This is a genomic window from Bacteroides salyersiae WAL 10018 = DSM 18765 = JCM 12988, from assembly GCF_000381365.1.
Lineage (GTDB): Bacteria > Bacteroidota > Bacteroidia > Bacteroidales > Bacteroidaceae > Bacteroides > Bacteroides salyersiae.
Map to the genome: position 1 here is coordinate 1855235 of NZ_KB905466.1, position 57671 is coordinate 1912905.

Annotated in this window: 33 protein-coding genes, 1 tRNA gene and 1 pseudogene (1 of these 35 cut by a window edge); 25 read left to right on the forward strand and 10 right to left on the reverse strand. The window is 42.9% G+C overall.

The window, feature by feature from the left end:
* Positions 1 to 17 precede the first annotated feature (17 nt).
* The 7 genes from HMPREF1532_RS07120 to HMPREF1532_RS07150 form a co-directional block, all read right to left on the reverse strand.
* Positions 18 to 1472: a T9SS type A sorting domain-containing protein gene (locus tag HMPREF1532_RS07120; protein WP_005926925.1), complete on the reverse strand. Its 1455-nt coding sequence runs from the start codon at positions 1470 to 1472 to the stop codon at positions 18 to 20.
* Between the two features lie 52 nt (positions 1473 to 1524).
* The gene (locus tag HMPREF1532_RS07125; RefSeq protein WP_227096841.1) at positions 1525 to 4344 is read right to left on the reverse strand and encodes a family 10 glycosylhydrolase; all 2820 of its coding nucleotides are present in this window, start codon (positions 4342 to 4344) and stop codon (positions 1525 to 1527) included.
* 72 nt (positions 4345 to 4416) lie between these two features.
* Positions 4417 to 6075 carry a PKD domain-containing protein gene (locus HMPREF1532_RS07130; protein WP_005926930.1) on the reverse strand — a complete coding sequence of 553 codons (1659 nt, stop codon included), beginning with the start codon at positions 6073 to 6075 and terminating at the stop codon, positions 4417 to 4419.
* A 13-nt stretch (positions 6076 to 6088) separates the two neighbouring features.
* On the reverse strand, positions 6089 to 6934 hold the full coding sequence (locus HMPREF1532_RS07135) for a hypothetical protein (RefSeq protein ID WP_005926933.1): 846 nt from the start codon (positions 6932 to 6934) through the stop codon (positions 6089 to 6091).
* A gap of 27 nt (positions 6935 to 6961) precedes the next feature.
* Positions 6962 to 8623, reverse strand: a complete 1662-nt coding sequence (locus HMPREF1532_RS07140) for a SusD/RagB family nutrient-binding outer membrane lipoprotein (protein WP_005926935.1) — start codon at positions 8621 to 8623, stop codon at positions 6962 to 6964.
* Positions 8624 to 8637: 14 nt separating this feature from the next.
* The gene (locus tag HMPREF1532_RS07145; RefSeq protein ID WP_005926938.1) at positions 8638 to 11655 is read right to left on the reverse strand and encodes a SusC/RagA family TonB-linked outer membrane protein; all 3018 of its coding nucleotides are present in this window, start codon (positions 11653 to 11655) and stop codon (positions 8638 to 8640) included.
* Positions 11656 to 12265: 610 nt separating this feature from the next.
* Positions 12266 to 13114, reverse strand: coding sequence for a hypothetical protein (locus HMPREF1532_RS07150; RefSeq protein WP_005926944.1), 849 nt, complete (start codon positions 13112 to 13114; stop codon positions 12266 to 12268).
* Positions 13115 to 14798: 1684 nt separating this feature from the next.
* Between HMPREF1532_RS07150 and HMPREF1532_RS07155 the strand changes: the two genes are divergently transcribed.
* The 15 genes and pseudogenes from HMPREF1532_RS07155 (at position 14799) to HMPREF1532_RS07225 (ending at position 38723) form a co-directional block, all read left to right on the forward strand.
* A complete protein-coding gene (locus HMPREF1532_RS07155) occupies positions 14799 to 15725 on the forward strand; it encodes a TolB-like translocation protein (protein ID WP_005926947.1) in 927 nt (308 codons plus the stop codon).
* A 3-nt stretch (positions 15726 to 15728) separates the two neighbouring features.
* Positions 15729 to 19613, forward strand: coding sequence for a T9SS type A sorting domain-containing protein (locus HMPREF1532_RS07160; protein WP_005926950.1), 3885 nt, complete (start codon positions 15729 to 15731; stop codon positions 19611 to 19613).
* Between the two features lie 461 nt (positions 19614 to 20074).
* A pseudogene (locus tag HMPREF1532_RS07165) lies at positions 20075 to 21240 on the forward strand (exo-beta-N-acetylmuramidase NamZ family protein).
* 51 nt (positions 21241 to 21291) lie between these two features.
* On the forward strand, positions 21292 to 22740 hold the full coding sequence (locus HMPREF1532_RS07170) for a sodium:solute symporter (protein ID WP_005926958.1): 1449 nt from the start codon (positions 21292 to 21294) through the stop codon (positions 22738 to 22740).
* A gap of 32 nt (positions 22741 to 22772) precedes the next feature.
* A complete protein-coding gene (locus HMPREF1532_RS07175) occupies positions 22773 to 24641 on the forward strand; it encodes an outer membrane protein assembly factor BamB family protein (RefSeq protein WP_005926961.1) in 1869 nt (622 codons plus the stop codon).
* Between the two features lie 28 nt (positions 24642 to 24669).
* Positions 24670 to 26136: a glycosyltransferase family 2 protein gene (locus HMPREF1532_RS07180; protein WP_005926963.1), complete on the forward strand. Its 1467-nt coding sequence runs from the start codon at positions 24670 to 24672 to the stop codon at positions 26134 to 26136.
* Positions 26137 to 26144: 8 nt separating this feature from the next.
* Positions 26145 to 27083, forward strand: coding sequence for a DUF4922 domain-containing protein (locus HMPREF1532_RS07185; protein ID WP_005926965.1), 939 nt, complete (start codon positions 26145 to 26147; stop codon positions 27081 to 27083).
* Positions 27080 to 28426, forward strand: a complete 1347-nt coding sequence (locus tag HMPREF1532_RS07190) for a SpoIID/LytB domain-containing protein (protein ID WP_005926968.1) — start codon at positions 27080 to 27082, stop codon at positions 28424 to 28426. The genes HMPREF1532_RS07185 and HMPREF1532_RS07190 overlap by 4 nt, the downstream gene beginning before the upstream one ends.
* Before the next feature lie 12 nt (positions 28427 to 28438).
* Positions 28439 to 29743: an MFS transporter gene (locus tag HMPREF1532_RS07195; protein ID WP_005926970.1), complete on the forward strand. Its 1305-nt coding sequence runs from the start codon at positions 28439 to 28441 to the stop codon at positions 29741 to 29743.
* Between the two features lie 29 nt (positions 29744 to 29772).
* Positions 29773 to 31011: an exo-beta-N-acetylmuramidase NamZ family protein gene (locus HMPREF1532_RS07200; RefSeq protein WP_005926972.1), complete on the forward strand. Its 1239-nt coding sequence runs from the start codon at positions 29773 to 29775 to the stop codon at positions 31009 to 31011.
* A gap of 2 nt (positions 31012 to 31013) precedes the next feature.
* Positions 31014 to 33980 carry an FAD-binding and (Fe-S)-binding domain-containing protein gene (locus HMPREF1532_RS07205; RefSeq protein ID WP_005926974.1) on the forward strand — a complete coding sequence of 989 codons (2967 nt, stop codon included), beginning with the start codon at positions 31014 to 31016 and terminating at the stop codon, positions 33978 to 33980.
* Positions 33981 to 34017: 37 nt separating this feature from the next.
* Positions 34018 to 35181 carry an acyltransferase family protein gene (locus HMPREF1532_RS07210; RefSeq protein ID WP_005926976.1) on the forward strand — a complete coding sequence of 388 codons (1164 nt, stop codon included), beginning with the start codon at positions 34018 to 34020 and terminating at the stop codon, positions 35179 to 35181.
* Positions 35178 to 36014 (forward strand): ATPase, encoded by an 837-nt coding sequence (locus tag HMPREF1532_RS07215; protein WP_005926978.1) that lies wholly within the window; start codon positions 35178 to 35180, stop codon positions 36012 to 36014. Before HMPREF1532_RS07210 ends, HMPREF1532_RS07215 begins: the two co-directional genes overlap by 4 nt.
* A gap of 22 nt (positions 36015 to 36036) precedes the next feature.
* On the forward strand, positions 36037 to 36864 hold the full coding sequence (murQ, locus tag HMPREF1532_RS07220; RefSeq protein WP_005926980.1) for an N-acetylmuramic acid 6-phosphate etherase: 828 nt from the start codon (positions 36037 to 36039) through the stop codon (positions 36862 to 36864).
* Between the two features lie 92 nt (positions 36865 to 36956).
* A complete protein-coding gene (locus HMPREF1532_RS07225; RefSeq protein WP_044097427.1) occupies positions 36957 to 38723 on the forward strand; it encodes a serine hydrolase in 1767 nt (588 codons plus the stop codon).
* Between the two features lie 1025 nt (positions 38724 to 39748).
* Here HMPREF1532_RS07225 and bamJ read toward each other — a convergent pair.
* The 3 genes from bamJ to HMPREF1532_RS07240 form a co-directional block, all read right to left on the reverse strand.
* The gene (gene bamJ / locus HMPREF1532_RS07230; RefSeq protein ID WP_005926985.1) at positions 39749 to 40375 is read right to left on the reverse strand and encodes a BamJ family beta-barrel-assembly machinery protein; all 627 of its coding nucleotides are present in this window, start codon (positions 40373 to 40375) and stop codon (positions 39749 to 39751) included.
* Between the two features lie 11 nt (positions 40376 to 40386).
* On the reverse strand, positions 40387 to 41928 hold the full coding sequence (locus HMPREF1532_RS07235) for a glycine--tRNA ligase (RefSeq protein ID WP_005926988.1): 1542 nt from the start codon (positions 41926 to 41928) through the stop codon (positions 40387 to 40389).
* Positions 41929 to 42056: 128 nt separating this feature from the next.
* On the reverse strand, positions 42057 to 43202 hold the full coding sequence (locus HMPREF1532_RS07240) for an AAA family ATPase (RefSeq protein WP_005926991.1): 1146 nt from the start codon (positions 43200 to 43202) through the stop codon (positions 42057 to 42059).
* A gap of 360 nt (positions 43203 to 43562) precedes the next feature.
* On the opposite strand from HMPREF1532_RS07240, the gene HMPREF1532_RS07245 reads away from it, so the two are divergent.
* The 10 genes from HMPREF1532_RS07245 to HMPREF1532_RS07285 all read left to right on the forward strand — a co-directional run.
* The gene (locus HMPREF1532_RS07245) at positions 43563 to 46244 is read left to right on the forward strand and encodes a DNA gyrase/topoisomerase IV subunit A (RefSeq protein ID WP_005926994.1); all 2682 of its coding nucleotides are present in this window, start codon (positions 43563 to 43565) and stop codon (positions 46242 to 46244) included.
* A 50-nt stretch (positions 46245 to 46294) separates the two neighbouring features.
* Positions 46295 to 47134 (forward strand): DUF3316 domain-containing protein, encoded by an 840-nt coding sequence (locus tag HMPREF1532_RS07250; RefSeq protein WP_373133582.1) that lies wholly within the window; start codon positions 46295 to 46297, stop codon positions 47132 to 47134.
* A gap of 65 nt (positions 47135 to 47199) precedes the next feature.
* Positions 47200 to 48204, forward strand: a complete 1005-nt coding sequence (locus HMPREF1532_RS07255) for a S41 family peptidase (RefSeq protein ID WP_005926999.1) — start codon at positions 47200 to 47202, stop codon at positions 48202 to 48204.
* A gap of 84 nt (positions 48205 to 48288) precedes the next feature.
* Positions 48289 to 48370, forward strand: a tRNA-Leu gene (locus HMPREF1532_RS07260).
* 66 nt (positions 48371 to 48436) lie between these two features.
* On the forward strand, positions 48437 to 49342 hold the full coding sequence (locus HMPREF1532_RS07265; protein ID WP_005927002.1) for a carbohydrate kinase family protein: 906 nt from the start codon (positions 48437 to 48439) through the stop codon (positions 49340 to 49342).
* Between the two features lie 15 nt (positions 49343 to 49357).
* The gene (locus HMPREF1532_RS21500; RefSeq protein WP_005927004.1) at positions 49358 to 49519 is read left to right on the forward strand and encodes a hypothetical protein; all 162 of its coding nucleotides are present in this window, start codon (positions 49358 to 49360) and stop codon (positions 49517 to 49519) included.
* Between the two features lie 210 nt (positions 49520 to 49729).
* Positions 49730 to 52783, forward strand: a complete 3054-nt coding sequence (locus HMPREF1532_RS07270) for a SusC/RagA family TonB-linked outer membrane protein (RefSeq protein WP_005927007.1) — start codon at positions 49730 to 49732, stop codon at positions 52781 to 52783.
* 99 nt (positions 52784 to 52882) lie between these two features.
* Complete coding sequence (locus tag HMPREF1532_RS07275) at positions 52883 to 54412, forward strand: RagB/SusD family nutrient uptake outer membrane protein (protein ID WP_005927010.1); 1530 nt, start codon at positions 52883 to 52885, stop codon at positions 54410 to 54412.
* Positions 54413 to 54712: 300 nt separating this feature from the next.
* Positions 54713 to 56965, forward strand: a complete 2253-nt coding sequence (locus HMPREF1532_RS07280) for a glycoside hydrolase family 3 N-terminal domain-containing protein (protein ID WP_392387719.1) — start codon at positions 54713 to 54715, stop codon at positions 56963 to 56965.
* Between the two features lie 168 nt (positions 56966 to 57133).
* Positions 57134 to 57671: the 5' portion of a glucoamylase family protein gene (locus tag HMPREF1532_RS07285; RefSeq protein ID WP_005927019.1), read on the forward strand. 818 nt of this gene lie beyond the right edge of the window; the window shows 538 of its 1356 coding nt (coding positions 1-538); it begins with the start codon at positions 57134 to 57136; its stop codon lies off the right edge, out of view.

Genomic DNA, 57671 nt, shown 5'->3' on the forward strand with positions numbered 1-57671 from the left:
ATGCTACGAAGGGTCATTTATTCAACAACAACCTTGGTATTCAAGACATTTCCGGCATTCTCAGCCTTCACGATATAAAGTCCCGGAAGAACTTTAACAAAGGTAGTATTTGCCTTTTCTACAATCTTCCGTCCTAACAGATCATACACCTCGATATCCGCATTTTCAGTCAGTACAATCTCTCCCTTGGTTGAAGTCACCCGCAAAGTAGGCACTTTATTGCCTTGCAAACCGACCGGTACACGATCCGGGTGAAGCTTATCCAATACTGAAGCCAGACCAAAATCATAAGCTACCGCACCGCCACGATTACAATAAATCACAATACGTGCAATACCGGCGGCTTCATCTACTATCACGCGAGGAAGAACCGTACGTTCAGGATTTGAAATATTACCCATACCCTGTGCCGGCAGATTATAAACCAATTTCATAGATGAAAATTCCATTGCATCATTCAAAGACACCAGACGCAATCCTGTCTGAATAGCATCCAATTGGTTAGAAATGCTATAAACAGCATAATTGACTCCACCCAATGAGAACTCCGCTACACCATTATTTCCGGCACTCATCGGCTGGATAGCATTTCTGGTTGCCTCGTCTGCGATACTGGCAAAACTATCGGCAATAGTACCATCCATATTATAAAGAGTGGCAAAAGAAGAAAAAGCATCCATATAAAACAGATCTTCATTAACCGGACAAACACGTGTTCCGTAACTATTGGAAACAGCACTGGACGGATAGTAGGCCGTAATAAAAATCTGATCCGATTCATCCTGTGGCTGAAGTACACCGCCGACATAACGCCATCTCAAAACCGTCTTACCATATAATTCATCACCATTGGATGTTGCAGAGAGAAGGTATCCATCGCCATTTACCACATCGCCGTATACCCCGAAATAGTCAAAACGTCCCTCAAGTCCTTCAACTGTAGCACTCAATATATTCTTCACACTACCGTCTTCCAGATTTACAGCCCAACATTCGGCCGGAGACACGCCAATATTCGTACTCATTCTCCACAGCAACACATTACCGGCAGCATCCACCTGAATGTCATTGGCCTCATTATCACGAAGGATCGGATCCCCCTTATCGTCATTGCCATGATTCCAGATATCATCACTCACCTTTACTACTTTCTCCTTCTCACCGGTCAATGCACTATACACAATAATTTCGATTGTCGAACTGACAAGTTTATCATCCACCTTTACGTCAGTTCTGTTAGGAATCAACATTTTTGTTCCATCGGCAGTAATAGCCATTCCACGAGAGTTTGCACCAATCGTTCCATAACTTTGATTACCCATGGCGGTATACCATCCCCACAAAGGGTAAATACCATATTCCTCAACATTCGGATACAAACTAAGATCTTCCTGACCCACTTTCGGGCCATCTTGAGCATTCACTGTAATAGCTCCTAACATAAAAGCAGCTCCAAGTAATAACTTTTTCATAATACCATTTTTTTTAATTAAACATTAAGTGAAAATATTCCAGTTCCAAGAATTAATTCAATAATTTCAAGGTCCATAATTGTCCGTTCAGAACAACTCTCAATAGATAAATACCTTTGGGAAAATCACCCAAATTCAAGGCGATTTCTGTTTGTTCGTCAACAGACCGATTAAGGCAATAGGTTCTTCGTTCATTTCCCACAACGTCAAAGAGAGAAACAGAAAGAGTATTTTCGCCGGTTACAACATTTACTTTCAATAACTGATGGACACCGCTTCCCAGAACCAATACCTCTTGAACTGCCTGTTCCGTAATAACCGATGTAGTACCCAACCAATTAAATTTAACTACCGGCGACCAATCCGTCTGACCGTCTTTATAATTCGCTCTTACTTTCACATAATAGGTTCCGGTAGCCAGATTTCCATAATCTACTTCATATTTAAAAGCAGCAGAACTTCTGGAGGTAGTTCCGCGAATCGGGAAACCCGGATCTTTAGACAAATGTGCCTGAAAACCGGTAGCATAAATATTCTCGGCCCACTTTATCAAAACCGTATTCCCCGACAAATCTCCTTCGTCTACCGGCGAAACAATTACAGGTACATCAGGATAAACCATTTTCGTGGTGAAGCTCACAGCGCGGGTTTCCACCTCCTTTTCATTCAATATGGCTTTTACTTTCACATAGTAGGTGGCCATTGGTAATAAAACTCCTTCCGGAACAGCCGCCGTCCCCCTATCAATCAATTCCTCCGAATAAAGTATCACTTTATCATCAAAAGTATATTCGGAAGCTACCAAAACGATGTACTTCGTATGAGTGCTATCAAAAGTTCTCCACTCGATCACAGGAGCCACCTCTGTATCTACACTTCCCATTTCCGGAGAAGTAACGGCAAACATGACTGGAATAAAAGGTTTACTTGAGGATACCGCATCCTTATATCCCGCCTTATGAGTAACCACCCGCCAATAGTAAGTTTTGCCTGATTCGAAATCTGGTATCAGATTCGTAGACAGTTCATTTCCATCTATATTTTTACGACTATGTATGATTGTGAAATTTTCATCTTCAGCTATTTCCAGCGTATACCAATCGGCAGCAACAGCTTCCCATGTGAAATCAAACGGAGTCATAACCGACTTACCATCCACCGGATAAGTAAGAGTAGCGGGAATTCCATCTTCCTGTTCTTCCTTATTCATAACCACAGGTGTATATTCATTTCCGTATCTATCAAAAACCGCTACGGCAAATGTTACCGAACTCATATCCACTGATTCAGGAATTACAAAGGAATTCGTATACGAAGTTCCCAATAAATAACGTGAAGATTTAAATACATCCGGTTCCGAAATTTTATCTGTTGGAATGCCATATATCGTATAGCGCACATTTTCATTCGATGAAACCCAATGAAGTACCCCCCTGTTTAAAGTAATCGAAGAAACAGGAGTCACTTCCGGAGCCACCTTCCAATCAATGGCTGGTACCAAGGCTTTTTCCGCATACCAATATTTCTGTAAATAAGGAATCACTCCCTGTACGTTTATGATATACTGGGTAGAATAAAAAGCACTTCCCGGCGCCCCGTCATTCGAACTCTTCCGGTTACAATCAATTTGCAATCCCAGTTCCTCGGGAGAAATGGAGGCACGGGTTTTCACAGAAAGCTTTTGGTTTTGATTCCAAATCATACTCTCTATATTTGAAAGTCCTGTGGGCATTTCCGCATCATCGCCATCCTCTAAAAGAGACCGTGTATAAGAAGAAGGTTGAATACCACTTACACTATGACTGCTATAAAAATGTCTTTTAAAGCTAAATGCCAAATCAGACCACCACGGACAAAGTACTCTATAGTCTTGTTTCGGATAAGTAGTAGGCCAATACAATTGCGGAGATATATAATCTACCGTACCTTCCTTCAGCCATGCCACCGGATCACAATATATTTCATCGTACATATTTCCACCGCTTATTCCCGGAGGTAACACAATACCTTCTTTTTTAGCAGCTTCCGAATCGGTAGTCCATATGCCGAACGGAGAGATCCCAAAAGTAACATAAGGTTTGGTTTCCTGAATCATATGATATACCGAAGCCACCATCTTTGCAATATTTTCTCTTCGCCAATCGGCTAAAGATTGGTTTTCCGGTTTATATTTTTCTTGGGAATCCAAATCCAAATCTTCGGGTGTCCCGCCATAAGCATAGAAATAATCATCAAAAACAATCCCGTCCACATCATAATTAGAAACCACCTCCTTCACAATATCTGTAATACGCTGACGAACTTCCGGTACAGCAGGATCCATAATTGCATTATATACCCATTTCCCATCCGAATTCAGATAGGGAGGATATGTCAATATCCAGTCAGGGTTCGTCTTTCTATAATCTCCCGCTTCTCCGTCCCAATAAGTAGAAGCAGTAGAAAAGCGATAAGGATTCATCCAGGCATGTACCTCAATACCACGTTTGTGCCCCTCTTCTATGACAAACTCCAACGGGTCATATCCCGGATCCATACCACGGGTTGCCACCAAATCTGAAGACCACGGTTCATAAGACGACTTATACATGGCATCGCATCTCCCTCTTATCTGAAAAAAGACGGTATTGATATTGGCAGACTCTAACTTATCCAGCATATCAGTCATCAGTTTTTTCTGTGCATCAATCTGGGCTTTATCACCAGTTTTTGTTATTCTTATCGTAGTAGCAGGAGTGGTAGAAAAATCTTTCGGCCAATCCAAAGACCAGACTGTAGCCAACCAAGTGGCACGCATTTCCCTTTTAGGAGCCTGCGCACTTATCGCCGTAACAAAGCAACAGAAAAATAATATTGAGTATAGATATTTCATATATATCATTTTAAGTAGTCATTAAAAGATGCACCGGTTATACTGGTATGATAACCGGTACACTTTTATTCATTAAAATAATTTTGATTTTTTATTATTGATTGCTACACCATATATTTCAACACCTTCCAGCACGGTTTCCACTTTGTAGGCAGATGTTTCCGAATCATAAAAACAACGCATCAAACCAGATCTTACAGAGGAAGAAGGATCTGCACGGAATCCAAAATAAACAGAGCCGTCTTCCGGATCCAAAACCATCTGACAAATGTCGACATACTCACTGGTGCTACCTTCGCTATCAGAGACAAGCTCCTGTACGAGATAGTCCTTGATTTTATTTTGTAGTGGAGCTTCCCCCGCCGATTCATTAGGAATATCCGCCATCGGTATAGCATAAATGCCACTGGTTGCCCCTTCACGAACAGCAAAAAATACCATTTGGCGTTGTTCGTCGATAGCCAATGACTTAATAAATAATCCACCAGCCGTTATTCCACTTGCAGGAATATCAGAACCTCCTATATCCGAGTCTTTAAAACGGAATATTCCCAAGTTGTTATAGGTTTTAGGCCACCACCAGGTTCCATCGTTTAGTCGTGTGAACGAAGTATTCATAGCTCCCCAACCAAATCCCTTATCATAGTATCCTAATGAAGTGTTCTGTACAAAATAAGCATACTTATCATTGGTTATATCCATTTGCAGGTTTCGTTCAGTCAAAGCCAAACGGCGAATACCTGTATTTCTATCAGAATAATACAACATTTGCTGGCTTTCATTTATATACCCGAAATGTGGGTCATTAAAAGCTGTTCCCTGATTATTCGTCATCATCGTTTCTACAGTACTGCCATCTCTCGATATTACAGAGATCTTACCATCACCCAAATTTTCATCTACATCATCTATATAGCCGATTTGTTTTCCCGCATCCAGGACATAAAGCAGCGAATCTGAAAATAAAATATTAAAAGGATGTTGCCCGGATTTCACTCCCAGATCAAACGGATATACTTTTATATTCTCCGGAACATCTCGTATCAGCTTCAATGCATGTAAATTACCTTTTTTCACCGCATAATAAAGTGTTTTAACCTCCTCGGTATATCCTACAGGAATCTTAATCACTCCTTCCTGTAGGGCACGTCCACCCAGTCTCACCTTCAATACGACTTTTTGTGAACCTACATTCAAGAATTTCATTTTACCCGGATTTTCCTTATTGGAGGTGCTCAAAGGATTCATATTTTCATCAACTGTCCCTTCTGGAAACACCCACTCATATTCCACAGTCTTATTATCCGGATTCGGTAAGTCCACTGAAAGTTCCACAAAAGTTTTATTAACCTCACATATTCCGTCTATCTCACCCATCGATACTGTCGGAAATATATCGCTGATAAAAATTTTGTTCACCCTTTTCCCACCATTTTCAACGGTGAGAGATACATTATAATTTCCCGCCACTTCGTATTTATGGATTGGATTTTCTTCATTGGAAACAGGAGTGCCATCACCAAAATCCCAAGTACAGGCGCCTTTTACAACCGACGTGTTTGTAAACTGAATCTGAGATCCTACCAAATAATCAATTTTATAATCACCGATAACCTCGTACTTAAAGTTCACATCGTCACTCGGAAATGTTTCAATATCCGGATCATTCTCTACACAAGCATAACATATAAATGAAAATGCCAATATCAATATATATTTAAGATGTCTCATAGCTCAATCAATATTAAATAAGGTCTATTTCTTTTTTTTCTGAAACTCCTATATTACCAGCCTTATCAAAAACCTTATAAGCCGCATTCAGTTTATACGCTTTCAGATACTCCAATTTATAAATCATGTTACTCTTATCAAAAGTCAGTTCCTCAAAAGGTATTGCAAAATACTTCCCCTTTACATACTCTTTGGAATCATCTTTTATAAAATATTCCATCTGCTGACTATTTTCATCAAAAACCGAATCTGTACAGTTTCTAAACTCATCGGTAGTCATGACTTCTAAATCCACCATCAACTTTCTGAAATCAGAATATTTTTCTTGCTTTTCCAATTCAACATACAAATCACGCTGAAATACAGTTGCAAAAGTATCCGGAAACAACGTGGCATATTTTTCGGCATCGAACTCCGTTATTTCCGACCATTCTATCGGCTTCAAAGTGTTACTGGAAGGAAAAGAGGCCGTAGTCACATAGGCCCTTTTATCCGAATTCCAGAACTCTTCTTTAAACTCATAAGAAGCGATCTTTTGGAATTCACGAATCAAAGAAGTCACATCCACACTTTTGGTATACGTGAATGTCACACTCGGACAAGTTGCTTCAAGGGTTATATGTTCATTAACATCATACCATACCTCCATATGATCAATATCAATGTTTTCACTACTGTAAAATTGCGCTGTAAAGGCTACATTACTACCCGCAGATACCGTACTTGAAGGGATTTCCCAATAAGTAGTCGGGGTCACATGACCTATACTTGCCCAATCATCTACCGGATCATTCTTCTCACAGCTACAAATAACCATAGCCAAAAGAGGAAGTAATATCAATATTTCTTTCGTCTTCATTTCTGTATAATTTTATTATCCCAATTTCTATTTATGACTCCCGTTATTAATAGCCCAAATCATAGGTTTCTTCAACCACTCCGGATTTTTATAAGCACCTAAACGCTCCAGTTCTGCTCTATTATACTTTTCTTCTGTTTCCGGATCATAATTCAAACGCTGTATCCAGACATCAGCCAAAGTCCCATCCGGATTATAATCAATACACCAATACGGTTCATACAAATTATAGGGACGTTTAAGAGTCGGATAAATAGTAATGCCATCGTAAGTAATGCCATTCTTGTCATTGCTATAATTGTAGCGACGCATATCCGTCCAGATTTCCGGTTGTAAATACATACATACATATTTCTGACGCATAATATGTCCGATATTGAAATCCGTCTCCGGTAAATAAGCTACATCTTTCAGATAATTTCCTGTATACTTAGGATTACAATTAAAACGTTCGAAACTTTTTTCCACAGCTTTTACAGTCCATTCTCTGGAACCTGTTTTATCACCCTTCCAATACAACGCTTCTGCTTTTATCAACATCAATTCTTCCGTTAAAAATAAAGGTATATATCCGTCATTTTTGGTATAAGGATTTACTGTTTCATCAGTGGTATTCAATGGAGAAGCACAGTATAAATCCGGATAATGACTTTCTTTTGCAGAAGCATCCATACCTATATTGCATTCCAGATAGCGAAACGCCGTTCTTCCGTCAGCTCCTTTCCGAGGTTTCATCAAAGCCTCCATACGCGGATCTTTCGCATATCCGGTTCTGGGATTTACCGAAGCAAAAATTCCGAACATATCGTCCATCAAATACTTCGAAGGAATGGTTTTATCCAAATCATTCGAACGACTTTCCCAACCGCCAATCTTGGGTTTTGCAGGTCCCCATGGAGAATTTGCCTCTCCGACTCCTCCATCAAACTTATAAATCGGTTCTTCCCAATCTTCCGTTAAAGCAGCGTCTACAGCAGCAATAATTTTTTCACAAGCAGCCTGATTATTATCCCAATTAGGCAATTTACGAAGTAAAATACGCGCTTTTAATGCATATGTAAATTGTCTCCATTTCTTCAAATCACCCGAATAAATACGGTCCATCTGTCGGGTTATCGCAATATTGGCCGGATTCCCCGTAACAGCAGCATTGTTGTATTGGGCCAATAAATCGTCCACCTCTGTTAACATCCACTGATAAATAAATTCCTGCGTATCATACTTTGAAGCAGTTGCCTGATAGGCTTCCGTCAATGGCATATCACCAAAGGCATCTGTAGTCAGTTGAGTAGACATTAAACGAATGGTACGCCCTATCAAAGGAAAATTCGTATACCCTGCTTCTTCGGCAGAAGCAATCATTTCGTTAAAATTCACACCTATATCATAATAATGTCTGCGCCATTGAGGATGACGATTCATAGAAAGAAACTCCCATCCACCTTTATATGCCGTTGAGTTGACCTGGCTCCTGCCACCCGTGGTAAATGCCTGAGCCAAATACATATTATATTCTGCATGATCGTAGTTTGTCTGAGCAGCATAAAAAGTCAAAACAGGCAATATTAAATCGGCAGAGACACCAGACACCGTATCGTCACTCCTATTAACATCCAAGTAATCATCACAAGATGTGAATAAGATAGAAGTACACAAAAATGCATATATCAAATTACTAATTTTTTTCATAATTCCTATACAGTTTAAAAAGTTGCATTTATTGAGAAGTTAAAACTGCGGGTACTAGGCACAGCAAAATTATCAATACCCATACGACCCGTTCCACCACTTTTTCCCGCACTAATCTGAGGATCACATCCAGTATATTTAGTCATCAAGAAAAGGTTTCTGCCTGTTATAGAGAAACGCAATCCTTTTATTGCCGTATTTCTTAATAAAGGAGTAAAATCATATCCCAATGTCACATAACTCAAACGCAGATACGAACCGTCTTCAATAAAATTGGAACTTACTGCATAGAAATATGTATTCATTGTTGTCTGATCCAAAATAATAGGTTTGGTATTCTTTATGTAAGTACCATCCGACTGTTGGACAACCCCATTGACCACAACTTCTCGATTACGGTATTTTTCTGCGAAAGAGCTTTGCCCACTTGATAACAACGAGCGGGAGGTTACATTTACCACATCCCCTCCTTTACGACTATCCAAAAGGAAAGAAAGAGTAAAGTTTTTCCAACTGATATTGGAAGAAAGCCCCAACAAAAAATCCGGTTCGCGATCCCCAATAAGATTGCCTTTTACCGGGCTAATTATCGGATACCCGTCTGCCGTACAAACAACCTGGCCGTCAGGACTACGCATATAATCTTTTCCGGATATAGCTGTTGTAGAACCGTTTAAATAAGCAGTCGGAAATATATCGCCATATTGAGTTCCTTGTATTTCCACAATATCATCCGGTAGATTAGTAACTTTACCACGATTAAAACCAAAATTCAGATTCGCATACCATTGAAAATCACGGTTTCGCATTATTTCCTGGTTCCACTGGAGTTCTACCCCCTTATTTTGAATAGCCCCCTCATTACGTGTCTGCAAGATATTTCCTTGTGTCGGAGAAACCCGCACTGTCACAATCTGATTATCTACCTTTGTCTGATAATAAGCTAAATCAAATTTTGTCTTATCATTAAAAAAGCGTAAGTCCAGACCCACCTCCCAAGAACTGGCTAATTCAGGATCTAACCATTGTGCACGGCTTTTTGTCGGATCCACTCCGAACCCTTGATCCGGAAAAGAACCTTTAATAACAAATCTTTTATCAAAAGCATAAGGATTAGTGTCCTTACCGACTTGAGCCCAGTTTCCACGCAATTTTCCATAAGTAAAAAACTCATTGGAGATATGAAATAGTTCAGAGAAAATAACACCGGCAGTTACTGACGGATAAAAATAAGATTTTTCACTTAATGTCGAAGAATAATCATTTCTGGCAGTCCCACTGATATGTGCTATCCCTTTATAATCTAAACGGATTTCTCCAAAATACCCCAAATTACGCTTCAACGAATGATACAGCGTAGTATTTTTACCAATTTCTAACGGATCAAGATTAGATATACTTTCAAATCCAGAAACGATAAACCCGTCTCCCCCCGTCGCTAATTCAACAGATTTCCTTTCTTTCAATTCATAACCAGCCAGAAAATTAAGATTAAAATCTTTCGATAAATCCCATCTATATGTAGCCAAAGCTTGTACAGTTAATAATTGGCTACGGCTTTGAGAATAATCATACTCTCCAAAATAGGACAAAGGCACATTTTCTGAGTTTTCAAAATCTGTTTTTTTGAAACGGGCCGCTGTTTGAGATTCAGAGCTTGAATGGTTTTCATCAAAACTTACCCTACCACTCAATTCCAATCCTTTTATCGGAGTCCAGTTCACACTTCCCATCAATATATTACGCGTAGCATTACTTTCTCCATTATCTCTATACCGGCTCCATAACGGGCTTAATGCCACCGCCTGCTTTTCCGTATCAGTCAAACCTTCCATCGGATACAGCCATCTCGGAGTTCCATTTGGATTTTGATAAATACGAATATCATCATTAATCGGCCAATTATATACAGTAGACAATACATCTCCTGCTCCTCTCGATTTAGTTTTCATGATATTAGCCGACATATTAACCTTTAGATTTTTAGATATTTCATATGTACCTTTCAATAAAAAATTCATCCTGTCCTGATAATCATTCGGTACTACCCCTTCTGCCATTGAATAACTGGCAGAGGCATAAGCTGAAAACTTATCAGTTCCTCCGGAAACACTTACATCATATTTATGAGTAAGTCCTGTCTGAAAGAAATTCGACACATTATCATATATTTTTTCACCCGGTTGTATCATCGGCCCCCAGCCGCCAGTCGGTGTACCGGCCGACATTATGCCACGTCCACCAGGCACATAGGTTGTCTGTAATTTAGGTAATCGGAAAACATCCTCAAATTGCACGCTGGCATTAGCATTGACAGTAATTTTTCCTTCTTTCCCACTTTTGGTGGTAATCATAATAACGCCATTGGCTGCTTCCTGCCCATACAAAGCCGATGCAGCAGAACCTTTCAGCACTGTCATGTTCTCAATATCGGCCGGATTGATCTGTGATGCAACTCCTGCTCCAGAAACAGCTACACCATCAATAATCAATAATGGTTCATTAGACTGTCCGGCATTAATTGATGAAATACCACGAATCGTTATCTGCGAAGAAGCATTTGGAGAACCTCCTGAAGTGCTAACGCTCAAACCGGAAATCTTACCCTGCAAAGTATTTACAAAATTAGTATTAGCTCCTCCCATTATTTCCTCAGAATCCAAACTTTGCACAGCATAATTAAGTTTTTTCTTTTCAGCCTTAACCCCCATCGCCGTAACAACAACCTCATCCACCATTATTGAAGATGGTTTCATCACAACATTTACCACAGACTGTTTGCCAATTTTTACCTCATGTGTCTCCATACCTACATATGAAAATACTAAAGTTGAATTGTCAGGCGCTTTAATAGAATATTTTCCATCAATATCGGTAATTGTACCCAGGTTAGCATCTCCTTTCACCACTACAGAAGCCCCAATTACAGGCATCCCGTCCTCTGAAGAAGTCACTACCCCTGTAATCGTGTGCTGTGAATATGTAACCACAGCCGAAAAGAGAAAGAGTAGAACTAATAACTGTTTTTTCATAATATAATTAATTAATAATTTCATCTATGTCTATTCAATGTAACCAGATAAAATAAGCATCGGAAATAATTTCCCCCGCCCAGGTCGATGAGAGAGATATCCCTTTCATCATTTTCAGAAAGAGATATTTTTACTACTTCTTTATATCTGTCTTTATCTACCATAAAAGACTACGATTTAATAAGTTCTTAATTTACCGATTCCTCTAAACAAGGATTATAATAGAGAACGCCAATTAAGTATTATCTCTAAGGTTATTTATTATCAGACAGAGACCTTTTTTCATAAACTCCTCATTTCACTATTACCTCCATTTTCCAAGTTCTATCAGAACTTTGCTTTTTATCTATTAGCCAGGAATTGGTCAACATAGTTGGCTATTAATTGGAGGTAAGTTTTCATCAAACAAAGGCTTAAAAGAACTCTTTTGAAATAACTTCAAAGCAAAGATAAGAATTATTTTAATATCAGGAACATAAATTTGGTTTTATTTAGATTTATATCTATTAATTCACACGATCATTGATCTCCTTGTTACATTTTGATGAATAGTAGTTTTAGGTTAACATATTTATAAAGTTATAAATTAAATTTTTATCCATTTATCTCTTTATGGTTCTTCAATATTCATAGAATGAAATTCTATTAATCCGTCCATTGGCGTTTCTTCTATAATATCTAATTCTACTCCAAAGTCTCTGGCTACTTCTCTTAGAATTTCGGAATAGCTGTAGGCAACTGAACCGATAAAACGAATAGGATAATTTTTATAGTCATATTGACATACGCTACGGATGAAAAAGTTCTTTAGGTTATTCACTAATAACTCATAGACATATTCATTATCTAAATAGTCTGCAAGAAAATAGGAAATAGTAGCTAAAAAACGATTGGGAAATGGTAAATTATAAACTGATTCCATGGCATCATTAGCTGTAATACGGAATTTTTCATAAAAGTCGGTCGTAATATCTTTAGGGGCTAACCCTTTCAATACATCAGAAAGAAATAGTTTGCCTAAAACAGCTCCGCTTCCTTCATCACCTAAAATATAACCAGCAGCCTTTACATTTTTAACAATGATTTTGCCGTCATAAAAACAAGAGTTAGAACCTGTTCCCAAAATGCAAGCAATTCCGGCATCACATTTAAACAATCCGCGTGCCGCCGCCAATAAATCGCTTTCAACTTGGATAGGGGTTTTAAATTGCGCTACCAATGAAGCACCCAAAACATTCTTTTTTTCATAAGAGGTACATCCTGCACCATAATAATAAACTTGTTCCAACTTTCTTTTGAAGAAAGATTCAGGAAGGCCGAGTCTAACGCTCCTGCTTATTTCTCTTCTGGTCTGAAAAAAAGGATTCAAACCCTCTGTGAAAACCCTCTGTACGAGACGATTATCTTCAACCAGAGCCCACTCCGTTCTTGTAGAACCACTTTCCGCGATAAGTTTCATTTCCTGTTCTTTTTTTTGATTTGGATACAAATATATAATTTTTTTTGCAACACCCCTTGTTCTTCCGAAAGAAAATGTCTGTAAAGTCTCTTAAGGCCTTTTAGCTATTCTTGAAAGAAGCTATATATCATTTGGATTTCCTCCATAAGAATGAGGTGTATCCATGAAAAAATGTGTCTACTGTTATTTCAGATAATCTCTTTCCTAAAGTTTTTTATACTATACCGTCAGAGTAGCCAACCAGAATCGCACCTATCATTACTTATGTATTCTTTGTTTTATATCACAATACATTATTATAAATAATATATAAACAAGATACTTATAATGAGTATGTTATTGCGTGTTATGAAAATATTTGCAAAGACGAGGTTGATCGATTGGATATAACCTCACGTTCTGGTGTAAACATTAAATATACATATATTATTCTGATAAAGATTGAAAAATAGCGCTGTGCAATTTTATAATATTCAATCGGTATTCTTGACATATAAAACAAGTTGAGAACTGTTAATCAGGTATATTTTTACAACAATAGTATTCAGTTGATTCAAAAATAAAAGAAGTCTTTAGTTCTGATAGAACTTGGTAAACAGTCAATATCATTTCTTTTTGATAACACAAAGAATTGCAACACAAACAAAAGACTATTTTATAAAAACAGCAAAAAATATAAAAAAGAAATCACTCTATTTAACAAAAGCTAAATTAAAGTAATTGACATAGATAATTTAAAGATATAAGCAGAATAATCATGCTATACACCCTTCAAAAGTCTTTAATCATTTTCTGCAAATCACATACTACATTCACATATAACACATTAAGTTCATAAACAAATAATGATAGCAGAAAACAGTTATTAATCCCACCATTTCAACAAAGAAAAATTTATCAAAAACTATAATATCAATTACAGAGGAAATTTTTGGTAAAATATAAAAAACAGAAAATAATTTTCGATTAAGCAATCAAAATATATCACCATTACAACAATACAGACTAATTTATTTTTTATTTACATAATATTTAAACGGATTTCTTAATAGAAACACAGAAGGACAATAAATAAATGTAAATATTTAAAAACAAACAAATCACTACAAACAAAAAGGTATGCACGCAGCATTAGGTAATTATAGCATACAGAAAATAGGAGATGTAACAAATTGATAATCAGCACGCAGATATCATCACTATTTTCCTCGTAGACAAACCGCCCGTTCCTCGTAGACAAACCATCCATTCCTCTACGATGAACGGGCGGTTTGTCTACGAGGAAAGCACTTATTATTTATAATAATACACAATAAACAGAGAGAGGAAAACAATACCTTCATACTACATGTAAACTTATTGAAACAAAAACGAGAATCAGAAAAAGAGCAAAAACAACGTTTTTTACAAAGTTTCAAAAAATCATTTTTCAATACAAAATAAGTAAAAAAGAATCATAATATGCTAAAAACATTCACTAATAGTATAAAACACGTTAATTAAATTCCTAAAAATTTGTTTCTAATAATAAATTAATAAATATTTGAGAAGTAAGATGAGTAAAAGTAGCCTAAACATCCTTTGAAATAAACGGATGTATCTATTCCTCAACACCTATTTCGTCAAAAAGCATTAAGCTTAATATATAAAATACCATTTATTAACCTTTTAATTCTTTTAGATCATGAGAAAGTTTTTTCTATTGTTGCTACTTTACTTAGTCCAACAAGTTCATGCACAAGAAATCAGTGTAGTATCCGTGAAACAATTACCGAAATCAAGCATCGGTAAAAGCTATCATCCCAAATTCAGCCCTAATGGAGAATACCTACTTCTAACCTCTGATAATTATTCAGGGCTTAAAAAATTTGATTTGAAAAATGAGCAAGTATCCATTATCACCGAAGCTCCCAATGCAGGATACAACGTACAAATAAGTGCGGACGGGAATAACATTATCTATCGAGAGCAGTCATTCAACAAGCGAAACATGAGGGAGACCGCCCTGAAGAAGATAGACTTAACTAACAAAAAGGAAAACCAACTTATCTCTCCTACCCGAGACCTTCAATTACATAAGACCATAAATGGGAACCTTGTATATGTAAAAAACAATAAGTTATCAACCAAAAGAATATATGGAGAAAAAATAAAAACAGTACCGGATATTGTCAATATCGAAAATCGGCAATTGGTCTTATATCGGAACGGTGAACGTAAAGAGATCTCTCCCAACGGAAAAAACTGTAGCTATCTATGGCCTTCCATCTCGCCCGATGGAACAAAGTTATTATATAAAGTTGCCGGCAAAGGTACATTCATCTCCAATATCGACGGCAGCAGCCCGATTCGAATAGCTAATTTAAACGCCCCTGTCTGGCTCGGGAATGAATGGATTATAGGGATGAATGATAAAGATAACGGAGAACGAATCCTCTCTTCATCCATTGAAGCCGTTTCGATAGACGGACAAAAACATCAAACCCTCAGCGATCCTTCCACGATAGCCATGTTTCCGGCTGTCTCAACCGACAACTCATCTATCGCTTTCAATAGTGACAACGGAGATATTTACCTCATGAAAATCAATATCAAACAAAAAGCCAAATAAGATATGAAAACACTAAAGTCAATTATAATAGCCTGCTTATACATAATAATATGTACAGATGTAACTGCGAAAGATCTTACAGGGGTGAGAATCTATATCAATCCGGGACACGGAGGTTTCGATGCAGCCAACGACCGAAACGTAGTAACCATCCCTTATGCCGCCAATGATATAAACGGTTTTTGGGAATCTTCTTGCAGCCTGACAAAAGGATTAGCTCTCAGAGATATGCTGGAGGCTCACGGAGCAACCGTCATGATGTCACGTACAGAAAACAGAGATGAAGACGACCGGAATCTGACCGAGATTGCAGAAGAAGCCTCAGCAAACAGCATGGATGCATTTTTATCCATTCACAGCAATGCTGTAGGCGTAAACCAGGGCACTAATTACCTCTTGTTACTGTATCGCGGAACCGACGACGAACCGGATCCGGCATTAAGCAAACCAATGGCACAGGCGTGTTGGTCCAGGATGTATGACAACCCGCTCACCAACTGGACATATTATAGTACAACTAATATGAATGTACGTGGCGACTACTCGTTCTATGGCTACCATTTAGGCGTATTAAGAAACAATACCGTACCGGGCTTTCTTTCAGAAGGAGAATTTCACGACTACCTGCCGGAAACGCACCGACTGCTCAATGAAGATTATCGCAAATTAGAATCTGCACGTTTTTTCCGTTATTTCTGTGACTATTTTGAAGCAGATCAAGCATCAAAAGGAATACTTGCCGGTCTCGTAAAGAGTTCAAACGAACGTATCAATAATCCACTATATCTTTATAAAACAGGCACAAATGACCAATGGCTTCCCGTGAATAAAGCTAAAGTAGAACTATTCGACAACAACGGTACACTCATCGACTCTTACGTAACCGACGAGTGTTACAACGGGTTTTATAGTTTCTTTGACTTAGAGCCAGGAAAATACAAACTAAAAATAACAGCAGAAAACTATGCAGCAGCAGATATAGAAACTGAAGTAAAAGCCGGAGAGACTACATCTTTAATAACGCAAATTGAAAACAAAAACGTAGTCACCGAAAAAGAAGTGCCAGCAGATTATCCGGAGCCGGATCAAGAAGCAGGAACCGTAGCCATGCCTTTCTACAAAACTCAGGAAATTTCAAAAAATACCTTCGAATGGCTTCAAGACAAAAATATCCGAAAAAGCCTGTTACACAACAAGAAGCTATATATCCTTACCACTGAACCCAAAATCTATATAGCCGATCCAAATACCGGTGATTTGATTTCCGAGCTAAAACTTACCGGCATCGAAGGAGGGATTCTACCAATAAGCGATATCGCATTTTCTGCCGACGGATACCTGATGGCTTGTAATAAAAACATCGTTACTCTACCGGCAGACGGAGAGAAGTTTAAAGTTTACACATGGAATGACGACGAGTCAGATCCCATACTCTTCTTCGAAACCACTCAGCAAGGAAACTTCTCAGCCTCTACCATTGGAGAAACCTTTGCCATCAGCGGTCCACGTTGGAAATGTAACATATACACGCCGGCCATCACCACAGGCACCTCAAAACAAATCCGTATAGTAGGCTATCAGATAGACGAGGAACTGCCGAACATAATTGGTTATAAATACATGATGGATACCACCAAATACACAGAAGCTCTTTGGGGAGAAACGTTCACTTTCACGATCTCGCCTCTCGGAACAGACCGTCTCATCATAGATAGTGAAAAATTAATGCCAACAGAATTCGGATTTGACTGGACGGCTGCCGACCGTAGTCCTTTAACCGAACACGGCGCAATAAACGAAGGAATCCTTTCCCCTCAAGCCAAAGGTGCTAATTTCTTCCAATATGCACGGCATTCTTTCATGATATCACCCGATTGTAGTGCCGACCACAGCCACGTAAGTGCGATTCTATTTGACATAACCGATGGGCTGGACAAGGCTGTTAAAATATCAGAAAAGATGCCAGATGACGGTTTAAGTGAAAATGCCGTACCCTACATGATGGCAGCAGGAATTGTTAACGGATACGATATCGATCTTTATCTTTATGCACAAAACGCAGGCATAGCCCGTTATCAAACTATCACCACCACCGCTACGGCCAACATCTATGCTTCCGGACTTCAATTGGAAAGCACCGGACAAGAATATAAATTCAGTTTCATCCTTAACGAAAATGCGAATGAAGTATTTATTGAATTTGTCAGTGGCGAAAAGATATTAAAATCATATAGCGCAGGTACTCTATCCAAAGGTAACCATACGGTTTCAATGACAAAAGCGGAAATTCCTGCCGGCAAAGATATGCATTGGCAGATTAAAGCGACCGCCGAAAGTGTTGCCCGTCCGGTAAAAATGACTGGAGATGAAGAAACTCTTAAATTCTATAATGCATATGGAGTTGCCATAGACAACAATCCGGAAAGCCCTTACTTCGGCCGTATATACGTGGCAAGTAGTAAAGGAGGCACTTCAGCCGGGCGAACCACCGACCAAGGTATCTACATAATGGATCCGTTGTTCGGAGACATCACAAATCAATCCAACAAAGCTTATGACGGCGGAATAACCTGGAGTAGCAGCAATAGCCCGTTCCGTCTGGCCATAGCACCGGATGGCAGGGTATTTATGTGCGATTTCAGTGACGGTAATTCCGGTATCTATGTTATGGATCCGTCTAAGCCGAATGAAAAATTCATCAGCCTGTTCGAAGGGCTTACCAGAGATACGAACGGACTTGCCAGCAATACAAACAACGAACCCGTACACGGCTCTTCCTCCTCTTGCTACGTGACGGGAAGCGGCGAAAACACAATATTATATACTTTTGATGAAGATTATAAGGTGGATGGTAAAGCAGGAAATATACTACAATACAACATTGGAACAACTACCCACTGGACAGAAGCACCCAGCATCGCATTCAACAATGCGGCTACCGGCGGATATCAAGCTAATATGAATTCAACGATTCTCCCCGACGGACGCGGTGGTTGGTGGATCTCTCAATACCGGGCAGCCGATGAAGCAGCCGTTCCTTCTCTGATCCACTATAACGGCACCCAAGTAGATTTTGTATCTGGTAAAACAGATCCTACGATCATCGAGAATTCCCGGAATGGCGGTATGGCTATCAGCCTTGACGGAACCCGCATCGCCATGGGATGCAACAACGAAATAAAAATACTGGGTATCAGTTATAACGAAGAAGGAATACCTTCCATCAAACGCCTCCACTCCATAAAACCAGGAATCGGAGCTAACTCCAATAGCCTGGCATTCGACTGGGGAGGCAATGTATATCTAATCTCCAATTCCGGAGAACGCTTGGGAATGTGGGCCTTACCTAAAGCAGACAACACTTCTGTCACACCCGCACCATCTTCTCAAACCATCTCTAAAGAGATAGGTACCGTTGTAAATCTCGAAGCTACCGCCGCACCCGAAGGTATATCCTTATCATGGGAAGAGCCCGAAGGTTCTGTAGGAACTCCGGAATACAATATATACCGTGGTTCAGAATTAATAACCACAGTAACCGGAACCACTTACACAGACGAAATCTCGGAAGATGGTGAATACTCATACAGTGTAACTGCCGTATATGGAACTTACGAAACAGAAAAAGCAACCGTTTCTATCAAAATAACCGGAATAGAAGAATCGACGATGGCCACTTCCATCTATCCTAATCCGACAGACGGACCGGTAAACATCGAATCAGAAGAAACCATTCATTCTATCCAGGTATTCGACATAAACGGGCGAACCATTCTGAATATGAACAATTTGAATACAAATAAAGAAACAATCAACCTTTACGAACAGTCCGGCGGAGTTTATATCATCAAAATAAACGGCATGACTTACCGAATCATTCGTAAATAAAAGCATGCGAAACCGATAAACGAGTCATTGCAAATTAATAATAAGCTGACAAGAGACCATAAAGAAAATATTACCGGTCCCTTGTCAGCTCACAAAACAAAGTATCGAACAATGGAGTACACAGCTATTTTCCTATTGCCATCAGGTGAAGTATAAGTATATACTTTACATATACAAAAGTGTATACTCTTACATCATAAAAGTATATACTCTTGGCACACAAAAGTACATACTCTTATAATCACCTATTAATCAAATGAATATAGAAGTAAAATAGGACATTCAAGTCCCATGTATTCAGCCGGATATATATTTACACCTGTTTACCACACACCTTTAAACGTGTAAATACAAGTTTGCAAATTATTGATTATAATTCTAAAAATAAAAAAATATATGTTTCTAATATTAAATCATATATTATCTTTGCAGATAAAGAACTTCCCCTTATATAATACATTATGAAAAAAATTCTACTTATAGTCATTTTAACATGCATCACTTTCTATTGTCAGGCAAATCAGAACCGGGTGATTGTAGGTGCAGAGCAAACAAACGTTTATCTCCCCTTATTGAAAAATAAGCGAATAGCTATTTTTTCCAATCATACCGGTATGATCGGAAATAAGCACTTACTGGACGTGTTGTTGGAGAATAAGATAAATGTAGTAGCCATATTCTCTCCCGAACACGGGTTTCGTGGTAACGCAGATGCCGGAGAACACGTTTCAAGCTCGGTGGATTCGAAAACCGGCGTGCCCATCCTCTCGTTATACGATGGTAAATTAGGTAGGCCCAGTGAAGAATCGATGCGGAAATTCGACCTGCTGATAGTCGACATACAAGATGTAGGATTAAGATTTTATACCTACTATGCATCCATGGTCCGCTTGATGGATGCATGTGCAGAGTATAACCGCAAAATGTTGATACTGGATCGTCCTAATCCGAACGGTCACTATGTAGACGGCCCCATCTTAGACATGAAATACAAATCAAGCGTCGGATGGCTTCCCATTCCGATAGTACACGGCATGACATTAGGAGAACTGGCATTAATGGTTAATGGCGAACGGTGGTTGCCGGCTTCACGCATTTGTGATATAACAGTCATAAAATGCAAGAACTATACACACCAGACAATGTATGAATTGCCGATCCCTCCCTCCCCTAACCTGCCGAATATGAAAGCTGTGTACCTTTATCCTTCTACCTGCTACTTCGAGGCAACTCCCGTCAGTCTGGGTAGGGGGACACGGCTTCCTTTTCAAATATACGGACACCCTAATATGTTAGGATATGATTACACCTTCACACCACAAAGTATACCGGGTGCAAAAAATCCTCCCCAACTCAACAGAATTTGCCACGGTGTGAATTTAAGTGAACTGAGCAATGAAGAAATATGGAAAAAAGGAGTAGATTTGAGTTATCTTATCGATGCCTACCGGAATCTGAATATGGACGATTACTTTTTCCGGCCGTTTTTCGAGCTGTTGACAGGTAGAGATTATGTACGAAAATGATAAAACAAGGTAAAAATGCGGATGAGATCAAAGCGATGTGGAAAGAAGATGTAGAGAAATTCAAGATACAACGCAAGCCTTACCTTATATATGAAGAATGACCGGTTCTTTCCTGTTGATGAATTACAAATTATTAAATTATAAATGACCGCATGACTCCAGTTTCTATTTTAATCACAATCGTGGCGTATTTCATTATCCTGTTTACGGTTTCATACATCGCAGGCAGAAAGGCCGATAATGAAGGTTTTTTCGTTGGGAACCGTAAATCGGCCTGGTATGTAGTGGCTTTTGCCATGATCGGCTCCAGTATATCCGGAGTGACATTCGTTTCCGTTCCGGGTATGGTAGCGGCAAGCGGATTCTCCTATTTGCAGATGGTACTCGGTTTCGTCGCAGGGCAAATCATTATCGCCTTTGTTTTGATACCGCTTTTCTACCGGATGAATTTAGTATCCATTTATGAGTATCTGGAGAACCGGTTCGGTCTGTCTTCTTACAAGACCGGTGCATGGTTCTTTTTCATCTCAAAAATGTTAGGAGCAGCCGTGCGGTTATTCCTTGTTTGCCTTACACTACAACTGTTGGTATTCGAGCCTTTCCACCTGCCGTTTATTCTTAATGTCATCATTACCGTAGCTCTTGTCTGGCTATACACTTTCCGTGGCGGTGTAAAATCACTGATATGGACCGATTCCCTGAAAACGTTCTGTCTGGTAGTATCCGTAGTTCTATGTATCTATTATATCGCTTCCGATCTTAAGTTAGGTTTCGGAAGTATGATAGCCACCATCTCCGAGAATGATTTTTCCCGCATGTTCTTTTTCGATGATGTGAATGATAAGCGCTACTTCTTCAAGCAATTCCTGGCGGGAGTGTTCACAATGATCGCTATGACCGGACTGGATCAGGACATGATGCAACGCAATTTAAGCTGTAAAAATTTTAAGGATTCACAGAAGAATATGATTACCAGCGGTATTTCCCAATTCTTCGTCATCCTGTTATTTCTCATGTTAGGAGTGTTATTATACACATTTACCGCACAACACGGAATTGAAAACCCCGAGAAAAGCGACGAATTATTCCCGATGATAGCTACCGGTGATTATTTCCCGGCCATAGTGGGCGTACTGTTTATTATCGGACTGATTTCATCTGCTTATTCGGCAGCCGGTTCGGCTCTGACCGCCTTGACAACTTCTTTTACAGTAGACATATTAGGAGCAAAAAACAAAGCAGAAAATGAATTGGTAAAGATACGCAAACGTGTACATATCGGCATGGCCATCATCATGGGCATTGTCATCTTCGTGTTCAATCAATTGAATAACACCAGCGTAATCGATGCTGTCTACATCTTGGCCAGTTACACCTACGGACCTATTTTAGGACTTTTTGCTTTTGGCATTTTCACAAAAAAACAGGTACGCGATAAATATATCCCCATAGTAGCCATTGTTTCTCCCATCCTCTGCTTTATCCTGCAAGAAAATTCGGAGAAGTGGTTTAACGGATATCAGTTCAGTTATGAGTTACTGATATTCAATGCATTGTTCACTTTTATAGGTCTTTGCCTGCTTATTAAAAAGAAAAAATAATTTTTTAATCAGATAATCAAGTATTACGCCGTATGAATAAGAAAATATATACCGGTATTCTATTTTTGTTCGCTGTATTAACCGGCATCCGGGCGCAGATCGGGGAGCACTTTCGTTTTGCTCTCCTGACAGACATTCATGTCACCCAAAAAGGAACCGCCTTTGACGATCTCCAAAACTCCATTCACCAAGTGAACAGAACGCAAGATATCGACTTCGTACTGGTAACGGGTGACATCACAGAAGAGGGTGACCGTGCTTCCATGCAAAGAGTGAAAGCAGCTCTCGGCCAATTAAAAGTCAAATATTATATCATTCCCGGAAATCATGAAACAAAATGGAGCGAAAGCGGAGTGACGGATTTCGGGCATATTTTTGGCGGAGAACGTTTCAAATTCGAACATAAAGGCTTTCTCTTTTTAGGATTCAATTCCGGACCATTAATGCGTATGGCCGATGGTCATGTCGTTCCGCAAGACATCACCTGGCTTAAGAAAGAATTGAAAGAGGCCGGAAAAGAGAAACCCGTATTTCTGGTCACTCACTATCCGATGCTAAAAGGCGATGTGGATAATTGGTACGACGTAACAGACGCTGTGCGCCCTTATAACATCCGCGCTTTTCTGGGCGGGCATTACCATCTCAACAAATTCTTCTCATACGATGGTATTCCCGGAATCATCAACCGTTCCAATCTGCGTGGAAAAGAAGCAATTGGTGGGTACAACATTTATGAAATCACCCCGGATTCCCTTCTTGTCTATGAACAGAAAATTGGTAAGGAGCCTCAAAAGTGGTGCTCGCTCTCATTAGTCCACTCATATTATGACAAAAAAGGAGCAACAGACAAATATCCCGATTACTCCGTAAACAAAGAGTATCCGCAAGTAAAAGAAAAATGGTTAGTACAAACCGGTATCGGTATTTATTGCTCACCGGCAATAGCCGATAAGCAAGTTTTTGTAGGTGATGATATGGGCTTTCTGACCTCCTATAGCCTTCAAAAAGGGAAAAAACAATGGAGTTTCCATTCCGGCAACCGTATAGTAGGAACACCGGCGGTAGCCGACGGCATAGTCGTATTCGGCTCAGCCGATAAGAAGATTTACGCGTTGAACGCAAACAATGGAGAATTACGCTGGGAAGTAGAAGCCCAAGAACCAGTCCTGGGTGCTGTGACCATTGATAACGGAATAGTTTATATAGGGGCCAGCGATCATACATTCCGCGCTATCGATCTCTATACCGGAAAAATCAAATGGACATACACAGGTGTAAAAGGTTATATAGAAACCCGCCCTCTGATTGAAGAAGACAAGGTGATTTTTGGAGCATGGGATAACACACTCTACGCCCTCAACAAGAATACCGGAGAAGAACTGTGGAAATGGACAGGCGGATTAACCCGTATGCATTTCTCTCCTGCAACAGTATGGCCGGTAGCCGCTAATGGCAAAGTATTCATTACTGACCCGCAACGTGCCATGACTGCCATCGATTTGGCAACAGGAGAGACCATATGGCGTACTTACCAGTCTACCGTACGCGAAACAATCGGATTGTCTGCCGATAAAAAACGGGTATACAGTAAGACAATGAATGACAGCATCGTCTGCTACTCTACCCTAGGAGACAAGCCACACCAGTTATGGAGCTCCAATGTCGGCTTTGGTTATGAGCATGCTCCTTCCATGCAAGTCGAAAAAGACGGAGTAATGTTCGGCAGTACGAAAGGAGGGCTTATCTTTGCACTGGAGCCATTAACAGGCAAAGTTCTATGGAAGTACAAAATCGGTAACTCTCTGATTAATACCGTCGTCCCTATCAATCGCCATCAGGTATTATTCACGGCTACCAGTGGAGAAACCGGACTGTTAGAGTGGAAAGAACCAAAAGAATAAGAAAAATAAAAATATATAAAACTGAAATATGAAAACTACAATTAATTGCTTCATCCCTTTTGCAGATGCAGCACAGGCCGAAAAGACAATACAGGGTTTGAAATCGTCAAACCTGGTAAAAGATATATATTTGTTAGTAACGGAAGACACGGAAGTTCCTCTCCAGGGATGCCGGATTCTGCACGTGCCGGCACTCAATTCCACTGCAACCATGCGCATAATAGCTGCCCACTCCGATGCCGACTACACACTGTTTTATACTAAGTACACTACACTAAAACTGGGCATGTTTGCCCTCGAACGCATGACCCGCATTGCAGAAGACAGTGTTGCCGGCATGGTATACGCCGACCATTACCAAGTATCAGAAGGGATTCAAAAAAATGCTCCTGTAATAGATTACCAGTTTGGCAGTCTTCGCGATGATTTCAACTTCGGATCGGTTTTGCTATACAAGGCAAGTGCCCTGCAAGAAGCCGTCACCCGAATGAAAACCGACTATCAATTTGCCGGCCTGTATGACCTGCGGCTTAAACTCTCGCAAAAGGAATCGCTGGTTCACATCAACGAGTATCTCTATTCGGAAATAGAAAACGATACCCGAAAAAGCGGTGAAAAAATATTCGATTATGTAGACCCCAAAAATCGAGGAGTACAAATAGAGATGGAACAAGCTTGCACAGAACATCTGAAAGAGATAGGCGGCTATCTGGCTCCTACCTTCAAAAAGATCGAATTCGATGCCACCGATTTTGAATATGAAGCTTCTGTCATTATTCCGGTACGCAATCGCATCCGTACCATCAAGGATGCCATCCGTTCGGTATTAAACCAAAAAACGGATTTCAAATTCAACCTCATCGTCATCGACAACCACTCTACTGACGGTACAACAGATGCGATCCGTGAATTTGCATCCGACGACCGTCTCATTCACATCCTGCCCGAACGCAATGACTTAGGTATTGGCGGGTGTTGGAATCTCGGAGTGCATCATGATAAATGTGGAAAATTCGCCGTACAATTGGATAGTGACGATGTATACAAGGACGAAAACACCCTAAAAACAATGGTTAATGCGTTCTATGAACAAAACTGTGCAATGGTGGTAGGTACCTATATGATGACGGATTTCCACATGAATATGATTGCTCCGGGCATCATCGACCATAAAGAATGGACTCCCGAAAACGGACGCAACAATGCCCTGCGTATCAATGGGCTGGGTGCTCCACGTGCTTTTTACACACCGGTATTACGAGAAATCAAAGTCCCCAACACCAGCTATGGAGAAGATTATGCTCTCGGACTCAATTTCTCCCGCCGGTACCAGATAGGCCGTGTTTACGAGGTAGTATATTTATGCCGCCGTTGGGACGATAATTCCGACGCTTCATTGGACATTATAAAAATGAACGGACACAACCTGTATAAAGACCGTATCCGCACTTGGGAATTACAGGCCCGCATTGCCATGAACCGTCATCAAATGTAAGGACAAAGATGGATACAAAACAGAAAATAGAACGGTTGCTAACCGACCAGCTTTCTGCATGGGAGTTGGCCGGAAACAATTATGCAGCATTAACCCGGATTAAAGTCAAAGACCTAAATGTAAACGGGATGCACTATAAAGTACAATTTAATCCTGCACGCATTGTCTCTTCGGCAGCCAAAGTAGATGCCCAATCCATACAAGAACGGAAATGTTTTCTTTGCCCCGCCAACCTCCCTGCCATGCAGAGAGGGATTCCATTCAAAGATAATTATCAGATACTGATTAACCCGTTTCCGATTTTCCCGAAGCACCTTACTGTTCCGGCTTTAGAACACGTGGACCAACGTATAAAAAAACGTTTTGGAGACATGCTCGATCTGGCGGCTATTGCCGAAGATTACATCGTTTTTTATAACGGTCCGAAATGTGGTGCTTCCGCTCCCGACCATGCTCATTTTCAAGCTGGCAATAAAGGTTTTCTCCCTCTTGAACAAGAATGGAGGAATAAGAAAGCCGGAAAGATTGTCACCTACAGGACAGCGTCTCTTTCTTATCTGGATGATGCTCCACGAACCACTCTGGTTATAGAAACCGGAAACCGGGAAGACGCCATCGCACTATTCAACCTTGTATACAACGCAATGGAACTCAAACCGGGAGAAGACGAACCCATGATGAACATTCTTGCATGGACAGAAAACAGCCAATGGATTGTTTGCATTTTTCCACGCGCCAAGCACCGCCCGTCCTGCTATGCGGCAGCAGGAGACGCCAATATCCTCATCAGTCCGGCATCCGTAGATATGGGAGGCGTATTCATCACCCCGCAGGAAAAAGACTTTGAAAAGCTAACGGCAACAGACATTATGTCTATACTCGGAGAAGTCTGTCTGGACACAGATGAGTTTCGTAAACTAAGACAACGCATAAAAGAACAATTATGAGAGAGCCCAAAGTACATGTCGGCATCCTGTCCGAAACAAAAATAGAATTTATTTTTCCGGATACTTATCGTGTCAACGAAGAAGAAGTATCCGGAAAACAACTTGTCCTTTTTGATAATGGTAAGATTCTCTGGAAAAACAACCGTTACGATGAATTGCTGTTTGAATCCTTGCGGGAAGAGACTGACTCTTTCGAATTATTAGATGTAACGATCGGCATCAATTTCCATTGGGAACGCAAGGAGAACCAACGTTTTCACGGAGCACTGAAATTTATTGTAGAAGATGAAAAGATAACCGGTATCAATGTCATCCATGTAGAAGATTATTTAACCAGTGTCATCTCTTCGGAAATGAGCGCAACCGCTTCTTTGGAACTGCTGAAAGCCCATGCAGTCATTTCGCGCAGTTGGTTACTTTATCAGTTGAAAGTTGAAAGTGGAAAGTGGAAAGTTGCTATGCAGCATAATAACGCAGCCAACTCTCAACTAAATAAGGACTCTCAACTTTCAACTTTCAACTTTCAACTAATAAAGTGGTACGACCGGGAAGACCATATGCACTTTGACGTATGCGCCGATGATCATTGTCAACGCTACCAAGGAATCACCCGGGCAAGCACTGAAATGGTAGAGCAAGCCATCCAAGCTACCCGGGGACAGGTATTAACATCCGAAAATAAAATCTGCGATGCGCGCTTCTCTAAATGTTGCGGAGGGGCCTTCGAAGAATTTCAATACTGCTGGGAAGACGTAAAACACCCCTATCTTGTCAAACAACGAGACAGTAAAAAAGCGACCTTCCTACCCGATCTACGTATCCATTCAGAAGCAGAGAAGTGGATACGGACCTCTCCTGATGCATTCTGTAATACGAAAGAAAAGAGAATGCTCAGTCAGGTATTGAACAACTACGATCAGGAAACTACCGATTTTTACCGCTGGAAAGTAGAATATACACAGGAAGAACTGGCCAAACTTATTTTCCAACGTTCCGGCATCGACTATGGGCAGGTTATAGATTTGATCCCTATAGAACGCGGCACATCCGCCCGTATCTCAAAGTTAAAAATCATAGGAACGAAAAAGACGCTCATCATCGGTAAGGAACTGGAAATCCGGAGAACCCTGTCTCCTTCCCACTTATACAGTTCGGCATTCGTTGTGGACAAAACAGAGGTAAAAAATGGTATTCCCGGAAAATTCATTCTCACAGGTGCCGGTTGGGGACATGGTGTAGGGCTCTGCCAGATCGGTGCCGCCGTAATGGGCGAACAAGGTTATGCTTACGATGAAATATTGTTGCACTATTACATCGGTGCCGCTATCGAGAAATTATATTAAATATATACCGTCATGAAAAACAAGAAACTATCACCGTGGGCTTGGATACCGACATTGTACTTTGCACAAGGTCTACCTTACGTAGCTGTGATGACCATCTCTGTCATTATGTATAAAAAGCTCGGTATCTCCAACACAGACATCGCACTATATACCAGTTGGTTATATCTCCCTTGGGTTATCAAACCATTCTGGAGCCCTTTTATCGATTTACTGAAAACCAAACGTTGGTGGGTAGTAACCATGCAGATTCTGGTGGGAGCAGGACTGGCCGGAATAGCTTTCACCATCCCAATGCCTAATTTCTTTCAGATAACCCTTGCCATATTCTGGCTGGTAGCTTTCAGTTCGGCTACACATGATATAGCCGCCGACGGGTTCTACATGCTGGCTTTAAGCGTCCGGGACCAAGCTATGTATGTCGGCATCCGAAGTACTTTTTACCGGATTGCAACAATAGCCGGACAAGGACTTCTGGTCGTACTGGCCGGAGAACTGGAAAAGCGTACTTCTACCATAGCCATGGCATGGAGTATTACATTCTATATCCTTGCAGGACTCTTCATTGCATTCTATTTATACCACAGTTACATTTTGCCTCATCCGGCATCCGACAAGCCGGCAGTGGGCAATGTGACCGCGAACAACATATTCAAAGAGTTCTTTGCCACATTCGCAAGTTTCTTCAAAAAGCCGCAAGCCGGAGTTGCCATATTGTTCATGCTGTTCTACCGCTTACCGGAAGCACAATTGGTAAAGCTTATCAATCCTTTTCTACTCGATCCTATTGAAAAAGGCGGGTTAGGGCTGAGTACAGCCGAAGTCGGCTGGGTATACGGCACTATCGGTATTATAGGACTCACTCTCGGAGGAATCATCGGCGGTATTTGCGCGGCAAAAGGCGGACTACAAAAATGGCTATGGCCAATGGCATGGAGTATATCACTCACTTGCATTACATTTGTTTATCTGGGATATTTTCAGCCGCAAGATCTTCTCACAATCAATATTTGTGTATTTATCGAACAGTTCGGATACGGATTCGGTTTCACGGCTTATATGCTTTACTTAATTTATTATTCCGACGGTGAACACAAGACAGCACATTATGCCATTTGTACCGCTTTCATGGCATTAGGTATGATGTTGCCGGGTATGATGGCCGGTTGGCTACAGGAACTTATCGGATACGAGAAGTTCTTTATCTGGGTAATGATCTGTTGTGCTGCTACAATAGCTGTCTGTGCATTCATCAAGATCGATCCGAATTACGGTAAAAAAGAAGAAACAGAAGAAATTAAAGAAACCCAAAAATAAAACAATAACGATTCGAAACAGAGATATTTATGAACAAATTCCGATTTATTATTCTTAGCACCTGCTGCCTGCTGTCCCTCACCATACAGGCACAAAAAATAAAAATCAAAACCGGTATTGAGGTTCTGAAAGAACAGAACTTCAAATGCCTCGAAGGAAAACGTGTCGGCCTCATCACCAATCCGACCGGAGTAGACAATCACTTGAAATCGACCATCGATATCCTTCACGAAGCCCCCAACGTGAATCTGGTAGCTCTATACGGGCCGGAACATGGTGTACGCGGTGATGTTCATGCCGGAGACAAAGTGGATAACTCCGCCGATCCGTCTACCGGCCTACCGGTTTATTCACTTTACGGAAAGACTCGCAAACCAACCCCTGAGATGCTAAAAGACATCGATGTGTTAGTATACGATATACAAGATATCGGTTGTCGTTCATTCACTTATATCAGTACCATGGGAGTGGCCATGGAAGCCGCAGCCGAAAATGGAAAGGAATTTATCGTGCTCGACCGTCCAAACCCGGTGGGTGGTGAAAAGGTGGAAGGCAATCTGGTAGAAGATAAATACATTTCTTTTGTAAGTCAATTTAAGATTCCGTACCTTTACGGACTCACTTGCGGCGAATTAGCTTTGATGCTGAACGGTGAAAATATGCTGGGCAAGCGGTGCGATCTGCACGTGGTGAAAATGAAAGGATGGAAACGCAAGATGGACTATGTGCAAACCGGCTTGCAATGGATTCCTTCCTCCCCCCACATTCCGCATCCACATTCAGCCTTCTTCTATCCGGTATCGGGCATACTCGGAGAACTGGGTTATCTGTCCATCGGAGTAGGTTATACCATTCCATTCCAGATGTTTGCCGCCCCATGGATAAAAGCCGAAGAACTGGCCGGCAAGCTAAATCAATTGCAACTGCCCGGTATCGTTTTCCGTCCGATACATCTCAAGCCGTTTTATTCCGTAGGGAAAGGAGAGCATCTGCAAGGAGTACAAGTGCATATTATGGATTACCGGAAAGCTGCATTAAGTGAAATACAATTTCTGGTAATGCAAGAGGTGGCTGCTCTTTATCCGGAACATACTGTATTCGATCATGCAGACAAAGGACGTTTCGACATGTTCGATAAAGTAAGCGGCTCCAATGAAATACGCGAACGTTTCAGCAAACATAACCGTTGGGAAGACATTCGTGACTATTGGTATAAAGATGTAGACAGCTTCCGGCAATTGTCTAAAAAATATTATTTATATAAATAAAAATGGATAAGGAGAATAAGTACCAGGCCTTTCTGCAGGAAATATCACAGTTTGTCCCGCAAGAAAGAATCTACACTGACGAATTACGTCGGCTGGCATGGGGAACAGATGCAGGTTTCTACCGGCTCATTCCCCAGATCGTCATTCGTTCGAACAACGAGCAGGAGATATCGGATTTATTGCGTTCGGCAACCCGACATCAGTTGCCGGTAACCTTCCGTGCAGCCGGAACGAGCTTATCCGGACAAGCCATCAGCGACTCTATTCTCATTATAGCCGGAAAAAACTGGGAAAAATACAGTATTTCTCCCGATCATAACCGGATCACATTGCAACCCGGCATCATCGGGCAGCGTGTCAACGAACTGTTACAGCCATTCGGACGTAAATTCGCCCCGGATCCGGCTTCAGTAAAAAGTGCCATGATAGGCGGCATTGTGATGAATAACGCTTCCGGTATGAATTGCGGGACACATGCCAACAGCGATAAGATGTTATTATCTGCGCGTATTATACTGGCAGATGGCACTTTGCTCGATACCGGCAATGACGCCAGCAAACAGGCTTTTTCAATGAAGCATGCAGAGTTTATCACACAAATTCAATCCCTGCGTGACCAAATTCGTACCGATAAAGAACTCAGCGCCCGGATTCGCTATAAATATTCAATCAAAAATGTAACGGGACTGAATTTATTACCTTTCATCACATTCGATGATCCGTTCGATATCATCACTCACTTAATGGTAGGTTCGGAAGGAACACTTGCATTCCTTTCCGAAGTCACCATGAGCACAGAATACGACTATCCGCACAAGGCCAGCGCCATGCTCTATTTTAAAGACATCAAAGAAGCATGCCGGGCAGTAGTAGCATTGAAGAAGTTAACCAACGAAAAGAAAGAATGGATTGTAAAAGGTGCCGAACTACTCGACTGGAAATCGTTAGCATCGGTCAATGATCGGACAGGAGAAGGACTCACCGCCGTACTGACAGAGACCAAAGCACACAGTAAAGAAGAACTGGCAGCAAATATCGCTGTCATAGAGGAAACGCTGAAACCCTTCAACACTTATATTCCCGTCCACTTTACGGACAAACCGGAGGAATACTCCAAATATTGGGCCATCCGTTCCGGGATTTTCCCTTCTGTAGGAGGAACCCGGAAACCGGGAACCACAAGTCTCATCGAAGATGTGGCCTTCCACATCGAAGACCTACCTGAAGCAACTGCCGACTTGCAACAACTGATAGCCCGTCATGGATATGACGATGCCTGTATCTACGGGCATGCCCTCGAAGGTAATTATCATTTCATCATCAACCAGTCTTTCAGTACGGATGCTGAAGTAAAACGCTACGAAGAACTGATGAATGATGTCAAAACTTTAGTAATAGACAAATATGACGGTTCACTGAAAGCAGAACACGGTACCGGACGCAACATGGCTCCGTTCGTAAAATACGAATGGGGAGAAAAAGCGTATCGTATGATGCAAGCCGTCAAAACACTCTTCGACCCGCTGAATATACTTAATCCGGGAGTTATCTTCAACGATGATCCCCAATGTCATATCAAGAATTTTAAACCGTTGCCTCTATTAGGCAGCTCCCACCGGCAACAGGCAGAAAACAATAAAAGTACACCGGATATCGGCCCAATAGACAAGTGTATCGAATGCGGCTTCTGTGAAGTAAACTGCCTGACTTGCGGTTTCACTCTTTCTTCGCGCCAACGTATCGTGCTACAACGCGAAATCTCCCGACTCAAAGAAAGCGGTGAAAATCCCCAAAGGCTGGCAACCTTGCAAAAACAATACCGCTATCCCGGCAATCAAACCTGTGCCGGCGACGGTCTCTGTTCTACATCTTGTCCAATGGGAATCAATACCGGCGATCTGACTCATTATATCCGCCAACAGGAATTACCGGAAGGTAGCTTCGCTTACTCCATAGGCAACTTTGCCGCCAACCATTTTGCCGGTATAAAGAGCAGCTTGCGCCCTATGTTGACCTTAGCCAACGCAGCACACACCGTATTAGGTACTTCGGCAATGCTTACTCTCACTACAGGAATGCACAACTTGTTAGGTATTCCGCAATGGACTCCTTTCATGCCCAAGAGCTATAAGAGAAGGGAGAAGGGAGATTTGAGCAGGGAGAAGGAAAGAGAGGAAAGTCAAAGTGACAGCAATACCGGCTCTCAACTTTCAACTTTCAACTCTCAACTTTCAACTAAAAAAAAGGCTTTCAGCTCTCAGCTAAACAAGGTCGTTTATTTTCCAAGCTGTATTAATCAGACGATGGGACTTCCTAAGAAATCCAGGGAGAAGCAACCACTCGTAGATAAGATGTTATCGCTACTGCAGAAGGCCGGATACGAAGTGATCTTTCCGAAAGATATGGAGAAACTCTGTTGCGGTACAATTTGGGAAAGTAAAGGTATGCCGGATATTGCCGACCATAAATCGGCAGAACTTGAAAAAGCCTTGTGGGAAGCTTCCGAAAAAGGGAAATACCCTGTGCTCTGTGACCAAAGCCCCTGCCTGCATCGCATGCGTGAAAAAATCCGGAAGATGAAGCTATATGAACCGGCCGAGTTTATCTATACCTTCCTGCGCGACAAGTTGGAATTCTGCCCGGTCGACCGTCCGGTAGCTATCCATATCACCTGCTCCATGCGTAGGATGGGATTGACCGATACCCTCCTTTCTCTGGCACGTTTATGCTCCACCCGGGTGATCGTTCCTGAAGAGGTGGGCTGTTGCGGTTTTGCAGGAGACAAGGGCTTCACACACCCGGAAGTGAATAGTTATGCACTGCGTAAGCTACGCCCTCAATTAGAAAAGGCAGGCATACAGACCGGATATTCCAATAGCCGTACCTGTGAAATAGGATTAGCTACCCATACAGGTGTAACTTACGTATCCATCGCCTACCTTGTAGACGAATGTACAAAAGCCCGTTGATCAAACTAAAAAACTTAACACATAAAAATTGCAGAAAATGAATAAAACAACCAGTAAACGCCTCTTAGCCCTCGACATACTGAGAGGTATCACCATCGCAGGAATGATTATGGTGAACAACCCCGGGTCGTGGTCGTACGTCTACGCACCATTGGGACACGCCCAATGGAACGGTTTGACACCGACTGATCTCGTATTCCCCTTTTTCATGTTTATCATGGGAATATCTACTTATATTTCTCTCCGGAAATACAATTTTGAATTCAGCCATTCAGCCGCTCTGAAAATACTCAAACGTACCATTGTTATTTTCGCCATCGGATTGGGGCTTGCATGGTTCTCCATGTTCTGCCGTACATGGAACTCCCTGTCTGCTGAAGAAATTTCGTTCTTCTCCCGTCTCGGACAATCTATTTGGACATTCGACCATATCCGCATTTTGGGAGTTATGCAACGGCTGGCACTCTGCTATGGCGCAACTGCCATCGTTGCCCTGACCATGAAGCACAAGCATATCCCCTACCTGATTGCGACCCTGCTGATCGGTTACTTCATTTTGCTCGTCACCGGCAACGGATTCGAGTACAACAGTACCAATATACTTTCGGTCGTAGACCGTGCCGTATTAGGCGAAGCGCATATGTATAAAGACAACGGAATCGATCCGGAAGGATTATTAAGCACGATCCCGGCCATCGCCCACGTATTGATAGGCTTTTGTGTCGGAAAACTGCTGATGGAAGTAAAGGACATCAACGAGAAACTCGGACGGTTGTTCCTCATCGGCACGATCCTTACTTTTTTGGGCTTCCTGCTCAGTTACGGCTGCCCCATCAACAAGAAAATATGGTCGCCCACTTTCGCCATTGTCACTTGCGGATTGGGTTCCAGTTTTTTAGCATTACTCATCTGGATCATCGATGTAAAAGGATACAAATCGTGGAGCCGCTTCTTCGAATCATTCGGTGTAAATCCGCTTTTCATCTATGTCATGGCCGGAGTACTTGCCGTTTTATTAGGTAATATCCGCGTACCGTTCGACGGGACGACTACCAGTTTGCACAGCTACATTTACAAAGGTATCCTCCAACCGCTTTTGGGTGATTATCCGGGTTCACTGGCATTTGCGCTCCTTTTTGTTGCACTCAATTGGAGCATCGGTTACATATTGTATAAGAAAAAAATATATATAAAGATATGATATTAATAGCAGATAGTGGTTCTACAAAGACCGATTGGTGTGTTGTAGGACAAGGACAACTCGTCCGACAGATAGTAACGAAAGGAATGAATCCTTTCTTTCAATCAGAGGAAGAAATAGAGAATGAGATTGCTACGGCACTGATTCCCCATTTAGAAACGAACGTGCTCGATGCTGTTTATTTTTATGGAGCCGGTTGTGTTCCGGATAAGGTTCCGATGATGCATAATGCACTTTCCACACACCTCAACACCAAGAACGGTATTGAAGTGAATACGGATATGCTTGCCGTTGCCCGGGGATTGTGCGGACACAAACCGGGTATTGCCTGTATCATGGGTACAGGTTCCAATTCTTGTTTCTACGATGGCGAAAAAATAGCAAGTAACGTTTCACCGTTAGGATTCATTTTAGGTGATGAAGGTAGCGGTGCGGTATTGGGTAAACTCCTGGTAGGCGACATGCTGAAAAACCAGATGACGCCGGAATTAAAAGAAAAATTCCTGAATAAGACCGGACTGACTCCTCCCGAAATCATCGACCGGGTATACCGGCAACCGTTCCCCAATCGTTTCTTGGCAAGTCTTTCTCCATTCCTGGCAGAAAATATTCAGGAGCCCTCCGTACATGCATTAGTTCTCGGCAGTTTCAAGGCTTTCTTCCAGCGTAATGTCATGCAATACGATTACAAAAATCATCCGGTTCACTTCATCGGCTCCGTCGCCTACCACTATCAGGACATATTGCACGAAGCCGCCCGCGAATTAGAGATACAAATAACAACCATCGTCAAAAGCCCCATGCAAGGTCTCATGACCTTTCATCAGTCATAAATCATAAATCATCAATCAGAACATGTTTATCAAAATATCAGAGCAGCCTTCGCTCTATAACGATTTAGAAAAAAAGTCTATCCGGGAAATACTGGAAGACATCAATGCAGAAGACCAGAAAGTAGCCCTTGCCACGCAGAAAGCGATTCCGCAAATCGAAAAGCTGGTGAGCCAAATCGTTCCCCGCATGAAACAAGGCGGTCGTATTTTCTATATGGGAGCCGGCACCAGCGGTCGTTTGGGGGTACTCGATGCTTCGGAGATTCCTCCGACATTCGGCATGCCGCCTACATTGGTTATCGGACTGATTGCCGGTGGCGACACCGCCCTCCGCAATCCGGTGGAGAATGCCGAAGACGATACCCGGCGGGGATGGGAAGAACTGGTCGAACACAACATTAACGATAAAGATACCGTAATCGGCATTGCTGCCTCAGGCACTACCCCCTATGTGATCGGTGCACTGCATGCGGCACGTGAACATGGCATCCTGACCGGCTGTATTACCAGTAATCCGGATTCTCCAATGGCCGCGGAAGCCGATGTCCCCATCGAAATGATTGTCGGTCCGGAATATGTGACCGGAAGTTCCCGTATGAAATCGGGTACCGGACAGAAAATGATCCTGAACATGATCACTACTTCCGTTATGATTCAGTTAGGACGTGTAAAAGGTAATAAAATGGTCAATATGCAACTTAGTAACCAGAAATTGATAGACCGGGGTACACGCATGATTGTCGAAGAACTCGGACTGGATTACGACCGGGCAAAGGCATTACTCCTGATGCATGGTTCTGTCAAAAAAGCAGTAGACGCTTACAAATCGGGAACGACAAAGCTCCCATAACATAATTAATAAAACCACAGATGAACGTAAATTTGCGAAAAAACAGTATTCTATTTACGTTCATCTGTATTCCTCACCCGAACACTATCCACATGAAAACACTGTTTGTCATCCTGAACATATTCCTGTTCACTTTTCAAATTTCAGCCCAACCGCTACAACGTGTCGCTCCCGAACAAGTCGGAATGAACTCCCGCCATCTCACATACGCCGACCAAGCGATCGAAAAAGCAATAAACAACAAAGACATTCCTGGTGCCGTACTTGCCGTTGTCCGTCACGGAAAATTAGCTTATCTGAAAGCCTATGGCTGTAAACAGACATTTCCTACCCGTGAACCTATGGATACCCATACTGTATTCGACATGGCATCCGTCAGTAAATCCATATCAACCGCCATCTGTGCCCTTATCCTTACCGAACGGGGACAACTCCGTCTGACAGACCCGGTAAATCTCTACCTGCCGGCATTTTCCGAAGAGATCCGTATCACCGACCTTCTGACACACACCTCCGGGCTACCGGCATATGCTCCCGTAAACAAACTGGTCGAGCAGTACGGCTCTCCCAATCCGGAAGGACTCATCGAATACATAGCCGGCTGTAAACCCGTTTTCAAGCCCGGAAGTGATTTTCAATACAGTTGTCTCAACTACATCGCCTTGCAACATATCATCGAAACCATCAGTGGACAGAGCCTCCGCAATTTTGCCAAAGCCAATATATTTGATCCGTTAGGTATGAGCCACACCGATTATTGCCCCACAGGAGAAATACTGGAACATTGTGCCCCCACTGAAAAACAAAAAGACGGCAGCGTTCTGAAAGGAGTGGTTCACGATCCTTTGGCGCGCATCATGAACGGTGGTATCTCAGGCAATGCCGGTGTTTTCTCCGATGCCAACGATCTGGCCATACTATCCGCCATGTTGTTGAATGACGGCGAATACAACGGACATCGCATACTAAGTCCTTTAGGGGTAAAAGCCATGCGGAGCATCCCACGTCAGGTTAGCGCGCTGGGACGCAGTTTGGGCTGGGACATCTTTTCACCGTATGCTTCCAACCACGGTGACCTTTTCGGTCCGAACACTTACGGGCATACCGGTTATACAGGTACTTCCATCATCCTCGACCCGGATAGCGATACTTCTGTCATCTTATTGACCAACAGCGTACATCCGGACGATAAAGGCAAAGCAATACGCCTCCGTTCATTGGTAGCCAATGCCGTAGCAGCATCTATCTACCCTACCGAACGCACCTATACAGACCATTATTACAAACGTTTCCTTCAGTTCGAAGAAGAACCGGCTATCGGCCCGGAAGACATCGTCATGCTGGGCAATAGTCTCACAGAAGCCGGAAAAGACTGGGGGGCCCGCCTGAAAAAGAAAAATGTCCGTAATCGTGGCATCATCGGAGACGAAGCTATGGGAGTGTACGACCGTCTGCATCAAATACTCCCCGGACATCCGGCCAAGCTCTTCCTTCTGATCGGAATCAATGATGTATCCCACGACCTTTCAGCAGACAGTGTTGTGACACTTATCACCCGTCTGATAGACCGGATACAACAGGAATCCCCCCAAACAAAGATATACCTCCAAAGCCTGCTGCCCATCAACGAATCCGTATGTAAATACAAAACCATGATCGGGAAAACAGACGTTGTACCGGCAATCAATCAACAATTGAAGGACCTAACTGTATCCCGTCAAATAACTTTTATCGATCTCTTCCCCCTCTTTACAGAGAAAGGAACCAATGTATTGCGGAAAGAACTGACCAATGACGGACTGCATCTGACGGAAGAAGGATATAAAATATGGAGTAAGAAATTAAGGAAATATCTCTAACCTGAATGATTCATAGACAGTAATCAAGTAATAAGTGTCAAGTAGCTTAGTAAAAATAGTTCATCTGATGTGGTTCTATTAGTTTACTACTTAACTGCTTATTACTGATCATGAATTATTCAAATTAGGTTACCGACGAGTTCCCTCTTTCAAGGAATCGAAAATGATACTGTTAGTATTTATTTTGATTTTTTTGGCGCATTATCCACATAGAATTCCCCCCTTCACCGGCTTCACCTTTTGGGCTTAAACTCCTTGTTCATCAGAGATACAGGGTGAAGGGTTATTCCCGTCTTCTCATCTACATACCAATACCTCTCAGGTATCGGGCATACGGTCCGTAAGCACCGAGTGTATGGACAATAAGCACCGGGCGCACGAACAATGAGCACGATGCTTGGAAATCCGGAGTATACCTTCACCCTGTATCTCTGATGAACAAGGAGTTTAAGTCTAAAAGGTGAAGCCGATGAAGGGGGTAGAAATATATAGAACAGGTATTCTGAAGAAATAAGAAAACGCTTGCAAAAAAAGATATTATATCTTTCTTTGAAACCTGCTACATTTTTCAATAAAAGATATCAAGTCTTTTTTTAAAGCTTGCTACGTCTTTTTTTGAAAGATGCTACACTTTGAAAAAAAGATGCTAAATCTTTCCACATGGACTGGAGTTACTATTGCTGAAAACCAACATTTTGAGTTTAATCTTTTTGTTGTTAGTCTTCCAAACACACAACATCAAATATCCCAAATCATCAAATCCCCTCCTTTCTTAATGATTTCATAAACATCTATGGAACAAATAGATTACAAAAACGAGGGTGTGTCAAAACGTAATTTGATGAAAGGACAACTTTTAATCTGAAACTTGACTCCCTAAATCAATGATGAAAAGAGCCATATTATTACTCAAAAACAGAGTTTGATATGGCTCTTTTATAATTGTTAGTTACAATCTATAACTTTTTAGAGTGGTCATTTTAGTTTTGACACACCCTCGTAACTTTTTCATATACAAAAATCTATTATTCTTCTATATCCAGTACTGACAGTGCATTTGAACTACGATTCTCAATGCTATACAATTGCACATCAAATACCAACGTAGAATAGCCAAGAATACTGCCATAGCCACTTGCACCATAACCATATTTCCAAGGAATATAAATCTCCCTACGCTCTCCAACTTTCATACGTTGAAGCATCTCAGACCAGCCTGTAACGACACTATTCACATAAAATCTACTCGGTGAATCAAACACTGTAGGGTTCTTCCCTGTAAAGCCATCAAATCTGGTACCGATTATATAAGTACCTTTATAATATGTATATACACTATCCGTATAATAAGGTTGAATATCTTCCAATACATATCCCTCGATATACTCATATATATTATCAGGGTTCTCAGGCTCATTCTTTACTGGAGTTTTCTCCTTATAAAAGATATAATCATCTGGAGCGCTCAACAAATGAATAGTATCTAATCCGCTTACTTCCCGGTTCGTCATAAATTCATTTCTCAGAGAATCAATAAACGCTTCGTTACGTTCTTGCCAGTTATCATATATGCTCACCTCTTTTGTTTCTTCACAAGAAACAAAAACTAAAGCCAGTAAAAGAATTGGTAATAAATAGATTTTTTTATTCATTCGTCAAGGTTTTATTGGATTGTTTTCAAAAGCGAAGTAATGCTTACTCTGTCGGCAATGATGTTATTCAGTTCAGAGATAGCCACACGCTCCTGTTGCATAGTATCGCGATTACGCAAAGTTACGCAATTATCTTCCAATGTCTGATGATCGACAGTTACACAGAACGGAGTACCAATGGCATCCTGGCGACGATAACGCTTACCGATACTGTCTTTTTCATCATACTGGCAGTGGAAATGGAACTTAAGATCGTCAATAATCTCACGGGCCTTTTCGGGCAGTCCGTCTTTCTTCACCAACGGCATCACAGCCAACTTCACAGGCGCAAGAGCAGCAGGCAGTCTCAGTACTACACGACTTTCACCGTTTTCAAGCTGTTCTTCACAATATGCGGCACTCATAATGCTGAGGAACATACGATCCACACCAATAGAAGTTTCAATTACATACGGAGTATAAGATTCATTCAATTCCGGATCAAAATACTTGATGCTCTTGCCGGAGAACTTCTCATGCTGGCTAAGGTCGAAGTTGGTACGGGAGTGGATACCCTCTACCTCTTTAAAGCCAAACGGCATCAGGAATTCAATGTCGGTAGCAGCATTGGCATAGTGCGCCAATTTATCGTGATCGTGATAACGGTAGTGATCATCGCCAAAGCCAAGGGCTTTATGCCACTTCAAACGGATCTCTTTCCATTTCTTGAACCAATCCAGCTCAGTGCCCGGTTTTACGAAAAACTGCATCTCCATCTGTTCAAACTCACGCATACGGAAAATGAACTGACGGGCCACAATTTCATTACGGAATGCCTTACCGATCTGTGCAATACCGAAAGGAACTTTCATACGACCTGTTTTCTGAACATTGAGGTAGTTCACAAAAATACCCTGTGCCGTTTCCGGACGCAGATAGATCTTCATGGCACCATCCGAAGTAGAACCCATCTCTGTGGAGAACATCAAATTGAACTGACGCACTTCCGTCCAGTTCTTCGTTCCGGAAATGGGGCAAACAATCTCTTCATCTACGATGATCTGGCGAAGCTCATCCAGATTATTATCGTTCAGCGCTTTCGCAAAGCGAGTATGAAGGGCGTCGCGTTTAGCCTGATACTCAAGGACACGGCCGTTTGTGCCACGGAATTGTGCCTCATCGAAAGCATCACCGAATTTCTTGGCAGCTTTAGCTACCTCTTTATTGATCTTATCATCGTATTTGGCAAGCTGATCTTCGATAAGCACGTCTGCACGATAACGTTTTTTAGAATCTTTATTGTCAATCAACGGATCGTTGAATGCATCGACGTGTCCGGAAGCTTTCCAGATAGTAGGATGCATAAAAATAGCGGAGTCGATGCCGACAATATTTTCGTGCAGCAACACCATGCTATCCCACCAGTATTTCTTTATATTATTTTTGAGTTCAACACCCATTTGACCATAGTCATACACAGCTCCCAATCCATCATAAATATCACTTGAGGGGAATACGAAACCATATTCTTTGCAATGTGATACGAGTTTCTTAAAAACGTCTTCTTGTGCCATTTCTTGTTGTATCTTTAATTAAATTGAAATCATTATTCAGCTAAAAAGCGCCACAAAGATAGCTATTTATCTTATAAATAGGGTGCCGGGGGTATTAATTTATCTTATTTACCACTTCCGAAGAGAAGTCATGGCAATGTTGCCAGCCATAATGCCATAAAGCGGTCGTATACGATATAACCTTTGTCAGACTTATAAACCAATTCTTTCTCTTGCAGGGATTTCAAGGCCGTATTCACACTGCTGGAAGCTTTCAGCCCATAACGCTTAACGAACTCTCCACTGTTCGGCGTTGCTACTTTCCCCTCTCTGGCAATGGCTTGCATCAGTTGCAATTGGTTATCGGTAAGCAGAGATATAAAATTCTGATAAACAGGGGTATTCTCCTCCAACAGCTGTGCCAGTATGAATTCTGCCTGCCGGATATCAGTAACGGTTTCGTACTGCTCGTATAGCCGATTAAGCAAAACCTGCATGTACCAAGTATGCCCTTCAAAGCGTTTGTATATCCAGCCGAAAACCTCTTTCTCCAACCTTCCTCCTCTCTTTTCAAAGAAAGTGGCCGCAAAAGAGTAATAGGTATTTTCTTCTATTTCACACAACACCATCAGTTGTGAACTCTGATAAAAAGGACGTTTGGCAGAAGTAAACATCTCCTCCATCAAATGCCGGCTACTACCTGCAAAAATGAAATGTACGTTCGGCAGGAATTGGATATAGGAACGAAGTAAAGCCTCGGTCCCTTTCTCGGAATAAGAAGTTATCTGTTGAAATTCATCAATAGCCACATAGCATTTTCTACCGGATGTTGCCATATAATCTAAGATCTCTTTCAACGTCTGTTCTGATTTATCCGGTACAAAATCTAATGAAACGGTGGGTGCTCCCGTCAACTGATCCGCACTGATTACCGGACGACAGGAACGAAAAAAAGAGGTCAGTTTATGAAGCACCGTTTCGCTAAGTGTATCAAGCTGTCCAAGTACGGTCTCCGCAAACAAGCGTACAAACGAAGGTAAATCACGCGTTGCAAATATATCCATATAGAAACAGGAAACACCTACTTCCTGTTGTCGCATCAGATAGAATACATTCTTTATCAACCCCGTCTTTCCAATGCGCCGGGGAGCTATCAAGGTGACATTACGTTCATTACTCAGAGCCGAAAGCATCTTTCTGCTCTCCTCTTCACGGTCACAAAAGTAATGCGGACTCACGTATCCATACACCAGGAACGGATTCTTCAATTCGATATTTTTTTGTTTGTCTTTCATACATTCCATATTTTGCGTAACGCATTTTACGTAACGCAAAATACGCAATTTCAGTTGAATTAAACAATTATCACTTCACTTTTAACGTTATGAGACAGCATATCCGGGAATTTATTAAATTTGTCCATCCACATTTATATGTACCAAGCCAAACACCATCATTAGAACATAAACACAGGGACAGATAGATACACCCCTTCTTAATTCTCCATTTCCAGTATAGGATCCTCTCATTTGTCCAAGCTTATCGGGTTCACTTTTGTTTTTTAGAATGATTTGCATTTTTTCCCGATAAATTTTGTATTTTTGCCTGCAACTGAGAAAATCAGTTAATCTTGAACAGACAATTCCCAAACCAATATGAGCGAAGATTTTGAAGCACCGAAAGACGACTTGGACAAAGAGCTCCCGGAAGGGAGCGAAGGACATTCGGACTATAAGCCGGCGGACTCACATAACGAAAGCGTAAAACATCAACTTACAGGCATGTATCAGAACTGGTTTCTGGACTATGCCTCGTACGTGATTCTGGAACGCGCCGTGCCCCACATCATTGATGGACTAAAACCGGTACAACGCCGTATCTTACACTCCATGAGACGTTTGGACGACGGACGCTACAACAAAGTTGCCAATATCGTAGGACATACCATGCAGTTTCACCCGCACGGCGATGCTTCCATCGGAGATGCATTGGTACAACTGGGACAGAAAGATCTGCTCATCGACTGTCAGGGAAACTGGGGTAATATTCTCACCGGTGACGGTGCGGCAGCTCCCCGTTATATCGAAGCGCGTCTCTCCAAATTTGCCCTCGAGGTAGTATTCAATCCTAAAACAACCGAATGGAAGCTATCGTATGACGGACGAAACAAAGAACCGATCGCATTGCCGGTAAAATTCCCCTTGCTATTGGCACAGGGCGTAGAGGGTATTGCCGTCGGACTCTCTTCCAAAATATTACCGCATAATTTTAATGAGTTGTGCGATGCCGCTATCAGTTATCTGCACGAAGAGGATTTCAAGCTATATCCGGATTTCCAGACAGGCGGCTCCATCGATGTATCCAAATACAACGACGGAGAACGCGGCGGTTCGGTAAAGATACGTGCCCGAATCGACAAAGTAGACAACAAAACCTTAGCAATCAAAGAGATTCCCTACGGAAAGACAACCTCCACAGTGATAGATTCCATCCTGAAAGCTGTAGATAAGGGAAAAATAAAAGTTCGCAAGGTAGACGACAACACATCGGCCAATGTAGAAATTCTGGTACACCTGGCACCGGGTACCTCTTCGGACAAGACAATAGATGCATTGTATGCTTTCACCGACTGTGAAATAAGCATATCACCCAACTGCTGTGTCATCGACGACAACAAACCGCACTTCCTCAAAGTCAGTGATGTACTGAAAAAATCGGTTGACAACACGCTCGCCCTCCTTCGGCAGGAACTCGAAATACACAAAGGCGAATTACAGGAAAGCCTGCATTTCGCCTCCCTTGAAAAGATATTCATTGAAGAGCGTATCTACAAAGACAAGGAGTTTGAACAATCCAAAGATATGGATGCCGCATGCGAGCACATCGATAACCGGCTGACGCCTTTCTATCCGCAATTCATCCGTGAGGTAACAAAAGAAGATATACTGAGACTGATGGAGATCAAGATGGGACGCATCTTGAAATTCAACACAGACAAAGCGGAAGAAATCATTGCCAAAATGAAATCGGACATTGCCGAAATAGATGCACATCTGGCCAATATCGTGGGATATACGATAGACTGGTACCAGATGTTGAAAGACAAATACGGTAAAAACTTCCCACGCCGGACAGAATTACGTAACTTCGACACCATCGAAGCAACCAAAGTGGTAGAAGCAAACGAGAAGCTATATATCAACCGGGAAGAGGGTTTCATCGGAACAGCTTTGAAGAAAGACGAATTTGTGGCCTGTTGCTCGGATCTGGATGATGTGATCATTTTCTATCGGGATGGCAGGTACATGATAACACCGGTTGCCGATAAGAAATTCGTGGGTAAGAATGTATTGTACGTCAACGTATTCAAGAAAAACGACAAGCGTACCATCTACAACGTGGCCTACCGCGACGGAAAAGAGGGAACGACCTATATCAAACGTTTTGCCGTGACCTCCATCGTACGCGACCGTGAGTATGACGTCACTCAGGGAACTCCGGAATCACGGATTACCTATTTCAGCGCCAACCCTAACGGAGAAGCCGAAATCATAAAGATAACCCTAAAACCCAATCCACGTGTACGCCGTATCATCTTCGAGCGCGACTTCAGCGAAGTGGGTATCAAGAGCCGTCAAGCACAAGGTGTTATCCTGACACGCCTGCCGGTACATAAAATAGCCTTGAAACAAAGAGGCGGTTCTACTTTGGGCGGACGAAAAGTCTGGTTCGACCGGGATGTACTGCGTCTCAACTATGACGGCAGAGGCGAATATCTGGGAGAATTCCAAAGTGACGACAGCATCTTGGTAGTTCTGAACACCGGCGAATTCTATACGACAAATTTCGACGTGAGCAATCACTATGAAAACAATGTAAGCATCGTTGAGAAATTCGACGGTAACAAGGTGTGGACGGCAGCCTTATACGATGCCGACCAACAGAACTATCCGTATCTGAAACGCTTCTGTTTCGAAAGTACCACCCGTAAGCAAAATTATCTGGGAGACAACAAAGCGACCCAACTGATTCTGCTGACAGATGAATATTATCCGCGCCTGGAAGTTATCTTTGGCGGACATGATAGTTTCCGCGATCCGATGGTCATCGAGGCCGATGAATTTATTGCCGTGAAAGGCTTTAAGGCAAAAGGAAAACGTATCACCACATATACTGTGGAAACAATCAATGAATTGGAGCCTACCCGCTTCCCGGATCCTCCGGCACCGGATAAAACAGAAGAGAATGAGGAAGAACCGGAAATACTGGACCCGGATCACGGTAAAAGCGAAGGAGACATACTGGACGAAATGACGGGACAGATGAAACTGTTCTGATTCATTTAAAATTAATTGGGTTGCCAATGAAAAGGAACATACTATTAAAAATGGGGCTGATCGGCTGTTGCCTGCTTGCTCTTTGTGATGGAATATATGCACAGGCAGATTCGCAGCAGGCCAATCGCTACGTCACGCGTGCCACCATGTATGGAATTGGCTATACCAATGTCTTCGACACCTATCTGTCACCGCAGGAATACAAAGGAATAGACTTCCGTATCTCCCGGGAAACCATGCGCATGACCAAGCTATTGGACGGAAATGTATCCGTACAAAACTTTTTTCAGGCCAATATAGGGTATACACACAACCATGCAGAAAACAACAACACATTCAACGGTCTGGTGAATTGGAATTACGGGCTGCATTATCAGTTTCGTATCACCGAAAACTTTAAGCTACTGGCCGGTGCGTTGGCAGATATAAACGGTGGATTCGTATACAACCTGCGCAATACGAACAACCCGGCTTCGGCAAGAGCATTCATCAATCTGGATGCTTCTGCAATGGCCATCTGGCATGCAAAAATAAAGAATTATCCTCTGACGTTCCGCTATCAGGTGAATGTACCGGTAGTGGGGGCCATGTTCTCACCTCACTACGGACAATCTTATTATGAGATTTTCACGTTAGGGAATTCCGACGGAGTAATACAGTTCACTTCATTACACAACCAACCTTCCGTACGCCAGATGTTGTCGATCGATTTTCCGGTCCGGTATGCCAAGTTACGGTTCAGTTACATGGCTGATCTGCAACAATCGGACGTCAACAATATCAAGACACATACTTACTCACATGTATTCATGGTAGGGTTCGTGAAAGACCTGTATCTGATCCGGAATAAAAACGGGACCCCATTGCCGGCGGCGGTGAGAGCGTATTAATTAAAGGGAGAAGGGAGAATTGGCGACGCCATCCAACGGGCGGATAATAAATTTAGTTGAAAGAGATGAAAAAGGGAGTAATGAGGATATGGATTCTTTTCTGTTGTCTGGCTGGGCTGACGGCCTGCATCAGAGAGGAAGAGTACGTCAATGATCCGGAGGGGAACTTCGACCAGCTATGGAAGATAATTGATGAGAAATACTGTTTTCTCGATTACAAGGATATCGATTGGGATGCCATCGGAACGGAATACCGCAGCCGGCTTTATCCGGAAATGAGTAATCAGGAATTATTCGGAGTGCTGAACGATATGTTGTACGAACTCAAAGACGGACATGTCAATCTGACTTCCGAAGAGAATCAAAGTCACTTTGACTTCTGGACCGATTCTCCGGTCAATTTCAACGAATCGCTCATTGAGAACACCCACTATCTGGGACGGAATTACCGCCAGATTGCAGGCCTCAAATACAGGATATTAAGTGATAACATCGGCTATATCTATTATGAAACGTTTGCCGACGGTATTGGCAACAGCGATCTGGACGTGGTATTCTCTTATCTGGCCGATTGTAAGGCGCTGATCTTCGATGTCCGTCAGAATTCCGGGGGCAACGCAACCAACTCAACCCAGATAGCCTCCCGTTTCACCAATGAAAAAATACTGACCGGATACATCCAGCATAAAACAGGACCCGGACATCACGATTTTTCAAGGCCTTATGCCATCTATCTGGAAGCATCCAAAAACATCCGTTGGGAAAAGAAAGTAGCCGTGCTTACCAACCGGCATTCATATAGTGCTACCAACGACTTTGTGAAACACATGAAATGTCTGCCCAATGTAGTAATTGTAGGCGACAAGACAGGGGGCGGTTCAGGCATGCCTTTTTCATCGGAGTTACCCAACGGATGGACAGTCCGCTTTTCTGCAAGTCCTCATTTCGACCGGGACATGAACCAGATCGAATGGGGCATCAACCCGGATGTAAAAATAGACATGAAGTCGGAAGATGAGGTAAAAGGCATCGATACGATCATAGAAAAAGCACGGGAATTACTGAAATAAACACTTTTCTTTCGCATTCGTTTGGGAAAACAAAAAATATATCTATCTTTGCACCGCTAAAGAAAAATTAGCCACAACAAGTTTGCGGATGTGGCGTAATTGGTAGCCGCGCCAGACTTAGGATCTGGTGTCTTGCGACGTGTAGGTTCGAGTCCTATCATCCGCACAAAAACTAAAAAGCCTTCAAGAAATACTCTTGGAGGCTTTTTCATTCAATAAAAGGAACAGAATAATGAAGAAACAGACCCTCTGTTGTATCGGACATATCACCCTGGATAAAGTAGTGACCCCGCAATCTACAGTTTACATGCCGGGAGGAACAGCTTATTATTGTTCATATGCCATGCGCCATCTCAACAATACCGACTATAGACTGGTTACTGCCGTAGGAGAAAGTGAGTTGAATGTGGTGGAAAGAATGCGCAACGCCGGTATCAACGTAACAGCCCTCCCCAGCAAACATTCCGTCTATTTCGAAAACATATACGGAGAAAATCAAAATGACCGTACACAAAGGGTGCTTGCCAAAGCAGATCCGTTCACCTCACAATATTTAAAAGAAATTGAAGCGGATATTTATCACTTGGGATCCTTGCTGGCCGATGACTTTCCCGTGGATGTCATCAGACACCTAGCCGGGAAAGGACTGGTAGCCGTTGACTCGCAGGGCTACCTCCGTGAAGTACGTAATACCCGCGTGTATCCGGTGGACTGGCCGGAAAAGAAAGAAGCACTGAAATATGTACATTTTCTGAAAGTCAACGAGCACGAAATGGAAGTATTGACCGGATATGACAGTGTAACGGAAGCCGCCCGAAAGCTTTATGAATGGGGTGTCAAAGAAGTATTACTGACTTTCGGCAGTATGGGTTCGGTAATATTCGATGGTAAGACATTCCATCAGATCCCGGCATATGAACCGGCCGTTATCACAGATGCCACCGGATGCGGGGATACCTATACTATCGGCTACCTTTATCAACGGGCAGCCGGAGCAAGCATCGAAGAAGCCGGGCGTTTTGCTGCTGCAATGTCTACACTAAAAATAGAAAAATCAGGACCATTCTGCGGAACAGAAGCAGACATACTCCACTGCATGAGACATGCCAAAGAGATACTTCCCTGTTTTTCCCTCTAAAAAAGAGGGGAGTTAATGGAAAAAAGGAAGTTAATGGGAGAAGGGAAAATGGAGAGGGGAGAAGTGCTATGCAGCATAATAGCGCAGCCTATTACATTCCTCTCTTTCTTCCGTTTGATTCAAGCGATTGGAACTCATTGTTCCAGCAGTATGAAACTCACCGTTCCAATAAGATAAAACTCATCGCCTAAAAAGCTCTTCCTTCTCCCCTCTCCCTTCTCCCATTAATCCCCCCCTCTCAGTGTTAAAAATCAGTATTAACACGCTTGCCCTAATCTTTTTTACTACTTATTTGTTCACTTTAATATTTTTGCCGTCGCTCAATACGGAAGGCGGATGAAAAAACATTCTAATAAAGTAGTTCATATAATAGTAAAATTTGATGCAATGAGACCTAAACCTTTACAACCTCTTCTTAAAGAGAAGAAACTTTCCTGGCTAAGGAGTATCCTTGCCTTGGCATGTCTGTTACTAACCGCTTCACCCCTATTTGCCCAGACAAAAACGGTGACGGGTACGGTAACCGACGCGCAGAACGAACCCCTGATCGGAGTTTCGGTACTGATACAGGGTACCGCAAGCGGAACCGTTACCGACCTCGACGGCAACTATTCTATCTCCGTGATGCCGGAAAATGTGCTTGAATTCTCATACGTCGGCATGCAGAAACAAGACATCCGCGTAGGACTGCAGACAGTGATCAACGTCGTAATGAAAGACGACTCGCAAATGCTGGCCGAAACTGTTGTCATCGGATATGGTAGCGCCAAAAAACGTGACCTGACCGGCTCTATCACCAATATAAAAGGTGAAGAGATTGCCAACAAGCCCGCTACCAATCCGCTATCATCCTTACAGGGCAAAATAGCCGGAGTACAAATTATCAATAACGGACGTGCCGGAGACGATCCGGAGATTCGTATCCGGGGTACAAACTCCATCAACGGTTACAAACCTTTATATATCGTAGACGGACTCTTCAACGACAATATCAACTTCCTCAATCCGGAAGACATCGAATCGATGGAAGTCCTGAAAGACCCGTCATCACTGGCCATCTTCGGAGTACGTGGTGCAAACGGCGTGATCATCATCACCACCAAAAAGGCCAAAGAGGGACAGACAAGGGTAAATATCAATACCTCTTTCGGCTGGAAATCAGTGACGGACAAGATTGCCATGACCAATGCCGAACAATTTAAAGAGCTGTACACCGAGCAGCTTACCAACGAAGAGAACCCGCTTTTCGATTTCAGCAACTGGAATGCCGATACAAACTGGCAGGATGAAATATTCCAAACAGGATTTATTACCAACAATAACATCAGCATCACAGGTGCCTCGGAGAAACACAGTTTCTATTTGGGTGTAGGATATTCGCACGAGCAGGGCAACATCAAGCATGAGAAGTTCAGCAAAGTGACGATCAATGCGAGCAATGAATACAAAGTGACGGACCACTTCAAAGTAGGTTTCCAATTCAACGGGGCACGTATGTTGCCTGCCGATGCCAAACAGGTGTTAGGAGCCATCCGTACCACTCCGGTGGCACCGGTGTACAATGCAGAATACGGTCTTTACACCGCCTTGCCCGAATTCCAGAAAGCGCAGATGAACAACCCGATGGTGGATGTAACATTAAAAGCCAATACCACTAAAGCCGAAAATTACCGGGCTTCGGGCAGTGTATACGGAGAGCTAAATTTCTTGAAGCATTTCACGGCACGCGCCACCTTCTCGATGGATTATGCATCGGACAACGGACGAACCTATATACCTATTATTAAGGTATACGACCCGACGGTAAAAGGAAATGTTTCGACTTTGGGAACCGGTAAGACAGAAGTCAGCCAGTTTAAGCAGAATGAGACGAAGGTACAGAGCGATTATGTACTGACATACACCAACAGTTTTGCCGACGGCGCACATAACCTTACTGCTACAGCCGGTTTCACAACTTATTACAACTCGCTAAGCAGACTCGACGGAGCTCGTAAACAGGGAGTCGGTCTTGTTATCCCCGATGATCCCGATAAATGGTTCGTCAGTATCGGCGATGCGGCTACCGCCACTAACGGAAGTACACAGTGGGAGCGAACCACCGTATCCATGCTGGCCCGCGTGATCTATAATTATAAAGGAAAATATCTGTTCAACGGTTCTTACCGCCGGGACGGTTCGTCAGCTTTCTCGTACACCGGAAACCAGTGGCAGAACTTCTATTCCGTGGGCGCAGGCTGGCTGATAAGCGAAGAAGAATTCATGAAAGATATCAGTTGGTTGGATATGCTGAAATTGAAAGGTTCATGGGGTACTTTAGGTAATCAGAATTTAAGTTCCGCTTATCCGGCAGAACCGCTTTTGAAGAATGCCTTTTCCGCCGTTTTCGGCAAGCCGTCCATCATCTACCCGGGATATCAACTGGCCTACCTCCCGAATCCGGATTTACGCTGGGAAAAGGTAGAAGCCTGGGAAGTAGGCTTCGAAACCAACCTGCTGCGCAACCGGTTACACTTTGAAGGAGTTTTCTACAAAAAGAATACCAAAGACTTGCTTGCGGAAGTCCCGGGCATCGCCGGCACCATTCCGGGCATCGGTAATTTAGGAGAGATCAGAAACAGCGGTGTGGAACTTGCAGCTACTTGGCGCGACCAGATCGGCGACTGGGGATACTCCATCAGTGCCAACCTGACGACCATCAGTAATAAGGTAAAAAGTCTCGTGCAGGAAGGATATTCAATCATAGCCGGTGACAAGAATCAAAGTTACACAATGGCCGGATACCCCATCGGCTACTTCTACGGTTACAAAGTGGACGGAGTATACCAATCGAAAGCGGACATTGACGCTTCTCCCGAAAACACACTGGCTACCGTCACTCCGGGAGACCTGAAATTCGCAGATGTGAACGGTGACGGCAAGATTACTCCGGAAGACCGTACGATGATCGGTGACCCGACTCCCGATGTCACTTACGGACTTTCGCTGGGCGTATCCTATAAAAATTGGGATCTCAGCATTGAAATGATGGGCCAAGGAGGTAATCAGATTTACCGTACCTGGGATAATTACAACTTCGCCCAGTTCAACTACATGGAGCAACGGTTGGACCGCTGGCATGGTGAAGGGACATCAAACAGTCAGCCGCTATTGAATACGAAACATGCCATCAACCGGGAAAATTCGGAATATTATGTAGAGAGCGGACGGTTCTTCCGTATCCGTAACCTGCAACTGGCATACTCTTTCGATAAGGCTCTCATCTCCAAGATACGTTTGCAGGCCTTGAAAATGTACTTCAACGTGCAAAACCTGAAAACATGGAAACATAATACCGGATACACCCCGGAATTAGGAGGTTCGGCCATCGCCTTCGGAGTGGACAACGGCAGTTATCCTGTACCGGCGATTTATACGTTCGGAATCAACCTGACTTTTTAAAAAAGGGAGAAGGGAGAAGGAAAGAGAAAGCAAGAGAGAGAAAGAGAGAGAAAGAGAGAGAAAAGGGGAAATTAATAAACTAAATATTTTGATTTTGATATGAAATTATATAAGTATATACTATCCTTGTCACTGGCTATTGGGGCGATGATGGTGACAAGTTGCAATGATTTCTTAGATCGCAGCCCGCAGGGGCAATTCACGGAAGACGATGATCCGAATGCCTTGGTAAACGGTAAGATCTATAACGTCTATACGATGATGCGTAAATTTGATATTACGGCAGGAACTCCGGCATTTGCCATTCACAGTTTCCGCAGTGAGGATGCAGAGAAAGGCAGTACGAGCAGTGACGGCTCGGAAGTAGCAGAAATGTATGACGACTTTATGTATACGGCTACTAACGGACAACTCGGGGCTTACTGGAGCCAGAATTATGCCATTATCTTTCAGTGTAATGATATTCTCGAATCGATAGATGAAGCAGAAGCTACCGGAAAGCTAACCGAAGAAGACCTCCGGAACCGTGGAGAAGCCCTGTTTTTCCGTGCATATTGCTACTTCAATCTGGTACGTGCCTTTGGCGAAGTACCTCTGATTACGTTCAAAGTAAACGATTCATCAGAAGCCAATGTACCGAAAACCACAGCCGAAAAACTATATGAGCAAATCGACAAGGATCTGGCCGGCGCCGAAGCCTTACTGCCCGAACAGTGGGCTACCGAGTTTTTAGGACGCCTCACCTGGGGTGCTGCGCGTTCGCTCCATGCACGCACGTTCATGATGCGCAACAACTGGGACAGTCTTTATATAGCATCCAATGACGTAATGACATCCGGCCTTTACAATCTGAACACACCGTATGATAAAATATTTACGGACGAAGGTGAAAACAGTGGCGGTTCTATTTTCGAACTGCAATGTACAGCCACGGCAGCCTTACCGGCCAGCGATGTCATAGGCAGTCAATTCTGTGAAGTCCAGGGAGTGCGCGGTGCCAACCAATGGGATTTAGGCTGGGGTTGGAATATGGCAACCCAGGAATTATATGATGCCTACGAACCGGGAGACCCGCGCCGGGACGCTACCCTTCTTTACTTCCGCAAAAACGAGACAGACCCGATCACTCCCGAAAACACCAATACACCTTATAACGAATCACCCGTATCGCAAGCCATGGGCCGGGCATTCAACAAAAAAGCCTATACCGATCCTGCTATGCGCCGTGAATATACCAACAAAGGTTTTTGGGTAAACATCCGGCTCATCCGTTATGCCGATGTAGTACTGATGGCTGCGGAAGCCGCCAATGAACTCGGAAAGACAGGAGAGGCCAATGCTGATCTTGAAATGGTAAGAGCCCGTGCGAGAGGCAATAACCCGAACGTCCTGCCCAAAGTGGAATCATTGGATCAAACGGTACTCCGCGATGCCATCCGTCATGAACGTCGTGTGGAATTGGGAATGGAGTTCGACCGCTTCTATGATCTGGTGCGGTGGGGCATTGCCGAAGAGGTATTGCATAAAGCCGGAAAGATGAACTACCAGCCCAAGAATGCCCTCCTACCGCTTCCGCAAACGGAGATAGACAAGTCTAAAGGGGTGTTGGTGCAAAATCCGAATTACTAAAAATAATTTGCTAATGTGTCAATATGCCAATGTGCCAATTGGCTGCGCAACGATGGCGAATGGCAATAAACATAGTAGCCCATTAGTAAATTATTCAATTAGCAAATTATTTTTCAACCATCATGCCGAATGGCAATTGGCACATTGGCATATTGGTACATTAGCAAATTATTAACCATGAACAGATTTATAAAAACTTTCAGTATTCTGCTTGCGGCAACATTTATAGGTGTTAGTGGCATGCAAGCGCAAAAATCTCCACAGGATATGAATCGTTTCATTGACGCCTTGATGAAGCGAATGACAGTAGATGAAAAGATCGGACAGCTCAATCTTCCTGTCACCGGAGACATCACCACCGGACAGGCAAAGAGCAGCGACATTGCCGGAAGAATCAAACGCGGTGAAGTGGGCGGACTCTTCAATTTGAAAGGAGTGGAAAAAATCCGGGATGTACAAAAATTAGCGGTAGAAAATTCCCGCCTTGGCATACCTTTATTATTCGGTATGGATGTTATCCACGGATACGAAACGATCTTCCCCATTCCATTGGGATTATCGTGTACATGGGATATGAAAGCCATTGAAGAATCGGCCCGTATTGCAGCGATCGAAGCCAGTGCAGACGGCATTTCCTGGACTTTCAGCCCGATGGTGGACATCAGCCGTGACCCACGCTGGGGACGTGTCTCCGAAGGATCGGGAGAAGACCCGTTCTTAGGATCGCTTATCGCCCGGGCAATGATACAGGGGTATCAGGGAGAAAAACTCGCAGACCAGTTGAAACGGAACGATGAAATCATGGCCTGCGTAAAGCATTTCGCCCTTTACGGTGCTGCCGAAGGCGGACGCGATTATAACACCGTAGACATGAGCCGCCAACGGATGTACAATGAATATTTTCCTCCCTTCGAAGCCGCCATCGAAGCGGGAGTAGGCAGCGTAATGGCTTCATTCAATGAAGTGGACGGCATACCTGCCACTGCCAACAAATGGTTGATGAGTGATGTGCTGCGCGGTCAATGGGGTTTCAACGGCTTCGTCGTTACGGACTATACCGGAATATCCGAAATGACAGATCACGGTATCGGCGATTTACAGACCGTTTCCGCCCGTGCCATCAATGCCGGTGTGGACATGGATATGGTAAGTGACGGATTTGTAGGCACTCTGAAGAAATCCATTCAAGAGGGTAAAGTATCTATGATGACTTTGAATACCGCCTGCCGCCGTATTCTGGAAGCGAAATATAAATTGGGACTATTCGATGACCCCTATAAATATTGTGATCCGAAACGTCCGGCACGTGACATCTTTACGCGTGCCCATCGGGATGCCGCCCGCCGTATCGCTTCCGAAAGTTTTGTCTTGCTGAAAAATGACAACCAGACCTTACCATTGAAGCCCACCGGAACCATTGCAGTGATCGGCCCGTTGGCAGACACCCGGAGCAATATGCCGGGTACATGGAGCGTGGCAGCCGTGCTGGACCGTTCACCGTCGCTTATCGAAGGACTTCGTGAGATGGTGGGCCGTATGGATGAAATGCCTCTTAACCAACCCAATGAACCCTGGTACATCCCTTTAATGGAAAACGGTGCGAATATCAACCTGTTATATGCCAAAGGAAGTAACCTGATAAGCGACGCTGCTTACGAAGAACGCGCTACCATGTTCGGCCGTTCATTGAACCGGGACAATCGTACGGATGCCGAATTATTGAAAGAAGCATTGGAAACCGCCAATAAAGCCGACGTAATCATCGCTGCCCTCGGAGAATCATCCGAGATGAGCGGAGAGAGCAGCAGCCGTACGGATCTCAATCTACCCGATGTACAACAAACACTGTTGAAAGAACTGGTAGCCACAGGCAAGCCGGTGGTCTTAGTGCTTTTTACCGGCCGCCCGTTGATATTGAATTGGGAACAGGACAATGTTCCGGCTATTCTTAATGTCTGGTTTGGTGGAAGCGAAGCAGCTTATGCCATCGGTGACGTACTGTTCGGTCGTGTCAACCCGAGTGGAAAACTGACAATGAGCTTCCCGCAAAACGTAGGACAGATTCCATTATATTATGCGCATAAGAATACCGGACGCCCGTTACACGATGGCAAATGGTTCGAAAAATTCCGCAGTAATTATCTGGATGTCACCAACGAACCGCTCTATCCATTCGGCTTCGGGCTCTCCTACACTACTTTCGCTTACAGCGACATCTCTCTGAGCCAATCGAGCATGGATATGCAAGGTATGATCACAGCATCCGTAGATGTCAGCAACACCGGACTGCTGCCCGGTGGAGAAGTGGTGCAACTGTATATCCGCGATCTTGTAGGCAGCACTACCCGACCGGTAAAAGAGTTGAAAGGATTCGAAAGAATCTACCTCCAACCCGGACAAACGCGTACTGTCACCTTCAAAATAGCCCCTGAAATGTTGAAGTTCTACGATTATGATCTGCAATATGTCATAGAGCCGGGAGACTTCCAAGTCATGATAGGCTCCAACAGCCGGGATGTGAAAACAGCCGCATTCACCGTAACGTCCAAGTGAGGCCTCTCCCCAACCCTCTCCGTAGGAGAGGGAGTATAGATACTATTGCATTTAATCAGTTATGATATTCAAGCAATTATTATATTTAATCAGTTATAAGACTAGCCCAACTCACTCTCCCACGGAGAGGGATGGGGAGAGGTCTTCACCTTCTAAAAAACAACAACAATGAAACCAGTTATTTATTATATATTTTCCGGTCTTCTTCTGCTCCTGACAGCCAACTCCTGTCAGGGCAGCAAGAAAACCTCTCCATCAACTTCTTCCCTCCCATCAGACAGTCTCACTACTGATGCCCTGCTGGATACAGTACAAAGAAGAACCTTTCTATATTTCTGGGATGGTGCGGAGCCCAATAGCGGTCTCGCCCCGGAACGTATTCATATGGACGGTAACTATCCTGCCGGCGGACCGGATGTCGTCACCTCGGGTGGCAGTGGTTTTGGTATCATGGCCATTCTTGCCGGCATCAACCGGGGGTACGTTTCCCGTACCGACGGACTGGTACGCATGGAAAAAATAGTTTCTTTTCTCGAACGTGCCGACCGCTTCAAAGGCGCCTATCCCCATTGGTGGTATGGCGAGACCGGAAAAGTGAAACCCTTCGGTCAGAAAGACAATGGCGGCGACCTTGTAGAGACGGCTTTTCTCATGCAAGGACTGCTTGCCGTACATCAGTATTATATTGACGGCACTCCCCAAGAAA

What these genes read in the sequence shown, in the direction of transcription:
- HMPREF1532_RS07160 (WP_005926950.1), top strand. Translation starts at nt 15,729, where the DNA reads ATGAAAACACTAAAGTCAATTATAATAGCCTGCTTATACATAATAATA.
- HMPREF1532_RS07175 (WP_005926961.1), top strand. Translation starts at nt 22,773, where the DNA reads ATGAATAAGAAAATATATACCGGTATTCTATTTTTGTTCGCTGTATTA.
- HMPREF1532_RS07190 (WP_005926968.1), top strand. Translation starts at nt 27,080, where the DNA reads ATGAGAGAGCCCAAAGTACATGTCGGCATCCTGTCCGAAACAAAAATA.
- murQ (WP_005926980.1), top strand. Translation starts at nt 36,037, where the DNA reads ATGTTTATCAAAATATCAGAGCAGCCTTCGCTCTATAACGATTTAGAA.
- HMPREF1532_RS07120 (WP_005926925.1), bottom strand. Translation starts at nt 1,472, where the DNA reads ATGAAAAAGTTATTACTTGGAGCTGCTTTTATGTTAGGAGCTATTACA.
- HMPREF1532_RS07210 (WP_005926976.1), top strand. Translation starts at nt 34,018, where the DNA reads ATGAATAAAACAACCAGTAAACGCCTCTTAGCCCTCGACATACTGAGA.
- HMPREF1532_RS07265 (WP_005927002.1), top strand. Translation starts at nt 48,437, where the DNA reads ATGAAGAAACAGACCCTCTGTTGTATCGGACATATCACCCTGGATAAA.
- HMPREF1532_RS07240 (WP_005926991.1), bottom strand. Translation starts at nt 43,202, where the DNA reads ATGAAAGACAAACAAAAAAATATCGAATTGAAGAATCCGTTCCTGGTG.
- HMPREF1532_RS07215 (WP_005926978.1), top strand. Translation starts at nt 35,178, where the DNA reads ATGATATTAATAGCAGATAGTGGTTCTACAAAGACCGATTGGTGTGTT.
- HMPREF1532_RS07150 (WP_005926944.1), bottom strand. Translation starts at nt 13,114, where the DNA reads ATGAAACTTATCGCGGAAAGTGGTTCTACAAGAACGGAGTGGGCTCTG.
- bamJ (WP_005926985.1), bottom strand. Translation starts at nt 40,375, where the DNA reads ATGAATAAAAAAATCTATTTATTACCAATTCTTTTACTGGCTTTAGTT.
- HMPREF1532_RS07140 (WP_005926935.1), bottom strand. Translation starts at nt 8,623, where the DNA reads ATGAAAAAAATTAGTAATTTGATATATGCATTTTTGTGTACTTCTATC.
- HMPREF1532_RS07145 (WP_005926938.1), bottom strand. Translation starts at nt 11,655, where the DNA reads ATGAAAAAACAGTTATTAGTTCTACTCTTTCTCTTTTCGGCTGTGGTT.
- HMPREF1532_RS07255 (WP_005926999.1), top strand. Translation starts at nt 47,200, where the DNA reads ATGAAAAAGGGAGTAATGAGGATATGGATTCTTTTCTGTTGTCTGGCT.
- HMPREF1532_RS07125 (WP_227096841.1), bottom strand. Translation starts at nt 4,344, where the DNA reads ATGAAATATCTATACTCAATATTATTTTTCTGTTGCTTTGTTACGGCG.
- HMPREF1532_RS07130 (WP_005926930.1), bottom strand. Translation starts at nt 6,075, where the DNA reads ATGAGACATCTTAAATATATATTGATATTGGCATTTTCATTTATATGT.
- HMPREF1532_RS07185 (WP_005926965.1), top strand. Translation starts at nt 26,145, where the DNA reads ATGGATACAAAACAGAAAATAGAACGGTTGCTAACCGACCAGCTTTCT.
- HMPREF1532_RS21500 (WP_005927004.1), top strand. Translation starts at nt 49,358, where the DNA reads ATGGAAAAAAGGAAGTTAATGGGAGAAGGGAAAATGGAGAGGGGAGAA.
- HMPREF1532_RS07170 (WP_005926958.1), top strand. Translation starts at nt 21,292, where the DNA reads ATGACTCCAGTTTCTATTTTAATCACAATCGTGGCGTATTTCATTATC.
- HMPREF1532_RS07200 (WP_005926972.1), top strand. Translation starts at nt 29,773, where the DNA reads ATGAACAAATTCCGATTTATTATTCTTAGCACCTGCTGCCTGCTGTCC.
- HMPREF1532_RS07225 (WP_044097427.1), top strand. Translation starts at nt 36,957, where the DNA reads ATGAAAACACTGTTTGTCATCCTGAACATATTCCTGTTCACTTTTCAA.
- HMPREF1532_RS07180 (WP_005926963.1), top strand. Translation starts at nt 24,670, where the DNA reads ATGAAAACTACAATTAATTGCTTCATCCCTTTTGCAGATGCAGCACAG.
- HMPREF1532_RS07205 (WP_005926974.1), top strand. Translation starts at nt 31,014, where the DNA reads ATGGATAAGGAGAATAAGTACCAGGCCTTTCTGCAGGAAATATCACAG.
- HMPREF1532_RS07270 (WP_005927007.1), top strand. Translation starts at nt 49,730, where the DNA reads ATGAGACCTAAACCTTTACAACCTCTTCTTAAAGAGAAGAAACTTTCC.
- HMPREF1532_RS07135 (WP_005926933.1), bottom strand. Translation starts at nt 6,934, where the DNA reads ATGAAGACGAAAGAAATATTGATATTACTTCCTCTTTTGGCTATGGTT.
- HMPREF1532_RS07235 (WP_005926988.1), bottom strand. Translation starts at nt 41,928, where the DNA reads ATGGCACAAGAAGACGTTTTTAAGAAACTCGTATCACATTGCAAAGAA.
- HMPREF1532_RS07245 (WP_005926994.1), top strand. Translation starts at nt 43,563, where the DNA reads ATGAGCGAAGATTTTGAAGCACCGAAAGACGACTTGGACAAAGAGCTC.
- HMPREF1532_RS07280 (WP_392387719.1), top strand. Translation starts at nt 54,713, where the DNA reads ATGACAGTAGATGAAAAGATCGGACAGCTCAATCTTCCTGTCACCGGA.
- HMPREF1532_RS07195 (WP_005926970.1), top strand. Translation starts at nt 28,439, where the DNA reads ATGAAAAACAAGAAACTATCACCGTGGGCTTGGATACCGACATTGTAC.
- HMPREF1532_RS07155 (WP_005926947.1), top strand. Translation starts at nt 14,799, where the DNA reads ATGAGAAAGTTTTTTCTATTGTTGCTACTTTACTTAGTCCAACAAGTT.
- HMPREF1532_RS07250 (WP_373133582.1), top strand. Translation starts at nt 46,295, where the DNA reads ATGGGGCTGATCGGCTGTTGCCTGCTTGCTCTTTGTGATGGAATATAT.
- HMPREF1532_RS07275 (WP_005927010.1), top strand. Translation starts at nt 52,883, where the DNA reads ATGAAATTATATAAGTATATACTATCCTTGTCACTGGCTATTGGGGCG.